Annotated in this window: 40 protein-coding genes (1 of these 40 cut by a window edge); 20 read left to right on the top strand and 20 right to left on the bottom strand. The window is 68.4% G+C overall.

Features of this window, described 5'->3' with window-relative positions; translation table 11 throughout:
- Window positions 1–62: 62 nt before the first annotated feature.
- Both AC07R7_RS02750 and AC07R7_RS02745 read right to left on the bottom strand, forming a co-directional pair.
- On the bottom strand, window positions 63–1751 hold the full coding sequence (locus AC07R7_RS02750) for a class I adenylate-forming enzyme family protein (protein ID WP_494634057.1): 1689 nt from the start codon (window positions 1749–1751) through the stop codon (window positions 63–65).
- 193 nt (window positions 1752–1944) lie between these two features.
- Window positions 1945–2982: a LacI family DNA-binding transcriptional regulator gene (locus AC07R7_RS02745; protein WP_494634056.1), complete on the bottom strand. Its 1038-nt coding sequence runs from the start codon at window positions 2980–2982 to the stop codon at window positions 1945–1947.
- A 184-nt stretch (window positions 2983–3166) separates the two neighbouring features.
- Between AC07R7_RS02745 and AC07R7_RS02740 the strand changes: the two genes are divergently transcribed.
- Together AC07R7_RS02740 and AC07R7_RS02735 are read left to right on the top strand one after the other, a co-directional pair.
- Complete coding sequence (locus AC07R7_RS02740; RefSeq protein WP_494634055.1) at window positions 3167–4750, top strand: rhamnogalacturonidase; 1584 nt, start codon at window positions 3167–3169, stop codon at window positions 4748–4750.
- A 13-nt stretch (window positions 4751–4763) separates the two neighbouring features.
- On the top strand, window positions 4764–6398 hold the full coding sequence (locus tag AC07R7_RS02735; protein ID WP_494634054.1) for a glycoside hydrolase family 43 protein: 1635 nt from the start codon (window positions 4764–4766) through the stop codon (window positions 6396–6398).
- On the opposite strand, the gene AC07R7_RS02730 is transcribed toward AC07R7_RS02735, so the two are convergent.
- A complete protein-coding gene (locus AC07R7_RS02730; protein WP_494634053.1) occupies window positions 6379–7785 on the bottom strand; it encodes a glycoside hydrolase family 28 protein in 1407 nt (468 codons plus the stop codon). The genes AC07R7_RS02735 and AC07R7_RS02730 overlap by 20 nt on opposite strands.
- A 156-nt stretch (window positions 7786–7941) precedes the next feature.
- Between AC07R7_RS02730 and AC07R7_RS02725 the strand changes: the two genes are divergently transcribed.
- A complete protein-coding gene (locus AC07R7_RS02725) occupies window positions 7942–11013 on the top strand; it encodes a TonB-dependent receptor domain-containing protein (RefSeq protein WP_494634052.1) in 3072 nt (1023 codons plus the stop codon).
- 95 nt (window positions 11014–11108) lie between these two features.
- Here AC07R7_RS02725 and AC07R7_RS02720 read toward each other — a convergent pair whose 3' ends face one another.
- From AC07R7_RS02720 to AC07R7_RS02710, 3 genes are read right to left on the bottom strand one after another with little or no spacing between them, the layout of a single operon-like run.
- Entirely contained in the window at window positions 11109–11591 is a 483-nt protein-coding gene (locus AC07R7_RS02720; RefSeq protein ID WP_494634051.1) for a nuclear transport factor 2 family protein, read from the bottom strand.
- A 49-nt stretch (window positions 11592–11640) separates the two neighbouring features.
- Entirely contained in the window at window positions 11641–12555 is a 915-nt protein-coding gene (locus tag AC07R7_RS02715) for a nucleoside hydrolase (RefSeq protein WP_494634050.1), read from the bottom strand.
- Window positions 12552–13205, bottom strand: coding sequence for a phosphoribosylanthranilate isomerase (locus AC07R7_RS02710; protein ID WP_494634049.1), 654 nt, complete (start codon window positions 13203–13205; stop codon window positions 12552–12554). The genes AC07R7_RS02715 and AC07R7_RS02710 overlap by 4 nt, the downstream gene beginning before the upstream one ends.
- An 81-nt stretch (window positions 13206–13286) precedes the next feature.
- Between AC07R7_RS02710 and AC07R7_RS02705 the strand changes: the two genes are divergently transcribed.
- Window positions 13287–14090, top strand: a complete 804-nt coding sequence (locus AC07R7_RS02705; RefSeq protein WP_494634048.1) for a carbohydrate kinase family protein — start codon at window positions 13287–13289, stop codon at window positions 14088–14090.
- Window positions 14091–14121: 31 nt separating this feature from the next.
- Here the strand turns inward: AC07R7_RS02705 and AC07R7_RS02700 are convergent, their stop codons facing one another.
- Together AC07R7_RS02700 and AC07R7_RS02695 are read right to left on the bottom strand one after the other, a co-directional pair.
- A complete protein-coding gene (locus AC07R7_RS02700) occupies window positions 14122–15072 on the bottom strand; it encodes an alpha/beta fold hydrolase (protein WP_494634047.1) in 951 nt (316 codons plus the stop codon).
- A gap of 356 nt (window positions 15073–15428) precedes the next feature.
- Window positions 15429–16682, bottom strand: coding sequence for a NupC/NupG family nucleoside CNT transporter (locus AC07R7_RS02695; RefSeq protein WP_494634046.1), 1254 nt, complete (start codon window positions 16680–16682; stop codon window positions 15429–15431).
- Window positions 16683–16961: 279 nt separating this feature from the next.
- Between AC07R7_RS02695 and AC07R7_RS02690 the strand changes: the two genes are divergently transcribed.
- The 5 genes from AC07R7_RS02690 to AC07R7_RS02670 all read left to right on the top strand — a co-directional run bounded on the left by AC07R7_RS02690 (window position 16962) and on the right by AC07R7_RS02670 (window position 24823).
- Window positions 16962–19316, top strand: coding sequence for a TonB-dependent receptor (locus AC07R7_RS02690; RefSeq protein WP_494634045.1), 2355 nt, complete (start codon window positions 16962–16964; stop codon window positions 19314–19316).
- A 131-nt stretch (window positions 19317–19447) separates the two neighbouring features.
- Window positions 19448–20449 carry a LacI family DNA-binding transcriptional regulator gene (locus tag AC07R7_RS02685; protein ID WP_494634044.1) on the top strand — a complete coding sequence of 334 codons (1002 nt, stop codon included), beginning with the start codon at window positions 19448–19450 and terminating at the stop codon, window positions 20447–20449.
- On the top strand, window positions 20446–21468 hold the full coding sequence (locus AC07R7_RS02680; protein ID WP_494634043.1) for an esterase-like activity of phytase family protein: 1023 nt from the start codon (window positions 20446–20448) through the stop codon (window positions 21466–21468). The genes AC07R7_RS02685 and AC07R7_RS02680 overlap by 4 nt, the downstream gene beginning before the upstream one ends.
- Before the next feature lie 83 nt (window positions 21469–21551).
- A complete protein-coding gene (locus AC07R7_RS02675) occupies window positions 21552–23711 on the top strand; it encodes a TonB-dependent receptor (protein WP_494634042.1) in 2160 nt (719 codons plus the stop codon).
- Window positions 23711–24823 carry a PepSY-associated TM helix domain-containing protein gene (locus AC07R7_RS02670; RefSeq protein WP_494634041.1) on the top strand — a complete coding sequence of 371 codons (1113 nt, stop codon included), beginning with the start codon at window positions 23711–23713 and terminating at the stop codon, window positions 24821–24823. Before AC07R7_RS02675 ends, AC07R7_RS02670 begins: the two co-directional genes overlap by 1 nt.
- 89 nt (window positions 24824–24912) lie before the next feature.
- Here the strand turns inward: AC07R7_RS02670 and AC07R7_RS02665 are convergent, their stop codons facing one another.
- Complete coding sequence (locus tag AC07R7_RS02665; RefSeq protein ID WP_494634040.1) at window positions 24913–27960, bottom strand: sensor histidine kinase; 3048 nt, start codon at window positions 27958–27960, stop codon at window positions 24913–24915.
- 317 nt (window positions 27961–28277) lie between these two features.
- On the opposite strand from AC07R7_RS02665, the gene AC07R7_RS02660 reads away from it, so the two are divergent.
- On the top strand, window positions 28278–28883 hold the full coding sequence (locus AC07R7_RS02660; RefSeq protein ID WP_492883097.1) for a response regulator: 606 nt from the start codon (window positions 28278–28280) through the stop codon (window positions 28881–28883).
- On the opposite strand, the gene AC07R7_RS02655 is transcribed toward AC07R7_RS02660, so the two are convergent.
- From AC07R7_RS02655 to AC07R7_RS02625, 7 genes are all read right to left on the bottom strand, one after another.
- Window positions 28880–29419, bottom strand: coding sequence for a helix-turn-helix domain-containing protein (locus tag AC07R7_RS02655; protein WP_492835272.1), 540 nt, complete (start codon window positions 29417–29419; stop codon window positions 28880–28882). The genes AC07R7_RS02660 and AC07R7_RS02655 overlap by 4 nt on opposite strands.
- A 167-nt stretch (window positions 29420–29586) precedes the next feature.
- Complete coding sequence (locus tag AC07R7_RS02650) at window positions 29587–30951, bottom strand: alginate export family protein (protein WP_494634039.1); 1365 nt, start codon at window positions 30949–30951, stop codon at window positions 29587–29589.
- Window positions 30948–31649: a YoaK family protein gene (locus tag AC07R7_RS02645; RefSeq protein ID WP_494634038.1), complete on the bottom strand. Its 702-nt coding sequence runs from the start codon at window positions 31647–31649 to the stop codon at window positions 30948–30950. The genes AC07R7_RS02650 and AC07R7_RS02645 overlap by 4 nt, the downstream gene beginning before the upstream one ends.
- Window positions 31646–32062: a DoxX family protein gene (locus AC07R7_RS02640; protein WP_494634037.1), complete on the bottom strand. Its 417-nt coding sequence runs from the start codon at window positions 32060–32062 to the stop codon at window positions 31646–31648. The genes AC07R7_RS02645 and AC07R7_RS02640 overlap by 4 nt, the downstream gene beginning before the upstream one ends.
- Window positions 32063–32064: 2 nt before the next feature.
- Window positions 32065–34017: an amidohydrolase gene (locus AC07R7_RS02635; RefSeq protein ID WP_494634036.1), complete on the bottom strand. Its 1953-nt coding sequence runs from the start codon at window positions 34015–34017 to the stop codon at window positions 32065–32067.
- Window positions 34014–34283: a DUF1427 family protein gene (locus tag AC07R7_RS02630; protein WP_494634035.1), complete on the bottom strand. Its 270-nt coding sequence runs from the start codon at window positions 34281–34283 to the stop codon at window positions 34014–34016. Before AC07R7_RS02630 ends, AC07R7_RS02635 begins: the two co-directional genes overlap by 4 nt.
- Window positions 34284–34344: 61 nt before the next feature.
- Window positions 34345–35013 carry a hydrolase gene (locus AC07R7_RS02625; RefSeq protein ID WP_494634034.1) on the bottom strand — a complete coding sequence of 223 codons (669 nt, stop codon included), beginning with the start codon at window positions 35011–35013 and terminating at the stop codon, window positions 34345–34347.
- A 321-nt stretch (window positions 35014–35334) separates the two neighbouring features.
- Between AC07R7_RS02625 and AC07R7_RS02620 the strand changes: the two genes are divergently transcribed.
- The 9 genes from AC07R7_RS02620 to AC07R7_RS02580 all read left to right on the top strand — a co-directional run bounded on the left by AC07R7_RS02620 (window position 35335) and on the right by AC07R7_RS02580 (window position 51729).
- Window positions 35335–37095 (top strand): Ca2+-dependent phosphoinositide-specific phospholipase C, encoded by a 1761-nt coding sequence (locus tag AC07R7_RS02620; RefSeq protein WP_494634033.1) that lies wholly within the window; start codon window positions 35335–35337, stop codon window positions 37093–37095.
- Window positions 37096–37225: 130 nt separating this feature from the next.
- Window positions 37226–40009, top strand: a complete 2784-nt coding sequence (locus tag AC07R7_RS02615; protein WP_492883113.1) for a TonB-dependent receptor — start codon at window positions 37226–37228, stop codon at window positions 40007–40009.
- Between the two features lie 92 nt (window positions 40010–40101).
- Complete coding sequence (locus AC07R7_RS02610; RefSeq protein WP_494634032.1) at window positions 40102–40590, top strand: RNA polymerase sigma factor; 489 nt, start codon at window positions 40102–40104, stop codon at window positions 40588–40590.
- 84 nt (window positions 40591–40674) lie between these two features.
- Window positions 40675–41676 carry a FecR family protein gene (locus AC07R7_RS02605; RefSeq protein WP_494634031.1) on the top strand — a complete coding sequence of 334 codons (1002 nt, stop codon included), beginning with the start codon at window positions 40675–40677 and terminating at the stop codon, window positions 41674–41676.
- A 157-nt stretch (window positions 41677–41833) separates the two neighbouring features.
- The gene (locus tag AC07R7_RS02600) at window positions 41834–44800 is read left to right on the top strand and encodes a TonB-dependent receptor (protein ID WP_494634030.1); all 2967 of its coding nucleotides are present in this window, start codon (window positions 41834–41836) and stop codon (window positions 44798–44800) included.
- Window positions 44801–45241: 441 nt separating this feature from the next.
- Window positions 45242–48346, top strand: a complete 3105-nt coding sequence (locus AC07R7_RS02595) for a TonB-dependent receptor (protein ID WP_494634029.1) — start codon at window positions 45242–45244, stop codon at window positions 48344–48346.
- A 93-nt stretch (window positions 48347–48439) separates the two neighbouring features.
- Window positions 48440–49171, top strand: a complete 732-nt coding sequence (locus tag AC07R7_RS02590; RefSeq protein WP_492883121.1) for a SapC family protein — start codon at window positions 48440–48442, stop codon at window positions 49169–49171.
- A gap of 1 nt (window position 49172) precedes the next feature.
- A complete protein-coding gene (locus AC07R7_RS02585) occupies window positions 49173–50207 on the top strand; it encodes a cupin-like domain-containing protein (RefSeq protein ID WP_492883123.1) in 1035 nt (344 codons plus the stop codon).
- A 22-nt stretch (window positions 50208–50229) separates the two neighbouring features.
- The gene (locus tag AC07R7_RS02580; RefSeq protein WP_494634028.1) at window positions 50230–51729 is read left to right on the top strand and encodes a tryptophan halogenase family protein; all 1500 of its coding nucleotides are present in this window, start codon (window positions 50230–50232) and stop codon (window positions 51727–51729) included.
- On the opposite strand, the gene AC07R7_RS02575 is transcribed toward AC07R7_RS02580, so the two are convergent.
- From AC07R7_RS02575 to AC07R7_RS02560, 4 genes are all read right to left on the bottom strand, one after another.
- The gene (locus AC07R7_RS02575) at window positions 51726–53030 is read right to left on the bottom strand and encodes a glycosyltransferase family 4 protein (protein WP_492883127.1); all 1305 of its coding nucleotides are present in this window, start codon (window positions 53028–53030) and stop codon (window positions 51726–51728) included. The genes AC07R7_RS02580 and AC07R7_RS02575 overlap by 4 nt on opposite strands.
- Before the next feature lie 11 nt (window positions 53031–53041).
- The gene (locus AC07R7_RS02570) at window positions 53042–54295 is read right to left on the bottom strand and encodes an FkbM family methyltransferase (protein WP_494634027.1); all 1254 of its coding nucleotides are present in this window, start codon (window positions 54293–54295) and stop codon (window positions 53042–53044) included.
- 79 nt (window positions 54296–54374) lie between these two features.
- Window positions 54375–55865 carry a hypothetical protein gene (locus AC07R7_RS02565; RefSeq protein WP_494634026.1) on the bottom strand — a complete coding sequence of 497 codons (1491 nt, stop codon included), beginning with the start codon at window positions 55863–55865 and terminating at the stop codon, window positions 54375–54377.
- 66 nt (window positions 55866–55931) lie between these two features.
- Window positions 55932–56231, bottom strand: a complete 300-nt coding sequence (locus AC07R7_RS02560; protein WP_494634024.1) for a helix-turn-helix domain-containing protein — start codon at window positions 56229–56231, stop codon at window positions 55932–55934.
- Window positions 56232–56494: 263 nt separating this feature from the next.
- On the opposite strand from AC07R7_RS02560, the gene AC07R7_RS02555 reads away from it, so the two are divergent.
- On the top strand, window positions 56495–57671 hold the beginning of the coding sequence (locus tag AC07R7_RS02555) for a beta strand repeat-containing protein (protein WP_492883135.1). It continues 1646 nt past the right edge of the window; only the first 1177 of its 2823 coding nucleotides appear in the window; the start codon lies at window positions 56495–56497; the stop codon falls past the right edge of the window.

The following is a 57671-nucleotide window of genomic DNA, read 5'->3' as shown; positions in this document are numbered from 1 at the left end:
ACCGTGACTAATCGCTGATCAGCGTCGCGGAACAGGTGCGGTTATGCAAGTCTCCAATGGGCTTAAGTAGCCGCCACGCCCGCGAGATCGCGCCGGACCACCTTGCCCAAGGCGTTGCGGGGCAGGGCGTCGACGATGCGCAGCTTCTCCGGCAGCTTGAAGGTGGCCAGCTCGCGCGACCTCAGGTGCGCGGTGAGGTCCTCCAGCGTCAGCGTCTGGTCCGGCCGCAGGGCGACGACCGCGCAGACGCGTTCGCCCAGGCGCTCGTCCGGATAGGCCGCGCAGCAGGCCTCGCGGACGGCGGGGTGGCTCTCGATCAGCCCATCCAGTTCGGCCGGCGAGATATTCAGCCCGCCGCGGATGATGATCTCCTTGCTGCGCCCGACGAAGCGATAGAAGCGATCGTCCGTGTCGGGCGCGATCTCGAACAGGTCGCCCGTGCGGAAGAAGCCCTGTTCGTCGAAGGCGGCCTTGGTGAGGTCCGGCGCGTTCCAGTAGCCGTCGAAGGTCATGGCCCCGGAAATCCGCAACTCGCCCTCGCGGCCGGGCGCGACGATGTCCTCGCCGGTGGCCAGGTCGACCAGGCGGGTGCGGATCTTGCCCGGGAACTCGGCCGGCCAGTCGACGCCCGGCGCGCCGAAGCGGGGGAAGTACATGGCCCGCTGCTCGGGATCGGGAATGGCGGCGGCCGTCGAGAACAGGGACGCGCCCTCGTTCGAGCCGAAGACGTTCATGATCGTCACGCCGTACTGTTCCTGCCAGCGGCGCACCATCCATGGCGGCAGGGGCGCGGAACCCGAGCCCATGCAGCGCAGGTTGGAGAGGTCCAGGTTCGCCAGCAGCGCCTCGTTCTGCAGCAGCATGGTCAGCACCGCCGGCGGCGCGACGGTGTAGGCGATCTTCTCGTCCTGCATCTGTCGCAGGAACAGCGGCAGGTCGAAGGGGTGGTGCTGGACCAGGCGGCCCTGACACAGCAGCCAGGTCATCACCATGCCGCCGATCGCGGCGATGTTGATCAGCGGGAAGGGGTTGAGGATGGCGTCGCCGGTCCGCAGCCCGGCGGCCTCGACCAGCGCCTCGCCATTGACCACCCAGTGGTCGTGGTGGCGCGGCACGCCCTTGGGCATGGCCTCGGTGCCCGAGGTCCAGCAGATGGTCAGGGCCTCGGCCGCGTCGAGGTCGGCGGGCGAAGCGAAAGGCTCCGGAGAAGCCTTGGCGGAAAGGTCCGTCAGGCTGTGCGCGCCGCTGGTCGAGCCTTCCGACAGGGTGACGAGCTGGGCGGACGTCGCGCCTTCCGCCCGCAAGCCGGCGATCATCGCCCCGTGGTCGAAGCCGTGGAAGCGGTCGAGCGTGATCACGACCTTGGGGTCGATGCTGGGCAGGATCTGGCGCAGCTCGTGGGCGCGATAAGTCATGGCCAGCGGGCTGAGGATCGCGCCGATCCGCGCGCAGGCCAGGAAGCAGAGCACGCCCTCGACGATGTTGGGCAACTGGGTGGAGACGACGTCGCCACGCCCCACGCCCAGGTCGGCCAGTACGTGGCACAGCGTATCCACGCGGGCGTTGGCTTCCCGGAAGGTCAGGCTCTGCGCCGCCGAGTCCGTGAGCGCCATGCGGTTGGGGGCGTCGACCAGCGCGACCTCGTCGGGGCGGGCGCGGACGGCTTCGGAGAACAACTGGTCGATGGTGCGGCCGCGCCACCAGCCCAGGCGGCGATATTCCGCGACACGCTCGGGGGGGCTTGGACGCATGGCTTCCTCCTGACGCGACGGGTCTTTCAGCCCTGGAGCCGTCGCCGCCTCTCAGGTCACGTTCGTATTGTTATGCAAGTAAATTGCCTCGAGCCGACGATGTACGCAAGGCCCTCGCGGTGCGACGCAGGCCTTTTGATCCGAAGGGACGGAGAGCGTGGCCGTCGTGGAAGCGACCGGGTCGGCCGAACTTTCAAACGGCGCGGACAGGCGCGGTCGATCGTCGAACGATCAGGCTCAGACCCACGGACTTGGGCGGCATGGTCGCTCTACGCTCGTTGATCATCATCAGGAGGTGCTCGGTCGCGGTCTTGGCCATGTCACGCAGCGGACGGCGGATCGTCGTCAGGCTGGGCGAGATCATCGAGGCCAGGTCCGCGTCGTCGAAGCCCGCGACCGAGAGCTGGTCGGGCATCGATACGCCAGCCTCGCGCGCCGTCTTGACGACCGCCGCGGCCATGGTGTCGTTGCAGGCGAAGATCGCGGTGGGGGGGCGCTCCAGCGCGAGCAGCGACTCGGCGGCGGCCAGGCCGCTCTCGAAGCCGTAGTCGCCCGGACGCAGCTCCACCTCCAGCGGCAGGCCCGAGGCGGTCAGGGCCGCGAGGAAGCCGGCCTTGCGCTCCCGCGCCGAGCGGAAGTGCGGCGGGCCTTCGATCATGGCGATGCGCCGGTGGCCCAGGTCGAGAAGGTGGCGGGCCATTTCGCCGGTGGCCGCGCGCTCCTGGCTGATCAGCATGCTGGGATAGTGCGGCGTCTCGATCGAGGCGATGCCGACCGCGGGTACGCCGAGCGCCGACAGCCGTTCGGGAATGGCCGCGATCTCGGACGTGGGCGGCAGGACGATCAGGCCGTCGACCCGCGAGCTATGCACGAACCGCTCGATGTCCAGGGCCACGTCCGGGTCGCTGAAGCGCACCGGGTGGACGACCAGCTCATAGCCGTGCTGCGAGCAGACCTCGACGATGCCGCGCTGCAGGACGCCGATCACGTGGGCGTTGGGATCGTCCTGCACCACGGCGATCAGGTACGAGCGGCCCGAGGCCAGGGCGCGGGCCCGTGAGCTGGGGCTGTAGCCGAGATCCTTGATGATCGCCTGGACGGCCAGGCGGGTCTCGTCGCCGACCTTGGGCGAGTCGTTGAGCACGCGCGATACGGTCCGGATCGAGACGCCCGCCGCTCTGGCGACGTCGTCGATGGTCACAGCCATGCTCGCGGCCGGATCGATCCTCATCAGTTTCCCCCACGGCCTTTCGGCGCCGCGATTAAGGATCGCGAACTGCCATGGCCAGCGCTGGCACGATAGGGCGCCAACGCTGGCATTGTCGATGCTACCGGTAACAAAATGTCGTTGACACCATCGCGATCGGCTTGCTTGTCTCCCGCCAGACCCGAGGAACGGGCAGTGGGAGGGCGTGATGACGATGGATCGACGAGGGCTGATGCTGGGGGCCATGCTCGGCGGCGCCGCACTGGTTCCACCCCATGCCGCCCGCGCCGCGACGCCGGCCGGCCCCGCGCGAGGACCCGCGCCACACCTGTTCAGCGTCCGCGACTTCGGCGCCGTCGGCGACGGGGCGACGATCGATTCGCCGGCCATCAACAAGGCCATCGACCACGTGGCGTCGCTGGGCGGCGGCGTGGTGCATTTCCCGCCCGGGACCTACGCCTGCTACACCCTGCGCCTGAAGAGCAACATCACCCTGCACCTGGGCGAGGGCGCCGTGATCCTGGCCGCCGCGCCCAATGGCGTCGCGCCGAACGGCTATGACGACCCGGGTCCCGGGGCGGGCAACGCCTTCCAGGACTATGGCCACAGCCACTGGAACAACAGCCTGATCTTCGGCGAGGGGCTGCACGACGTGTCCATCGTCGGGACGGGCCTGATCTGGGGCAAGGGCCTGACCCGCGGCCACCGTTTCCCCGACGATCCGCCGGACATCTCCGGCCCCGGCGTTGGCGACAAGGCCATCGCCCTGAAGAACTGCCGCAACGTGCTGCTGCGCGACTTCAAGATCCTGCAGGGCGGTTGGTTCGCGCTGCTGGCCACCGGCGTCGACAACATGACGATCGACAATCTGATCGTCGACACCAACCGCGACGGCCTGGACATCGACTGCTGCCGCAATGTGCGCGTCACCAACTGCACGATCAATTCGCCGTGGGACGACGGCATCTGTCCCAAGAGCTCGTTCGCGCTGGGCTATGCCCGTCCCACCGAGAACCTGACGATCTCCGACTGCCTGCTGACCGGCAATTACGAGATGGGTTCGGTGATCGACGGGACCTGGAAGAAGATGCCGCCAGGCTTCCACGGCTATGGCCGCATCAAGCTGGGCACGGAGTCGAACGGCGGCTTCAAGAACGTCACCATCACCAACTGCGTGTTCGACCACTGCTACGGCATCGCGCTGGAGACGATGGACGGGGCGCTGACCGAAGACATCGCCATCAGCAACATCACCATGCGGGGCCTGGGCTTCCCGCCGCTGTTCCTGCGCTTGGGCAGCCGGATGCGCGGTCCGGCCGGCGTTCCGGTGGGCAAGTTGCGACGGATCACCATCCAGAACATCATCAGCCATGGCGCGACGCCGCAGCCGTCGATCATCGCCGGCGTGGCCGGTCACCCGGTCGAGGACGTCAAGATCAGCGACGTCTACTTCCACTCCATGGGCGGCGGTTCGGCCGAGCTGGCCAAGCGGCGGCCGCCCGAGGCCGACAAGGCCTATCCGGACCCGGACATGTTCGGCGACCTGCCGGCCAACGGCTTCTTCATCCGCCACGCCCGCAATATCGAGATGAGCAACGTCGAGATCGTCACCGAGGCGGCGGACGCGCGTCCGGCCTTCTGGCTGAACGATGTCGAGGAGATCGATCTCTTCCGGCTGCGCCTGCCCAAGGGGCCAAGCTTCCTGCTCGACCAGGTGACCGGCTTCCGGTCGTTCGGCAGTCGCTGGCTGCCCGATCGCCGGATCGACGAGACCACCACCCAATCGTTCTAGCGGGATGCTTGTGATGCGCGTGAAACGGCTGGGACTATTGGCGGCGACGGCTCTGGTTCTTGCCGGGCCGGCGCTCGCCGCGCCGAAGCCATCGGCGGCGGCGGTCTATCGCAACCCGATCCTGCCGGCCGACTATTCGGACCCCGACGTCATTCGCGTCGGCGACACCTACTACCTGGTGGCGTCCAGCTTCCACTTCTCGCCGGGTGTGCCGATCCTGACGTCCAAGGACCTGGTCCACTGGACGATCGCCGGCCACGTCCTGCCCAAGCTGCCGTTCGCGCCGGAATACGATCTGCCGGGACCCGTGCCGACCAACGACGCCGGCGCGCGGATGCCGCGCGACCTGCGCACCTCTGGCCAGCGCTATGCCGGCGGGGTCTGGGCGCCGTCGATTCGCCACCACGACGGCAAGTTCTACGTCTATTTCGCCACCCCCTATGAGGGGATCTTCATGTCGACCGCGGCCAAGGTCGATGGGCCGTGGACCCCGCCGGTGGCGGTGGTGGCTGGGCCGGGCCTCGAGGATCCGTGCCCCTTCTGGGACGACGACGGTCAGGCCTATCTCGTCCACGGCAAGGTCGGCGCGGGGCCCCTGGTGCTGCATCGCATGGCCCCGGACGGCCAGTCGGTGCTCGACGAGGGCAAGGTCATCGTCGAGGACGCCAAGGCCCTGCCGGTGCTGGAGGGGCCGAAGCTCTACAAGCGCAACGGCTGGTACTACATCTTCGCGCCGATCGGCGGGGTCGAGACCGGGCCGCAGGCCGTGATGCGGTCCAGGTCGATCTGGGGGCCTTACGAGCACCGCGAAGTGCTGGTTCCGGGCAAAAGCGGCCTGAAGGGCCCGCACCAGGGCGGGTGGGTCGAGACGCCCTCCGGCCAGGGCTGGTTCATCCACTTCAACAGCGCCGGCGCCTATGGCCGCATCGTCCACCTGCAGCCGGTGGTCTGGAAGGACGACTGGCCGTTCATCGGCGAGCCGATCCCCGGCGCGGGCCCGGATGCGCCGGGCGGCCAACCGGTCGCCCAGCACGTCATGCCCGACGTCGGCAAACGCTTCCCGGCGGTCTCGCCGCGGACCTCCGACGGCTTCTCGACCGCCAGGCTGGGACCGCAGTGGGAGTGGAACCACAATCCCGACGACCAACGCTGGAGCCTGACGGCGCGGCCCGGCTTCCTGCGCCTGACGGGCGGGCCGGCGGTCAATCTGGTCAGCGCCCGCAACACCCTGACCCAGTCACTGCAGGGCCGTTCGGCGATCATCACCGCGCGCCTCGACGCCAGGGGCCTGGTCGAGGGGCAGCGGGCGGGCCTGGCCATGTTCGGCGCGGGGATCGGCGCCATCGGCGTGATCCGCAAGGACGGCCAGAACCGCGTCGTCTTCTCGCTGCGGGGCGTCGACACCCTGGGACCGGCGCTGCCGGCCGGCGTGGTCGACCTGCGGGTGGCCGTGGCGGACCAGGCCGCGAACTACAGCTATAGCCGCGACGGCGGCCGCACCTTCGTCGACATGGGCGGCGGGATCCTGCCGCGCTTCAGCTGGTGGAAGGGCGCGCGGCCAGCGCTGTTCAGCTATGGCGATCCGGCCCAGGTAGAGCCGGGCGTGGCCGATTTCGACTGGGTCGACGTCAGGTCGGTGGCGCGCTGAGCAGGGCGGGGGAGGGAACGCGCCGGCCGTTGACCGTGACGCGTTCCAGTCTCAGCCCGTGGGTGTGCGTCACCACGCTGGGCTTGGTCACTCCGTCGAAGCGGCAGTCGCTGAGCACGATGTCGCCCAGCGGCGCGCCGGGCAGGCCTTGCAGGTCGAGCACCTGGGCGGCGGCGCTGGCCCGCATCCGCTCGATCCGGACCCTGTGCAGCACCGGCGTGAAGCCGCCGCGCGCGCCTTCCTCATAGTTGAAGTCGCAGATGATCGCCGCCCGGGCCACGCGGCCGACGGTGATGTCGCGGGCGTAGATGTCCTGGATGACCCCGCCGCGCATGGCGTTGTTCTTGAAGCGCAGGGCGTACCACAGGCCCTCGCTGTCCATGTGGCAGCGCTGGACGAAGATGTTCTCGACCCCGCCGGACACCTCGCTGCCGATCACCACCCCGCCGTGACCATCCTTCATCACGCAGTCCTGGATCAGGATGTTGCGGGTCGGCTTGGCCAGGCGACGGCCGTCGGCGTTGCGGCCCGACTTGATGGCGATGCAGTCGTCGCCGCAGTCGAAGGTGCTGCGCTCGATCACCATGCCGTCAACGGACTCCGGGTCGCAGCCGTCGGTGTTGGGGCCATGGCCGATCACCGTGACGTCGCGGACGGTCACGTTGCGGCACAGCACCGGATGCAGCGTCCAGCACGGCGCATCGCGCAGGGTCACGCCCTCGACCAGCACGTTCGCGCAGTTCTGGAACTGCACCATCATCGGCCGCAGGTACGAGCCCTCGCCGAAGACGCGCTCGGCCACCGGCACGCCGCGCTCGGCCATGTCGAAGAGGGCTTCGCGGGCCTTGCGCTGGTTGGGCATGCCTGCGCGCCAGCCGAACTGCGGACCACTGCTCCACGACCACCAGGCCGGCCCCTGGCCGTCCAGCACGCCGCGCCCGGTGATCGCCACGTCGTGCTCGCCGTCGGCGAAGACCAGCGGCGAATAGTTCATCAGCTCTACCCCCTCCCAGCGCGTGGCGACGATCGGATAGCGGGCCGGATCGGTGCTGAAGACCAGGGTGGCGCCCTTGGCGAGATGCAGCTCGACGCGACTGCGCAGGCGGATGGCGCCGGTCGGCCAGCGGCCCGCCGGCACGAGCACCCGCCCGCCGCCGGCCGCCGCGCAGGCCGCGATGGCCTTGGCGATCGCCGCGCTGGTCGCCTCGACATCGTCCTCGATCGCGCCGGCCGCCACGATGTTCCAGACTCGCGAGGGGAATACCGGTAAGTGGACGGATCGCTGGATGGCGCGGGCCTTGGCCCAGTCGTCGGCCGCTTCGGCGAGGCCGGGCGCGGCCAGGGCCGCCATCAGCACAGCGCGTCGGGATAGATCCAGAACCGTCAAAGCCGCCTCCTAAGCCACCATGCGGACGCTTCAGCGCCTCGCCGTTTCGACTATCGCAGTCGTATCATTTTGTGGACAGCTATTGCACATATCGGAATTTCTCTTTAGCGTCATGAAAACGGCCGCAGATGATAGCGGTACCTTCGGGAGGGGACGATGAGCGCCAACCACAAACAACGTCTATTCATGGGCTGCGAAACCGCGCTGGCGCTGGCCGCCGCCCTTTTTGTGCCAGCGCTGGCAATCGCGCAGACGCAGACGCAGACGCAGACGCCGGCTCCGGCCGAAGACCAAACCGTCACCGAAGTGGTCGTCACGGGCTCGCGCCTGTCGGCGCGCGGGTTCAAGGCCCCGACCCCGGTCACGGTGATCGGTTCGGAGGAGATCGGCCTGTCGGGCACGCAGAACGTCGAGACGCTGCTGAACGACACGCCGCAGTTCCTGGGCTCGCAAAACAACGGCCCGACGGCCAACACCGTGCCGGGCGGCACGGCGACGCTGAACCTTCGCGGCTTCGGCGCGCAGCGGAACCTCGTGCTGGTCAACGGCCGCCGCTTCACGATCACCGGGCCTGACCAGACCACCGACATCAACACGATCCCGGCCGCGCTGATCAAGCGCGTCGAGACGGTCACCGGCGGCTCCTCGGCCGTCTACGGTTCGGACGCCATCACCGGCGTCGTCAACTTCATCATGAAGGACGACTTCCAGGGCGTGGAGCTGACCGCCGAGGCCCGCCAGGACACCCACACCAAGACCAAGACCTACACGGCGGACCTGACGTTCGGCACGAATTTCGCCGACGATCGCGGCAATGTCGTCGTGGCGCTGAACTACCTGGACCGTGGGGGCTACTCGCGCGCCGACCGCGGCGGCTGGGCCATGCCCACCATGGCCGACGGCTGCGTCACCGCCGCCAGCTACAGCGACACGCGGCCTGGGACGCCCATGGCCGTTCCGTCCGGTCAGACCTGTCTGACGGCCGGCGGCCGCCCGGGCCTGATCTTCGGCGGCAGCGGCACCATTCCGAACGGTCGCTTCGTCACGGTCGGCTCGCCTTCGAGCTCTTCGCTGACCGCCGCCCTGGCGGCCGCGGGCCTGAGCGGCCTGGGATCGCGCGGCTTCACCTTCGACAACGCCGGCAAGGTGGCCCGACCGGCGACGACGCCGGGCGATGACTACGATCTGGCCCCGGCCAACTACATCGTCATCCCGCAGCGCCGCTGGCTGGCCAACATGTCCGGCCACTACGAGTTCAACGCGCACGTGACCGGCTACGCCGAGGCCAACTACAGCAACAACCGCGTCTCGATGCAGCTGGCGCCCAGCGGCTTCGGCGGCAATTTCCTGCTGAACGTCAACAACCCCTATCTGACGCCGCAGCTTCAGGACGTTCTGCGCCAGCTCGACCAGCTTGAGGTCGGCACGGTTCGGGCGACCAACGGCACGTCGTCCCTGACCACGACGGCGGGCGATGGCCTGGCGATCCTGAACATCAACCGGCGCGTCCCGGAGATCGGCAACCGCACCAATACCTCCGACCGCTCGGCCTTCCGGTCGGCGATCGGCCTGCGCGGCGACCTCGGCAGCGTCTCCGACAGCTATTTGAGAAACCTGAAGTACGACGCCTACTACACCTACACGCGCACCACCGACACCAGCACCTCCGGCGGGGCCATCTCGCTGAGCAAGGTCCAGGCCGGCCTGCTGTCGGTCAACGGCGCCGCGCCGCTGCTCAACATCTTCGGCGCCAACCTGTCGCCGCAGGGCATTAGCTCGATCGCGGTGGCGTCGACCAACTACACCGAATCCTCGCAGCAGGTCCTGGCCGCCAGCCTGGCCGGCGAGCTGTTCGACACCTGGGCCGGTCCGATCGACTTCAGCACCGGCGCCGAATACCGCAAGGCCTCGGCGCGGTTCGTGCCCGACAGCTTCCTGGCCTCCGGCGACGTCTCCGGCTTCAACGCCGCGCAGCCGACCCAAGGCTCGGAGTCGGTGAAGGAAGTCTATGGCGAAGTCCGCGTGCCGCTGCTGAAGGATTCGCCGCTGGGCGAACGCGCCAGCGTCAACGGCGCCTTCCGCTATTCCGACTACGACCTGGCCGGCGTCGGCGGCGTCTGGACCTATTCGGTGGGCGGCGAGTACGCGCCGATCTCCGACGTCACCCTCCGCGGCCAGTTCCAGCACGCCATCCGCGCGCCGAACGTGGGCGAGCTGTTCGGCGGCAACACCACCAGCGGCCCCTCGGCGGTCGACCCCTGCTCGAGCCGTCAGCCGACGGCCCAGCAGACCGCCGCGGTGCGCGCCATCTGCGTCGCCACCGGCGTGCCGGCCGCCTCGGTCTTCAGCCTGGCGGTGCAGCCCAACACCTTCATCAGCCAGGTCTCGGGCGGCAATCCCAATGTCGGTCCTGAAAAGTCGGACACCACGACCTTCGGCGTGGTGCTGCAGCCGCGCTTCGCGCCCGGCCTGGCGCTCAGCGTCGACTACTTCAAGATCAACCTGGACGGCGCCATCGCGCCCCTGGGCGGCGGCATCGCGAACACGCTGAGCCTTTGCTACAACACGATCCAGGACGCCAGCAGCGCGTTCTGCAAGGCGATCACCCGCGATCCCCTGACCGGCCAGATCGCCGCGCCGGGCTACGTCACCACCACCAACGGCAACACCGGCGGGCTGAAGACCTCGGGCGTCGACATCAACGCCAACTACCGCTTCAACCTGGCCTGGGGCCCGTTCGGCGACAGCCGGTTCGATATTGGCACCAACCTGACCTACACCGACGAGTTCACCGCCACGCCGGTCCAGGCGCTGCCGGCGACCAAGAACTACTGCGTCGGTTCGTTCGGTCCGACCTGCGGCCAACCGATCCCCCGCTGGAAGGGCGCCTCGCGCATCAGCTGGCGTTCGGGCCCGGCGACGCTCAGCCTGCGCCACCGCTATATCGGCGAGGTGACGGTCGACACCTACCTGCTGCCCAAGCGCCTCGGCGCGGCGTTCCCAGACAAGGCGACGCTGACCACCCCGGTGATCAAGGCGCAGAGCTACTTCGACCTGACCGGCGCCTATGACGTGACCAAGGACCTCTCGGTGACCGCGGGCGTCCGCAACCTGTTCGACAAGAACCCGCCGATCGTCGGCTCGTCGGCCCCCTCCAACAACACGTTCTCGGCGACCTATGATGTCGAGGGCCGGGTGGTCTACGCCAGCGTGACCGCGCGGTTCTAGTCGGACTTAAGGCTTGGCGGCGGGTCCTTACCCCTGTCGCCAGGCTCGAACTGCCTCCCCCTAGCGGCCGGCGCGAGAGAGCGCCGGCCGCTTTTTTATGGGATGGCCGCGTGGTCGATGCTGAAGGTCCGCGCCATGCGCCATTGGCCGTCGGCCCCCAGCTTCCACAGGATCGAGAACCGCGCCTTGCCGGCCAGCCGCTCGGGGCCATCGCCCTTGCGCTCGTAGAAGACGTGCGCGCCTTCCTCGACCGCCCCGAAGCCAGGAATGGCGTAGACCTTCATCGTTCCGGCCACCAGTTCGCGGCGCGATCGCCAGGCGTCCGGGGCGCGCTTGGCCGCGCAGCTCTTGGCGTAGTCGGCGATGAAGGCGTCGTGGGCCATCAGCCCGCCCTTGTCGTGGTAGAATTCCATGTCGTCCGTGACCAAGGCCGTCAGGGCGGCCGGATCGCACCCGGCGAACATCACGTCGAACAGGGCGGTGTCCCGCGCCGCGATCGCCTGGGTCAGGGCCGGCTGAGCGGGGACCTCGACGGCGGGCGACAGGGCCAGGGCGGCGAGCAGGGCAAGCAGCGGCATCGGCGGCTCCGATAGGGACGTGTCCGCCAGCTAAACCGGATGCTCGGATCTAGGCTAGCGTCTGTTGGAAACGCCGCGCGAGCTCCGGGCCGTCGGCGTCCAGGCAGACCTGGCGGCTCGGGCCTCGCTCGGACCAGACCGTCTGGCCCAGACGTTCGCCGTCCAGGATCACCGAGACCGGCGCCGAACGGACGTTGAACAGTTCAGGGTCGGTCAGGCGGACCAGGGCCGCGACGTCGTGCAGCACGCAGCCGCCCAGACCTTCGTGGCGGGCGTAGGCGGCCGCGTAGCCTCGGGTGAGGTCGTGGACGAAGCGGCCGGTTTCGCCGGTCTGGGCCAAGTCCCGGGCGGCGGCGTCGGTCAGCACGCAGGGTAGGGTCGCATCCAGCGGAACCAGGGTGACGGGCCACGGCGCGGCCAGCACCTCGGCGGCGGCCTCCGGGTCGTTGTGGATATTGGCCTCGGCGAACGGGGTGACGTTGCCCCGCGCGAAGGCGCCGCCCATGATCACGACCTCGGCGACCAGGCCGGCGATCTCGGGGGCCACGCTCAGGGCCAGCGCCAGGTTGGTCAGCGGACCTATGGCGACGATCGTCACCTGGCCGGGAAGGGCGCGGACGAGGTCGACGATCTTCTGATGCGCCGCGCCTGGATCGGCTGGCGGCGGGACGGGGCCGGACAGGTCGATGTCGCCAAGGCCGTTCTCGCCGTGGACATGGATGGGAGAGGGGCCGCGAGGCCGGTTCAAGGGCTTTGACGCGCCCTTATGGACGGGCGCGTCAAGGCCCAGGCGCTGGCGCAGCCACAAGGCGTTGCGGGTCGTGGTCTCGACGTCGGCGTTACCGAATACCGTGGTGATGGCCAGCAGCCGCAGATCCCGTCTGGCGCGCAGATAGAGCAGGGCCAGGGCGTCGTCGACTCCTGGATCGGTGTCGAGGATCACCAGCCTTGGCGCGGTGGTCATCCGTAGACCGCGCGGCAGACGGCTTCGCACTTGGCCAGGTCGAAAGCCCCGTCGGTGCGCACGCCGGACTCCATGTCGATCCAGTAGAGGGAGCCCTCGGGCGCGGCGATGCGAGCCAGGATCTCGGTCACGGTGTCGGGACCTATGCCGCCGGAATAGCCGCAGAACGGCCCCTCGGCCGGCGGCGGCGCGGGCCAGCGGTCGGGTCTTGCGCCCGTGCCGAACGAGACGTCGTACAGCCAGTCGACGCCGGGCTGGTTCAGCGGGAAGGCGGCCGAGCATTGCAGCACGGTCCGAACGCCCAGGCGGCGGCCATAGTCGCGGGCGGCGGCGACCTGGGTCGGGGTGCTGCCCTTGAAGCTGTGATTGACCTGCACGCGTTGGACGCCCGCTGGCGGCGGGGGCGCGCGCAGCGGATCCGCCACGATCGCCCTGGCCGCCTCGCCACAGACATGGGCCGCCCAGCGCAGGTCGCGCGCGGCCAGCAGGGCGTCGCGGATCGCGGCGGGCGGGAACAGGGCGGCATCCTCCTGGGCCGGATCGACCAGCACGCCCCACTCGATCGGATAGCGGGCCGACAGCGTCTTGAGGCCCGGCAGCAGCTCGAGGCGGTCGACGCCGGTGAACGCGATGAAACTGGGCGGCTGCATGGAGGGATCCGAAGGTCAGAATGTCCTTGCAAACTATCTAGTGAAACGTTTCAGTCAAGCCGCTGAAACGAAGGGGACGAGATGGTGCGGGTGGCGGTCGCGGGGTTCGCGACGATCGACTACGTGGTCCGGGTCGAGGGCGACTTCACCGGCCGGGGCACGCGGCTGATGCGCGAAGCCGCGTGGCCGCGCGCGGGCGGGGCGGCGCTATATGCTAGCGCGGCGCTGATCAAGGCGGGCGTGGCCGCCGCGCCCCTGACCTGGATCGGCGACGACGCCGACGGTGACGCCTATCGCGCGGCCTGCGGGTCGCCGGACGGTGTCGCGGTCATGCCGGGCGCGCCGTCGACGCGGTGCCTGCTGATCTACAACGCCGATGGAAGCTATGGCTGCCTGCTGCGGCCGGGACCCGCCGCGCTCACCGAGGGCCAGCTGCGCCTGGCCGCCCAGGCCGAATGGTTGGTGGTCGCCGCCGGGCCGCCAACGATCACCGCGCGCCTGCTCGAGATCGAAGGCCCGCGCCTGGCCTGGATCGCCAAGGACGACCCGGCCTGTTTTCCGCCCGAGCTCGTGGCGCGGCTCACGGCGCGGGCCGATGTCGTGTTCTGCAACGCCGACGAACGCGCCTGGCTGGAGGCTGGCCGGACCGGTCCCGCGCCGGCCGGCCAGATCCTGTTCGAGACACGCGGCGCGGACGGCGTCCGCGTCGAGGCCGGCGAGGTCTTCGACCTGCCGGTCGCGCCGCTGTCCGTCGACGACGCGACAGGCGCCGGAGACACCTTCGCCGGCGCGGCGCTGGCGGCGCTGATCACCGGAGGCTCGCCGCGCGCGGCGGCGCGGGCGGGGATCGCGGCGGCGGGGGCGTTGCTGGCCGCGAGGCCATGACCGAACGCAAATGCAAGGTCGGTCTTCGGCCCTAGTCGGACGATGTCCGGGCGGGTTGCCGCGAGGGATGTACGTTAACTTCAGCGACGAGCTCTCGGATCGCGGCCAGGACGGGCTCGGGCTGGTTGGCCTGCATGTAGTGGTTGGAGTTCGGCACGGTGATGTTCCGGCCACGGCTGGATCGGGCCGCCAGCGCCGCGTGCCCGTGCTTCAGGACAGCCTCGACGGACTGATTGAAGACGTCCGACGCGCCTGGCGTGGGTGGGAACGCGGTCCGCGTGAGGACGATCAGCGGCAAGGCGCCCCAGTCCTTTTGCGGCCCCTTGTCCTCGTCGATATGACCATCTTCCGAGGCGATCGTCTCCCACCGCTCTGGACGCTGGTAGACGGGCAGCATCCGCGCGGCCTCATCGCGCGTGTAATACGGCAGCTTCGCCGCGAAGCAGCCTTGCGGGGCCTCCAGTGTCATTTCGTGACTGCGCGCCCTGGCGGCGCAGTTCGACCACTTCGCATAGGCCTTGGTCCGCAAACTGTCGAAGAGCGCTTGGTCAGTGGCGGACAGGTTCAGGTCGTCCTGGCCATAGAACCCTGGATCGACCAGCACCATGCCAGCGACGTCGGCCGGGAATCGCTCGTAGTAGTAAGGCGCGTAGCGCCCGCCGATCGAATGTCCGATCAGCACCACCGGCTTGCGCTCTCCGGCCTTGCGCAGCAGGGCGTGCAGATCGTCGGTGACGTTTCGTGGCGTGCGAGGCTGGTCCGAGGCCGGGCTCTGGCCATAGCCCGCGCGGTCGTAGAAGCAGGTCCGGTTGGTCTTGCTGAGCTCGGCCTGGATGTACTGCCAGTCGAGGATCGTCCCACCGAGGGCTTGCTCGAAGACCAGGGTCGGCGCGCCCTTGCCGATGCAGACCATGTTCAGTCGCCGACCGCCGCCAATGTCGATAAGGCGCCGTTCCAGCATTTCAGGACTGCCGGCCGTCATCTTCGGAGGCGTTTCCTGGCTCAACGCCAAGGACGGTGAGAGGCATGCGAGCGCTAGTAGGCAAAGATGAAGATGGCGCACGACGTGCCTCCGGATCAACCTCTGGTGAAGCTTTGCGGAGCATGCGGCAATTCGATGGCGCCTTCGGGCGACGTCCGCTTCCCACTGATTGTGTAGAAAAGTCGACCTGACGATTTCACAGCCGTATTTTCAGCACGAATATTGCCGGTCGATCCAGTTTGTAGAACCGTTGAATCTGCGACATCAACGTTTGCGCACAGTATGCCTTGCTCGGCGACCCGACGGTGTTTGATCCAAACCCCGTCGTTGGATCCGTGGCGCAAGCGCCGCCGCCGTCAGCCGCCGATCATTCCCATGATCGTCGCCGTGAGGCACGTGGTCAGGAACGCCGCCGCCAGGGCCTTGAAGCCCAGCTCGACGACCTCGCCGACCTTCTCGGGAGCCATGGAGGACAGGCTGCCGATCAGGATCGCCACGCTGCCGACATTGCCGAAGCTGCCCAGGGCGTAGGTCAGGATCAGCAGGCTCTTTTCGCTGAGCGCGCCGGGCGGCAGGGCCATCATGTCGCTGTAGGCCACCACTTCATTGGCGGCGACCTTGGTTCCCAGGATCGCGCCGACGGCCTGCAGGTCGGGCAGCGGCGCGCCGGTCAGCCAGACGATCGGGGTCAGCAACCAGCCCAGGATTCCGCCGAGCGTCAGGGGGGCTCCGGCGTGAGGAATAGCCGCGAGGCCCATGTTGATCAGGGCGATCAGGCCGACGAAGACGATCAGCAGGCCGGCGATGTTCAGCACCATCTTCACCGCGTCCAGCGTGCCGAAGGTCAGGGCTTCGAGGCTGCTGCGATAGGGGCTGGTCAGGACGATCGGTTCGCTCGCCGAGCTGGCTTCGCCGGGGATGATCAATCTCGCCATGCCGATCGCCATCGGGGTGCTGATCAGCGAGGCGATCAAGAGGTGGCTGAAGGCGTTGGGCACCTTGGCCGCGATCAGCGAGCCCAGCACGATCATCATCGAGCCGCCGATCACCGACAGGCCGTCGACCATGATGATGAACAGCTCGGCGCGGGTGAGGCGCGGCAGGAACGGCTTCACCAGCAGCGGCGCCTCGACCATGCCGAGGAACACGCAGGCCGAGGTCGAGACCCCGACCGGGCCGCTGACCCCGAACAGCTTGCCGAACGCCCAGGCCGCCGCGCGGACGATGACGATCAGCACCTTCCAGTGCCACAGCAGCGCCGACAGGGCCCCGACCAGCAGGATGGCCGGCAGAGCCTGGAAGGCGAAGATGAAGGCGGCGCTGGGGTCGGCCATGCTGAACGGCGCGCGGCCGCCGCCCAGATAGCCGAACATGAAGCTGGATCCCGCCCGTGAGGCCGCCTGCAGGGCGTCGACCGCGTGGGTGGCGGCGGCGAAGCCGGCGGTGATGGCCGGGACCTTGGTCAGCAACAGGGCCAGGGTGATCTGGCAGGCCAGGCCCACCAGCACCGGCCGCCAGGGCAGGGCGCGCTTGTTCTCCGACAGCAGCCAGCCGAGCCCCAGGAACGCCACGACGCCCAGCAGCGCCCGCGCGGTTTCGTTGTCCGGCATGTCCCCTCCGACGGCGATAGGGTGACTCTATAGAGTGAAACGTTTCAAGGAAATAGCGTCGGATCGACACTATCCGCGACCGAGCGGTTTCGGCGCGTTATCCTCCCGAGTCTGCAAATATGCCCGGAAATTCTCAGCAATTGCAAAGTGAGTGATCAAATCTGGCGCGCGTCGAATGCCCAGCCCCTGTGATGAAATTGTCATTGAACTTGGATATGAAACGTTTCACTAAATCGTATCGACGCCGCCGAGGGCGGGTCGCCTGAAGGGGCTTTGAACATGAAGACGTCCATCTGGCTGGCTTCGACCGCGCTGTGCCTGGTCATGGCCGCGCCCGCCATGGCTCAGCAGACCGCTCCGGCGCCTGAGACCGTCGACGAGGTGGTGGTCACCGCCGAGCGCTTCGGCTCGGGCCTGGCCCGCGCCACGTTCACGATCGGCGCCGAGGATATCCAGGAGCGTCCGCTGGGCGCGGAGATCACCCAGGCCCTGGTCAAGGTTCCGGGCGTGCAGGTCTCGACCGGCGACAGCCGCGGCGGCAGCTTCTCGTTCGAGATCTATATGCGCGGCCTGTCCGACGAGCAGGTCGGCCTGACCCTGGACGGCATCCCCACGGGCGACAGCCGGTTCAATGGCGGCTCGCCGCCGCAGCGCTTCATCGAGAGCAGCAACATCGGCCGGATCACCGTCTCGCAGAGCGCTGGCGACATCGGCGCGCCGTCGCGTTTCGCCCTGGGCGGCTTCATCGACTTCGTCACCGACGCCCCGCGCAAGGACTTCGGCGGCGCGATCGAGGCTGGCCTTGGCTCGTTCGACTTCCGCCGCATCCATGGCCGCATCGACAGCGGCGAGGTCGCGCCGGGTCTGTCGGGCTACTTCACCTATTCCCACCAGGAGAACGATGTCTGGGCCGGCCGCAACAGTCGCGGCAGCGAGCGCGACCACTACGAGATGAAGGTCGTGAAGGACTTCGACAACGGCTCGTTCCTGAAGGCCCGTGTCTCTTACAACGACCAGACCGACAACGACTTCAACATCGTCACCAAGGGCGAGTTCGAGGCCGCGCCGCGCAGCGACCGCGCGCTGGACGCCATCACTGGCATACCGGCCAAGGACATCGACTTCGGCGGCGCTTTGGGCGGCTGGCGCAAGGATTGGCTGGCCTATGCCAATAGCCATGTTGTGCTGAGCGACGCGATCAGCCTGGACGTCAATCCTTACTACCAGAATCTCAAGGGCGAATCCTTCCGCTACCAGGACCGTCAGCGCGTTCTGACCGGCGGCGATCCGCGCGCGGTGACCGGCTACAACGCCAATGGCGGGGCGGTGCGTCCGACCCTGACCACGATCCGCAACAGCAATGTCGTCGGCGGTCCGGCCGACATGCGGGTGACACCCCGCGACCGCGATCGCTACGGCGTGACCGGCGAGCTGAAGGCCAGGTTCGGCGCCCACGCCCTGCGCTTCGGCGGCTGGTGGGAAGGCGGCGACTCCACGGAGAAGCGCAACTTCTACCCAATCATCAACTCGGCCCAGAGCATCGCCTACGATCGCAGCAAGCTGAACTATGTCGAGTACGAGCGCAGCGCCTCGGTCGAGACCACCATGCTCTACGCCCAGGACGAGTTTCGGGCGTTCGACGACAAGCTGAAGGTCGACCTCGGCGTCACCTGGTACAACGTCAAGTACGACGCCAAGTCGCCGCTGGAATACAAGGCCAACGTCAAGTTCTCGCAGCACTCGGACCTCAATCCGAAGCTCGGCGCGACCTACCAGTTGGCCGACGCCTGGGAGCTGTTCGGCGGCTACGCCAAGAACTTCGCCGGCATCCCGGAAGACGCCTTCCTGGGCTCCACGGCGGTGATCAATCCCAAGGACCTGACCCCGGTCTCGACCGAGAACGTCGACCTGGGCCTGCGCTATGTGAAGCCGAACATGGCCTTCTCGATCCAGGCCTACGATGTCGATCTGAAGAACAATGTCGGCATCGTGCCGCGCGACCCGACCGCGACGCTGGATCCGCAGGAGGTCGTGCGCGGCAATGTCGCGACCAAGGCCGTCAACATCGCCGGGATCAAGACCAAGGGCGTCGAGCTGACCGGCTACTACGATTTCGGCGTCGTCGACCTCTATGGCTTGTATTCGCACCAGGACGCCAAGCACGACAACCCGGCCGTCGGCAGCGCCGCCCGCGCCGCCCTGGCCGCCGTCGCGGTGATCGGCGGGGCTGGGGTGCGCGACATTCCCAAGGATAGCGTCTACGGCCAGGTCGGCTGGAAACCGCTGGCCGGGCTGAAGATCGACGCCAATGTCCGCTATGTCGGCAAGCGGGTCGGCGGCCACATCGTCGCCCCGACCACCTTCCAGGAACTGGGCGTCGAGATGCTGGACGCCTACACCCTGGTCGGGCTGACGGCGACCTATGATCTCAATCGTCAAGGCGTTCCGGACCTGCGCTTCCAGTTCAACGTCGATAACCTGTTTGACGAGGAATATATCGGCGCGGTCAGCGGTTCGACGGCCACCCAGCCGGAGTTCGGCTACAGCGCCGCGAACCCGAACGGCCGCACCTTGGACCGCTACTTCGTCGGCGCGCCGCGCACCTACACCTTCTCGGTGAAGGCGCGGTTCTAGGGTCAGGTTCGGGAGCGTCTTCTCCCCTTGTTAGGCGCTTCCGGAAGGGGCGGGTCGTCAGATCCGCCCCGATCCTTGACGCTGACCATGAAAGGTTTCACGTCCTGGCTATCTCCCGACGGAATCCCCGAATGGCCAAGAGCGAAGACCTACCGCGCCGCGCCACCTTGAAAGAGGTCGCCAAGGCCGCCGGCGTGTCGCTGGCCAGCGCTTCCTACGCGATCAACGGCGCGGGCTCGGTGGGCGAGGCCACGCGCGAGCATATCCTGAAAGTGGCCGCCGAGCTGGGCTATCGCCCCAACCAGAGCGCCAAGGCCATGAAGACCGGCAAGACCGGCGCGATCGGCCTGATCCTGCCGGACCTGACCAACCCGTTCTTCCCCAGCCTGGCCCAGGTGGTGATCCAGGCCGCGCGCGCCCACGGCTACAGCGTCTTCCTGACCGACACCGAGGGCTCGGCCGAGGCCGAGGAGCGGGCCGTGAACCTGATGATCGACCACGGGGTCGACGGGGTGATCTGGTTCCCGATCGCCGACGATGGCCCGGTCGGCAAGCTGATCGAGGGCGTGCCCACCGTGGTGCTCGACCGCAACCTGCCGGGCTACGACGTCATCCAGGCCGACTACGCCGACGGCGGGCGTCTCGCGGCCGAACACCTGCTGGCGGCGGGCCATGTGAACATCGGGGTGATCTCCGGTCCCCACGCCGCCTCCAGCGCCCGCCAGCGGGCCGAGGCGGCGATCAGCACGGTGCGCGAGCGGGGCAATCTGGTCTGGCACGTCCACAACGCCTATTCGCTGGACCTGGAGCCCGAGGTCGCCAAGGCGCTGGAGAGCCGCACGGCCACGGCGGTGATCACCGGGGCCGACCTGATCGCCATCGGCGCCATGCGCCACATCCGGAGCATGGGCCTGGTCGTGCCGGACGACGTCTCGGTGGTCGGCTTCGACGACATCCCCTGGGCTCAGTTGCACACGCCGGCCCTGACCACGATCGACATGCCCGTCGAGGACATGGCCGCCGCCGCCGTCGAGGCCCTGATCCGCCGGATGAGCGCCCGGGGCGAGCCGCGCCGGCGGGTGGTGTTCAATGTCGAGCTGATCTCGCGCGACAGCGTGCGCGTCCTGACGTGAGCGCGCTGCTCGGCCTCGCCTTGGCGCTGAAGCTGCTGGCGAGCTTCGAAGTCCCTCAGGGCCTGGCCGTCGATGGCGCGCCGTTCGGCGGAATCTCTGGCCTCGACTACGACCGGCGCACCGGCGAGTGGCTGATGATCTCCGACGATCGCTCGGACAAGGCCCCGGCGAGGGTCTTCGTCGGACGGCTGGACGCCAGGGGGCTGACCGTCACGCGCCAGGTCCCGCTGCGCCGTGTGGACGGCTCGACCTTCCCATCGACCGCCAGCCCGGCCGGCGAACGCGTCGACGCCGAGGCGCTGCGGATCGATCCGCTGAGCGGCGACCTGCTGTGGACCACCGAGGGCGACGCCGCCCGCGGCTTCGATCCCGCGGTGCGCCGGATGGATCGGGATGGGGCGGCCAAGGGGACGGTCCCGGCGCCGTTCCGCTTCGGCCAGGGCGCGCGGCCGAACCTGACTTTCGAGGGGCTGAGCTTTTCGCCCGAGGGTCGTTGGCTGTGGCTCTCGATGGAAGCGCCCCTCGTCCAGGACGGCCCGGTCAGCAGCGTCGCGGCGGGCGGGCTGACGCGAATCGCTCGCCTGGATCGCCAGGGCAAGGTCACCGCCCAGTACGCCTACCGCCTCGACCCGATCCAGGCCGCCCCCGCCCGGCGCGGCGACAACGGGATCAGCGAGATCCTGGCGCTGGACGATCACCGCTTGCTGGTGCTGGAGCGCTCCGGCGTCGAGGACGCGGCCGGGCGCTTCGCCTACCACTGCCGGCTCTATGTCGTGGACATGAGCGGGGCGCGGGACGTGGCTGGCCGCGAGGTCCTGGATGATACGATCCGTCCACTGACAAAGCGTCTACTGATCAACTTCGACCGCCTGGCCGGCGTGCCGGCCAGCAACCTCGAGGCCATGGGCTGGGGGCCATCGCGGAATGGGCGGCGGACCCTCGTGCTGATGTCCGACGACAATTTCGACCCCGCCGCGCCGACCCAGGCCGTGATGTTCAGCGTGGGCGTCACGCCCTGACCTGATTAGCAATCATTCGCCTTGGCAATATTGCAAGTCACTCGCATTTGCGTCATAGCCGCGTCACTTCGACGGGGATGACCATGCGACTTCACTTTTCGCGCGCCGGCCTGCGTGGCGCGCTGCTTTCCACGCTCAGCCTGCTGGCCATGACGGCGGCTCACGCCCAGGACAAGGCGCGCGATACGGACGTGGACCAGGTGGTGATCACCGCCGCCCGCACCATCCTGCCCGCCAGCGCCCTGCCGCTGACCGTCGACGTGATCGACCAGGCGATGCTGAGCCAGCAGGTCGCGATCAGCGGCTCGATCGTCGACGCCGTATCGACCCTGTCGCCGTCGTTCTCGCCGACTCGCCAGAAGCTTTCGGGGGCGGGGGAGACCTTGCGCGGCCGCTCGCCGCTGTACGCCATCAACGGCATCCCGCAGTCGACGCCGATCCGCGACGGCTCGCGCGACGGCTACACCATCGACCCGTTTTTCATCGACCGTGTCGAGCTGATCTACGGCTCCAACGCGCTGCAGGGCATCGGCGCCACGGGCGGCGTCGTCAACCAGGTCACGGTCGGTCCGCCCAAGCAGGATGGCGTCTCGGGCCGGGCTCTGGTCCAGGCCTCGGCCGGCCATGACCTGGGCGACACGCTGGGCGGCAAGGTCGCTGGCCTGGTCGGCTGGCGCGGAGGGGCGTTCGACGCCACCGCCGGCGTCGCTTACGAGACCCGCGGCGCCTTCTACGACGCCAATGGCCGCCGTATCGGCATGGACAACACGCAAGGCGACGTCCAGGACTCCAAGACCCTGTCGCTGTTCGGCCGCCTGGGCTGGCAAATCTCGCCCAGCACGCGCCTGGACATCATCGGCAACCACTTCGATCTGAAGGGGGACGGCGACTACGTGACCGTCACCGGCGCGGGGACGGCGCCGACCGACGGCAATCGTCTCACTCGCCTGCCGACCACGGCCTATCGCGGCGTCCAGCCCGGCAAGCCGGCCGCCAACCGTGTCGAGACCCTGTCGGCGGCGCTGGTCAATGATGACCTCTACGGTGGCGTGCTGAACGCCCAGCTGTTCTTCAACCGCTCGCGCGACACCTTCGGCGGCGACAAGAACGCCACGTTCCAGGACGTCAGCATCGCCCCGAACAACACCCTGTTCGACCAGTCATCGAACCGCTCGCGCAAGCTGGGCGCGCGGATCAGCTACGAGCGCGCCGTGCCGGGAATCGAGGGCCTGACGGCCACCGCCGGCCTCGACGCTCTGACCGACCGCACCGAGCAACTGCTGATCGCCACCGGCCGCGCCTGGGTGCCGCCGACCAAGTTCCAGAGCCTGGCGCCGTTCATTCAGGGCAACTACGCGCTGCTCGACGGCAAGCTGCGCCTGGCCGGCGGCGTGCGCTTCGAGAACGTCAAGCTGAAGGTCGACGACTTCACGACCCTGGCCTTCTACGGCTCGCGCAAGGTCGGCGGCGGCGATCCGGACTTCAGCGCCACCCTGCTGAACGGCGGCGGCGTGTTCGAACCCGTGAAGGGCGTGCGCCTCTACGGCAGCTATGCCGAGGGCTATACCGTGCCGGACGTCGGCCGCATCCTGCGCGGCATCAATGTCGCCAATGTCGACGTCGACACCTACCTGTCGATCGAACCGATCGTGTCCAACAACCGCGAGGTCGGGGCCGAGCTGAAGCGCGGGCCTTTCGACGCCAGCGTCGCCTATTTCTGGTCCAAGTCGAAGCTGGGCCAACTGCTGGTCAAGAACGCCGGCGGCGTCTTCGACGTTCAGCGCCAGGGCGTGGCCATCGAGGGGCTGGAGGTCAATGTGAAGGCCCGCACCCCGATCGAGGGCCTCGATCTCTCGACCGGCTATGCCCGCCTGCGCGGCCAGACCGATACCAATGCCGACGGCAAGGTCGACACTGACCTGGACGGCGCCAACATCTCGCCCGATCGCCTGAATGTCGCGGCTGACTATCAGACGGGCGACTGGGCCCTGCGCCTGCAGGTCCAGAAGTACATCAAGCGCGATATGCAGAGCTCCCTGGTGAAGGACGACTTCGAAGGCTTCACGGTCGCCGACGCCTTCGTGCGCTACCGGCTGCCGGTGGGGGCCGTGTCGCTGGGCGTCCAGAACCTCTTCAACAAGCAGTACATCTCGTACAATTCGGACACGACCTTGCCGGCCAAGGACAAGTTCTACGCCGGCCGTGGCCGCACCGCGACGCTGGGTTGGGAAACGCGCTTCTGATGAAAACCCTGCGCCTGCTGCACCGCTGGACGGGCGGCTTGATCGGCCTCCTGCTGGCGCTTCTGGGCTTCACCGGGGCGTTGCTGGTGTACGAGGACGCCTTCCTGCGCGCCACCATGCCCCACGCCGCCGACGCCCAGCGGCAGGACGCGGCCTCTCTGGCGGCGATGACGACCAAGGTCTTCGCCGCCGAGGACCGCCCACGCTCGATCGTGCTGGCGACCCAGCGGATGGGCCTGCACAAGCTGGCCTACAAGACCGAGCAGAAGGCCGCCTACGCCGACCAGGACGGCGATATCGTCCAGGCCTGGACCTCCAACTGGGCCCGGCCGGAGGTGTGGATCTTCGACTTTCACCACCACCTGTTCAACGGCGACACGGGCGAGATCGTGGGTGGGATCGCCGGGATGGCGGGTCTGGGCTTCGTGGTCACCGGCCTGATCCTGTGGTGGCCGACACGGCGGATGTTCCATGTCCGCCTGTGGCCGCGGATGATGAAGCGGGCGGCGATCGTCCATCATCACCGCGACCTTGGAGCCTTGATCGCTCCGCTTCTGATCCTGTCGCTGACGACGGGCGTGGCGATGAACCTGAAGTGGTTCTCCAACGCCCTGCGCGCGCCGTTCACGCCGCCGACGGTGATGGAGAAGGCCTCGGCCGCGCCTAAGATCAAGGGCGGCAAGCTGGCCAAGGACCTCGACTGGGCCAAGGTCATCGGCGCCGCCCAGGCCCGTTTCCCCGGCGCGGAGGTGCGGACCATCACCTTGCCGCGGACGAAGGGGGGGCTGATCGCCATCCGCCTGCGCCAGCAGGCTGAGTGGCTGCCGAACGGCCGCTCCATGGCCTGGTTCGATCCGGCCAACGGCGCGATGGTCGCCAGCCGCGACGCCCAGGCTCTGCCGCTCGGCTCGCGCATCGCCAACGCCGACTTCCCGCTGCACGCGGCCAAGGTGGGCGGGCTGGCCTACCGCCTGGTGATGACCGTCTCGGGTCTGACCCTGGCGCTGCTGGGATCGCTGGCGGTGGTGACCTTCTGGGGCAATCCGAGCGGCGCCCCCAAGCGCCGGCGCCCGAGGAAACCCGCGTCGCGGGCCGGGGCCAAGGTGGCGTGAGCAAATTCAGCCGGCTTGGCCAAGACGTCTCGACGACGCCAGCCTAGGCGCGGACCCATCCCCAGCTCGTCCGCGAACGCGGCTGCGGATTACCGCTTCCTCCAAACGGCCAGGGCGCGGAGCCTGGCCAGAAACTCGGACAGCCACTTGCGCTCGCCATAGGCCTGTCGCGACGGGACGGTGAGTTCGATCCGCGCGCCGCCGTCGTTCTCGACCTTCAGCGCGCCGCCCAGGCGTTGGGCGCGCTCGCGCATGCCGACGACGCCGTAGTGGCCGGCCTGCTCGGCGCGGGCCAGCCGGCCGGCCGGGATGCCGACGCCGTCGTCCCGCACCACCAGACGGAAGGCGGAGGGCTCGAAGGCGAGCTCGACGGCGACCAGGCCGCCGCCGGAGTGGCGCATCGCGTTGCGGATGGCCTCGGAGCCGATCTGGGTGATTTCGTCCAGCACGGAGGGCGTCAACTGGCGGGTCTCGCCCAGCGTGGTCACACGCAGCTCGGGCTTGGCCATCGCGCCAGTGAAGTCGGCGGCGACGCCGAGGCGTTGGGCCAGGTCCTCGCTGGAGCGTGCGGTGCGCAGATCCATGATCCGCTCGCGGCTCTCGACCACCACCTGCTCGGCGCGGTCGATGGCTTCGGCGACCTGGCCGCGCGAAGCGTCGTCGGGCAGGGTGTTGGTCAGGCTATGGAACTTCAGGACCAGGGCCTGGACGTTCTGCAGCAGGGTGTCGTGCAGCTCGCGGGCGATGCGCTCGCGTTCGGCCATCCGGTCCTCGTACTGCTGGGTGATGCGGCGGGCGGTCAGGCGGTGGCGTAGGTAGAAGGCCCCGCCGCCCGACAGGGCCAGACCCAGGATCAGCAGGGCCAGGAAGGTCCGGGACTGGACGAAGGTCGGCGGAATGACGAACGCCAGCGTCGCGCCGGTGCGGTTCCAGACCCCGTCGTTATTGGCCGCGATGACCGAGAACCGATACTGGCCGGGCGGCAGGCGCGTGTAGAAGGCCTGATGTCGCGCGCCCGGATCGACCCAGTCGGCGTCGACGTCCCAGAGGCGATAGCGCACCCGCACCCGGTCGGGCGCCACCAGGCTGGGGGCGGCGAAGTCGATGCGCAGGTCGCGGATGTCGCTCATCAGCCGCATGTTCTGCCGGGCCGGCAGCGGCATGGTGTTGGCCGTGACGCCGGTGATGGTCACCGTCGGCGGCACGGGGTTGTGCGACAGGTTGGCCGGATCCAGCCAGGCCACCGCGCGGTTGGTCAGCAGCCAGACGCGGTGGGCGCCGTCCGCCGCCACCGTGCGGTGACAGCAGTGTTGCTGCGGCGCGCCGGGCAGACCGTCGCGATAGTCGAAGCGCTTCAGCTCCACCGGCGCGGCGGGATCGGCGAAGGCCCTGTCGAGCGACTTGGCGGAGATCCGCGAAACGCCGCGGATCGTTCCTAGCCAGACGCCGCCCAGGCCGTCCGCCGCCAGACCCGAGACAAGGCTGAGCGCCGGGTGGCGGTCGACGGTCAGGGACTGGAAGCGATCGCCCGTCAGCCGCGCGATCCCGCGCTCGCCGCCGGCCAGGACAACGCCCTGGCGGTCGATGGTGAGCGTCTTCAGTTCACCGATCGCCAGGCCGTCCGCCTCCGTGAACCGTCGCACGCCGCCGCCGATCGCATAGAGGTCGAAGCCGGGATCGGCCGCCCAGATCGTTCCATCGGGGCTGGCCTGCAGGATCCGCGGATGGAAGCCTTTGGGCAGGTGGGCGGTGACCGGCCGCCAGTCCTGGCCATCCTGTCGGAAAAGGCCCGCGCCGCTGATCGAGACCCAGAGGCCGCCCAGAGCGTCCTGCGCGCAGGCCAGGACGACGCGATGCTGGGCCGCGGCGGGCAGGGGGACCGGAACGAGGCGCGGGCCGTCGACCCGCGAGAAACCCTTGTCGGCGGCCATCCAGACCTTGCCGTCCTTGCCCGCGCAGAGCTCGTTGGGATGGCCGAGGCCGCGATGCAGCGCCTGGGCGCGGCCGGCGTCGTCAACCCGGTACAGCGTGTCCGCGTCGGTCAGGTAAAGCCGGCCGCGCGGCGTCACCACGGCGCGGTAGCCCTCTCGCGTGCTGGAGAGGATCGAGCGCTCGGCGACGATGTCGGCGGCGCTGAAACGGTCCAGGCCCAGCAGGCTCCCGACCCAGACGTTGCGCTCGCGGTCCTGGAACAGGGCGGCGGCCAGGTCGGCGGTCAGGCCCTGGGCGGCGCCGTAGGTCTGGTCGACATCGGCCCTCGAAAGAATGCGCCCGGTCGGAACGCGTCCCGGATGGAGGATACGATAAATGCCCTTGCCGTCCTCGAACGCGCCCCACAGTGCGCCCGTGCTGTCGAACATCACTCGCCGGGAGACCAGCAGGTCCGGCTTGGCGGGGGCCGTTCGCGTCGGCGCGACCGGATCGAACAGGCGCGTAGGATCCAGCGCCCGCAGTCCCAGGGCCTGGTCGGCGAACCACAGACGGCCGTCGGGCGCCTCGGCCAGGGCCCAGGATCCCTCGACGGGCTCGTGGGTCTTGCGGACCGCCAGCGAGACCGGATCGATGCGCAGCAGGGCGTATTGCGTCGCGACCCAGACTCCGCCGTCGCGGGCGACCAGCATGTTGAAGGCGCGCCCATAGGCCGGGGGCCAGGGGATCGGGGTCCAGCGACCCTCGTGGAACACGGTCATGCCGCCAAACGTGGCGATCCAGATCGCGCCATCGCGGCCTTCGACGAACTGTTTCACCGTCCCGGGCGGCGGACCCTTGGCGTAGTTGGTGATCCTGCCGTCGCGGATGACCGAGACGCCGCCGGCGTGGTAGCCGACCCAGACCTCGCCCGCGCGGGTGACCAGCATCGCCATGACGATCTCGCTGGGCAGGGTGCGGAGGCCGTCTGACCGGAACTGGCTGAAACGCACGCCGTCGAAGCGGTAGAGGCCCGCGCCGGTCCCCAGCCACAGGTCGCCCTGCGGCGCCTGGCCGATCACCCAGATGTTCGGCGGCGCGCCGGTCTCCTGTCGCCAGGCCGTGTGCAGAAGCCGCGGGAGCTGCTGTTGGGGCTCGTCGGCCCGGGCTGGGAGGGCGGGGGCCAAGGATCCGAAAATCAAGGCGAGGGCCAGGGGCAGAGCGCGCAAGAAAACCCGTCCCCAGGGCATCACCGATCGCTTTCAGTCCAGAACGTGAGCCCTCGCCGGGCATGGCGCGCGGCGCATTGTTAGCGCTGTCGCGAAAGAGCGTCGAGCGCGGACGCCACCCGCTACCCTCGCCAGGAAGCGCGGTCGGCCGTCTCCCGAGGCAGACTGACCGTGGCGTCCGAAAACACTGCCCAACCCATTCCGGTCAAGGCCATGTTCCGCTTGGAGTGCCCGACCTGTTCGCGTACTGCTCAGGCCGAATCCCGCGCCTGTTGGATCCGATGAACGCCATGACGCCCGAGGGCCGGAAGACACGCGTGCTCGTCGTCGATGACCATCCCCTGATGCGGGAGGGGATCGCCAACGCGCTGCTGGCCGAATCCGACTTCGAGCCGGTCGGCGAGGCGTCGGACGGCGCGGAGGCCATCGAGATGTCGCGGACCCTCCGGCCGGACGTCATCCTGATCGACCTGCAGATGCCGCGCCTGGGCGGGCTGGACGCCATCCCGTTGATCCTGAAGGAAGCGCCCGACTCCCGGATCGCGGTGCTGACCACCTATGGCGGCGACGCCTATGCCGAGCGCGCCCTGCGCCTGGGGGCCCTGGGCTTTTTGCTGAAGAGCTCGCTGCACCGTGAACTGGTCGACGCGATCCGCACGGTCGGCGCTGGCCGCCGCTACGTCTCGCCGACGGTCGCCGAGCAGATCCTGTCGCACATGAACGAGGACAGGCTCAGCGACCGCGAATTGGCGGTGCTGCGCCTGATCTCACGCGGCGAGCCGAACAAGGGTGTGGCCCGGCGGCTGTCGATTTCGGATCAGACGGTGAAGGTCCATGTGAAGAGCATTTTCGGCAAGCTGGGCGTCAGCGACCGCACCCACGCCGTCACCGTCGCGGTGCGGCGCGGGCTGATCGACATCTAAGCAACCCTGGGCGTCCAGGCGTCGCAGCGAGCGGCCCGGCGCCAGGCGTTCGGCGGTGAGCCGACCGCGCGCTTGAACAGGCGCGTCAGGTGCGACTGGTCGGCAAGGCCGCAATCCAGGGCGATCTCGGCGATCGAGGCGTCCGAGGTCAGCAGCATCTGCTTGGCCAGGGTGATGCGCTGCTGGATCACGTAGTGCGAGAAGGTCACGCCGAACGTCGCCTTGAACGCGCGCGAGAAGTAGTTCGGGCTCAGCGACACCAGGGCCGCGACCGCGTCGATGCGGATCGGGCGCGACAGGTTCTGCTCGACGAAGCTCTCGATCCGCCGGGCCTGCCAGGCGGCCAGGGCGCCTTGGGCCAGCGGGGCGGGGCGGGTCGAACGGTCGGCCAGGGTGAAGGCCTGCTCCACCAGCCGGCGCGACGCGATGCGGTCGCCCTCGAACAGGCGCAGGGCCTTGTCCAGAAGTTCGGAGATCATGCCCGTGTCGCCGACGGCGAACGGTTCTGTCTCGATGGTTCCGACCGCGTTGAGCATCGCGTCCCCCAGGGTTCGGCCGCGACGCGCGCCTGCGTCTCGTCCGTAAGAGACCATGGTCGATGACCGCGTTTCGCGTCAGCCGCCAACGGGTGACATTTCACTACCCCAAATGGGGTATCGGTCCGTCGCGCGCCTGTCTTGGAAATGGGCCTCGGAAATGGGTCTCAGAAGCGGAACTGGACGATGGCCATGCCGAAGTCGACGTCGTGTCCGCCGGCGGCCTTCACCGCCGCGCCGGCCTCGGCGTGGACGGCCTCCAGCGAAACCTTGACATTGCGGCTGACCTGCCAGCCGAGATCGGCCTGCCAGTCCTCGCTGACCGCCTTGGCGGTGGAAGCGCCGCCCCCCGCCAGCACCGCCAGCGGCTGAAGGTAGAGGGCGTCGCGGCCGGCCTGGCGACGGCGATCCGTGTGGCTGATCTCGGCCGTGACGGTCTTGGTCGGCGCGGCGCCCAGGGCGATCCGCCAGGCCGAGAGGTTGCTCCAGCTGACCAGACCCGCCTCGCTGAAATAGGCCCCCTTGGGGAACAGCGGGTTGAAGGTCTTCAGCTTGCCGTCCGTTGGATCGTTGTCGCCCGAGCCGATGTCGCGACGCACCGACAGGCGCGGCTTCCACGGCGCGGCGAAGGTGTAGCCCGCCCCGGCCGAGCCGCCCCAGGCGCGGATATCCTGGCCCGCGAAGCGGCCGCGCTGGACCATGCCCTCGACCTCGTAGTCGATCGCCCCAGCCTTGCCGACCAGACGCGCGCCCACGCCGCGGCGTCGCTCGTCGCCGGTGAGCGCCCCGAAGCGGACCCGGTCGCGGTCGAGGTTCAGGCTGTAGACGTCCAGGCTGGCGCCCTTGCCGACGGGAGCGGTGGCGTAGACGCCCCAGAAGGCCTGACCGGGGTTGTGGCTGTCGTTGAACCCGCCGGGTTCGAGCGCGATCGGGTGGGTGTAGAAGGCGTCGACCTTCAGGCGCTTGCCGGCATAGGTCAGCCGCGCGCCGTCGAAGCTCTGGCGGATGTTGGGCCCCTCGCGCACCGAGACGAAGCGCTGGGTCGGGTTGAAGCTCAGCTCCTGACGGCCCAGGCGCAGACGCCAGTGTTCGGCGGGCGTGACGTCGACGAACAGCACTTGGGCGTCCAGGCCGTCGCGGTCGGTGATCGCCGGCGCCTCGCCCTTGCCGAGGTCGCGATGCAGGCCAAGCTCGCCATACACCCGAACGCCCGAGTTCAGGTGCAGGTCGGCGCTGACCAAGCCCCGGAAGAGCGCGAAGGTGTCGGCCTGGGCGCCGCCGCCCCCGAAGCGCGGGGCGTCGATCGCGTCCAGCCGGACGCGCGCCTCGCCACCGAGCGAGAGATAGGCGTCCTGGCCCAGCGGGATGTAGCGCAGCGCGTCCAGGCCGGTCAGGTTCGGCGCGGACTTCAAGTAGCCGTAGTCCTCGTCGGACCGGACCAGCTTGAACGCCGGCGGCTCGCCGGCCTGGGCGGCGCTGGCCGTGAGCAGGGCCGCCACGAGAACCGCCGCCGCGAGGACCGCCGCCCTCATGCTTCCACCGGGCGTGGGGCGCGAGCGTAGAGGGCGCCGAGGATCGCGACCACGACGGCGGCCGGCAGCAGGCTCCAGGGACCCGCCACGATCACGCCGAGCGCGCCGCTGATCGCACCGACCGCGAACGCCATGACCGGCGGCCAGGTCTTGACGATCCGCGCCCGCAGAGCTTCGTCCAGGCCCGTCTTGGAGCTCAGGAGGTCGACCAGGTCGATGGCGATCTGGGTGACGTTGCCGGTCATGATCGTGGTCGGGGCCAGGTGACTGAACACCACCCGCGCGCCGACGTTCTGGACGGCCATGGCGCAGACGCCCACCAGGCCGGCCAGCATCACCGCCGGCTGGTCGGCGTTGTCGGCCGGCAGGGCGACGACGGTCAGCAGCATGAAGACCAGCAGCATCGCCGCCTGCAGCAACAGCACCGCCGCTTCGCTGGCTTGGCCGCGCGCGCGACGTTTGCAGATCAGGACATAGGTCGCGGCCGCCGCGGCGATGAACACCGGCAGGGACAGCAGCTTGGTGGCGATGCCCTGGCCGCCGCCGGCCAGCGAGACGCCCAGCATGACCAGGTTGCCGGTGGCGTGGTTCACGAACAGGCCGAACAGCAGGACGAAGCCGACCACGTCGACATAGCCGCCGACCAGGGCCATGCCGACGCCGGTAGCCGCGGCCAGGCGGGGGGATGGCGCGCTCATGCCCACTTCTCCCGTTCGACCAGGATCGCCGCCAGCATGAAGCCGCCGATCAGGCCGATGTGCTGCAGGAAGGTGTTCAGCGCGTGGAAGCGCTCCACCGGGTCGGCGACCGTCCAGTAGGGGTGGGCGATCAGGGTGGCGAAGGCGGTGAAGACGCCCAGGGCGCCGGCCGCCAGCCAGCCCGCGCGGCCCAGGATCAGGGCGATCGAGCCGCCCAGCTGGACCAGCACCGTGGCGGCCACGACCAGCCAGGCGGGCTTGAGGCCGAGTTGGGTGGCCTCGGCCAGGGCCCCGTGCAGGTCGGTCAGCTTGGCGATCCCGCTCCACCAGTACGGCAGGGTCAGCACCGCGCGGGCCAGGGTTCCGAACGCCGTCGAGCGCAGGAGGGCGGAGATGGGAGCGGGCGTGTCCATGATCACACCGCCCAGCAGCCGCAGCCCATGGCGCCCCAGAAGGAGCGCGCGTCGCTGGTCGGCGCCTCGCGGGTATAGGCCGAAGCGTGGTCGTGGCCGTGGACGTTGCAGCTGCTGGCGCAGCCGCACGCGCTGGCCAGGGCTCGGGCGTGGCCGCGCGAGCGCTCCTGATAGCCGCCAAAAGTCCGCACCGGCGACCAGTCCGGCATCGGCGGCGGCAGCACCGGCGCCAGCTTGGTGAAGTCACCTTCGCCATGGACGACCTTGCCGCCCAGCAGGGTCAGCACAGAGGACAGGTGGGGGATCTCATCTTCCGGGACCGTCATGTAGTCGTCGTTCAGCACGGCGAGGTCCGCCAGTTGACCGACGGCGATCTGGCCCTTCTTGCCTTCCTCGTTCGAGAACCAGGTGTTGGCGGTGGTCCACAGGCGCAGGGCCTCCTCGCGGTCGACGCGGTTGGCCGGCGGGTAGAGCCGCGTGCCGCCCACCGTCTTGCCGGTCACCAGCCAGTTCAGCGAGACCCAGGGATTGTAGCTGGCGACGCGGGTGGCGTCGGTGCCGGCCCCGACCGGGATGCCGGCCTTCAGCATCTTGCCGATCGGCGGCGTCGCCTCGGCGGCCTTGGCCCCGTAGCGCTCCATGAAATACTCGCCCTGGAACGCCATCCGGTGCTGCACGGCGATGCCGCCGCCCAGGGCCGCGATGCGGTCGATGTTGCGATCGCTGATCGTCTCGGCGTGGTCGAAGAACCAGTGCAGGCCGCCAAAAGGCATATCCCGATTGACCTTCTCGTAGACGTCCAGGGCCCGCGAGATGGTCTCGTCATAGGTGGCGTGCAGGCGCCAGGGCCAGCGGTTCTCGACCAGGTGGCGGATCACTGGCTCCAGGTCGGTCTCCATATTGGCCGGCATCTCGGGACGCTCGACCCGGAAGTCCTCGAAATCGGCGGCGCTATAGACCAGCATCTCGCCCGCGCCGTTGTGGCGGTACGTGTCGTCGCCCTGGCCCGGCTTGACCTGCTTGGACCACGACTGGAAGTCCGACAGCTCGGCCTTCGGCTTCTGGGTGAACAGGTTGTAGCTGATGCGCAGGGTCAGCTGGTCGTCGGCGTGCAGCTTCTCGACGATCTCGTAGTCGTCCGGATAGTTCTGGAAGCCGCCGCCGGCGTCGATCACGCCGGTCACGCCCAGGCGGTTCATCTCGCGCATGAAGTGGCGCGTGGAGTTCAGCTGGTATTCGGGCGGCAGCTTCGGGCCTTTCGCCAGGGTGGCGTAGAGGATCGTGGCGTTGGGCTGGGCCAGCAGCAGGCCCGTCGGCTCGCCCGAGGCGTCGCGCTGGATCTCGCCGCCCGGCGGGTTAGGCGTGTCCTTGGTGTAGCCGACGGCGCGCAGGGCGGCGCGGTTCAAGAGGGCGCGGTCGTAGAGGTGCAGGATGAACACCGGCGTCTCGGGCGCGGCGGCGTTGATCTCGTCCAGGGTCGGCAGGCGTTTCTCGACGAACTGATGCTCGGTGAAGCCGCCGACCACGCGCACCCATTGCGGCGGCGGGGTGTTGGCGGCCTGCTTCTTCAGCATGGCCATGGCGTCGGCCAGGGTCGGCACGCCGTCCCAGCGCAGCTCCATATTGTAGTTCAGCCCGCCGCGGATGATGTGCATGTGGCTGTCGATCAGGCCCGGGATCACCCGACGGCCTTTCAGGTCGATGATCGTCGGGTTCGGACCGGCGGCGGCGCGGACCTCGCCCTCCTCGCCGACGGCGGCGAACTTGCCGTCGCGGACCAGGGCGGCGTCGGCGCGCGGATTGCTCCGATCCAGGGTCGTGAACTTGCCGTTGATGAGCAGCAGATCGGTCATGGGGCCGGGCCTCCGAGGCTGGGCGAAAGCGGAACTGGACAGGAAGGCCGCGCCCAGGGCGACGGCTTGACGACGATCGAGGGGGCGAGAGGCGAGGGTCATGCCTGATCCTTTCGCGGATCGGGGCCATCACTGGCGATGGCCTGAGGACCCAGCACCTGGCCGGCGCATTCGGGGGTCTTCAGGTAGGCCACGACGGGAGCCTTGGTCATCAGGCGCTTGGCGATCGGGACCGCCTGTTCGCCCAGCAGCATGCCCATCAGGCCCAGCAGGGCGATGGCCGGCGGGGCCGGCGAGCGCACCCCGAGCAGCGAGTAGATCACGCCGACGAGCAAGCCGGCGCCGAGGGACAGTAGGTAGGGCTTCATCGCCGACGCTCCGTGAACTGAAGTGGGGCGGGACCTTGGGATCCCGCCCCGAGGAGAGGCGTCAGGCGGCGGTGGCGTGGCCTTCCGACGCGCCGAACATGGCCCTGGCGTAGATGATGCCCAGGCCATACGCGCCGCCGTAGGTGCGGGCGATGCCGGTGGTCAGGTCGTAGGTTTCCGAGCGGGCCCAGTCGCGTTGCAGCTCCAGCAGGTACTGCAGCGAGGTCATCGGGCGGGCGCCGGCCTGGACCATGCGGTCCATCGCGCGGTCGTGAGCCTCGGCCGAGACGTCGCCGCAGGCGTCGGCGATGACATAGACCTCGAAGCCCTGGGCGATGGCCGACAGAGCCGGGCCGACGATGCAGACGCTGGTCCACAGGCCGGCCAGCACGATGCGCGGCTTGCCGATCTCATTGACCTTGGCGATGACATTGGCGTCTTCCCAGGTGTTCATCGACGTGCGGTCGAGGGCGGCGACGCCCGGGAAGGCGTCCTTGATCTCGTCGAACATCGGACCCGAGAAGCTCTTCTCGGCGACCGTGGTCAGGATGGTCGAGGCGCCGAAGCCGGCGGCGGCGCGGGCGACCAGGGCGGCGTTGGTGCGCAGCTCGGTGGCCGAGATCGAGTGGGTCGCGAAGGCCATCTGCGACTGGTAGTCGATCATGATCAGGGTGTGGTCGGTCGGGGTCAGCAGTTGCGGGCCGGCGGTGGGCGTGGCGACGAGGGTCATGGAATGTCCTTTTGCGTTGGGTGGAGGACCGTTCCCGGCCGCCCCGTTGTTCTGACAAGCTCACTCTGGCCGCGACGCATCGCCGCATAAATGGAAATGGTGGAAAGTCACTGTTTCCAAAAACGCTATCGTCCGCCGCGACGAATTAGGCGTGCTCAGGCTACGGAGCGACGCGTTCGACGGCTCGGCGGGTCGTGTCGCCTTTTGAACGAACCCGCCTGAAACTCGGCGACTGAAGATCGGGCCTGGACCTGGCCGCTCGCGCACGACTGTCACAAAACCGCATTACGGCTCCGCTTCGACCTGTACCGGGAGATGACGATGCTGAGCCTGCTGCTGGCCCTGATGGCCGCCGAACCCAGCGCCCAGGCGGCGCGGATGAACGATATCCTCGCGGTCGGCACGCATAATTCCTACAAGGCCGCGATTCCGGCCGACGAGATGACGGCCATGCTGGCGGCGGCCGGGCAGGGGGCTCTGGGCCTGGACTACAGCCATCGTCCGCTGGCGGAGGAGCTGGACGCCGGCGCCCGTCAGCTGGAGCTGGACGTGGTGCGCGATCCCGACGGCGGTCGCTTCGCCAAGCCGGCTACCGCCTTCAGCAAGGGCGTCGTCCCGGCTCCGGCCTGGGCGGCGGCCATGGCCAAGCCGGGCTACAAGGTCCTGCACATGCAGGACGTCGATTTCCGCACGACCTGTCCGACCTTCGTCGTGTGCCTGACGGAGGTCCGCGCCTGGTCGAAGGCCCACCCGGATCACGCGCCGATCCTGATCCTGCTGAACGCCAAGGACGGCCCGTCCAGCTTCCCCGGCGGCGTCGCGGCCCTGCCGTATGACGAGAAAGCCTTCGACGCCCTCGACGCCGAGATCCGGTCGGTGTTCGCCGACGCCGAACTGATCACCCCAGACCAGGTCCAAGGCAAGCGCGCCACCCTGCGCGAGGCGGTGCTGGCCGACGGCTGGCCGGCGCTGAGCGCGGCGCGCGGCAAGGTGTTCTTCGCCCTCGACGAGGGCCCGGAGAAGGTCGCGGCCTATCGCGGAGCCCGCAAGTCGCTGGAAGGCCGGGCGATGTTCGTCAACACCGACGAAGCCTCGCCGGCCGCCGCCTATCTGACCCTCAACGATCCGGTCGGCGACCGGGCCCGCATCGCCGCCGCCGTGAAGGCCGGCTTCATCGTCCGCACCCGCGCCGACGCCGACACCGTCCAGGCCCGCAAGAACGACGTCGCGATGCGCAGCGCCGCGTTCTCCAGCGGCGCGCAATATGTCTCGACGGACTACCTGTGGGCCGACCCGCGCTTCGCCGGCGGCTACACCGTGCGCCTGACCGGCGGCGAGGCGGCGACCTGCAACCCCGTTCGCATGGCCAAGGGCTGCGCCGCGCCGTTCGAGAGCGTGGCCGGCGCGCCGGTCCAGGGCTATCTGAACCCCGCCCAGCGCCCGGACCTGACCAAGATCCTGGCCGCCCCGCCGGCCGCCGGCTCGCCCCGCGCCATCGCCGACGCGGCGATCTTCGACCAGAGCCGAAGCCTGAAGGGCTCCGCGCGCTGGAAGCGGGCCACCGACGATGTCGACGGCTCCACCTGGAAGCACTTCTCCGAGGCGCTGGGCGTCACGATCGACCCGACCCAGGCCCCGATCCTCGCGGCTCTGCTGGAGCGCGCCGGCGAAGACCGCTCGGTGGTTGGCGTCGCCAAGACCCACTGGGGGACCAAGCGTCCCTATATCGGCAAGACCGACGCCCCGATCTGCGAGGCCAAGAGCGACCACCTGGCCGGCAATCCCGACTATCCGTCGGGCCACTCGGCGTTCGGCATGCACGTGGCGATGATCCTGGCCGAACTCGCCCCCAGCCGCGCCGACGCGCTGTACGCCCGGGGCCGCGACTACGCCGAAAGCCGCTGGATCTGTGGCTCGCACAGCGTCAGCGCCACGGAGGCCGGCATGCAGTCGGGGGCGACGATCTACGGCGCGGAACACGTCTCGCCGCACTTCCTCCGCGACATGGAGGCGGCCCGCGCCGAGCTGGACGCGATCCTCTCGCAAGGCGGCGCGAAGAGCGCCTCACCCGCCCGGCCGTGAAGTTTTGATGAAATCAACATCTCGCCGCTGAGGGGGCGTCCGGGGCCGTCGTTGAAGCCGTCGGGGGCGTGGGCCGAACCAGTGTGTTCGGTCCTCCCGCCGTCGCAACAACACCTCGGGGATTGAGCGGATGATCGGACTGAACACGAACGGCGGCCGTGCGCGCCACCTGGCCTGGCTGATGACCAGCTGCGCCGCCATCGGCCTGTTCTCGGCCACGGGCGCCCAAGCCCAGGCCGTGGCCGCCGCGACCGCCGAGAACGCACAGGTCGAAGAGATCGTCGTCACCGGCAGCTATCGCCGCAGCCTGGAAAAGGCCGTGGACATGAAGCGCGAGACGATCGGCTTCTCGGACTCGATCGTGGCCACCGATGTCGCCAACTTCCCCGAGCAGAACCTGGCCGAGGCGCTGCAGCGCATGCCCGGCGTGACCATCGAGCGCAACAAGGGCCTTGGGGGCCGGGTCAGCGTCCGTGGCCTGCCCAGCGAGTTCACCTTCGTCACCATCAACAACCTGGCCACGGCCTCGGGCAGCGGCGGCCGCGACGTCGAGTTCGACATCTTCGCCTCGGAAGTCATCCAGCAGGTGACCGTGCAGAAGTCGCCGCGCGCCTCGGACGAGGAAGGCGGCATCGCCGGTTCGATCTACATCTCGACGGCCCGCCCGTTCGACTACAGCGGCCGCAAGCTGATCGCCTCGACCGAAGGCGCCTACAACTCTATCTCCAAGAAGACCGACCCGAAGGTCGCCTTCCTGGCCAGCGATACGTGGGGGAACTGGGGCGGCCTGGTGTCGTTCTCGGCCGCGCGCCGCACGAACCGCACCGACTCCAACTCGGGCATCAACTTCCGCCCGATGTTCCGCTTCCTGGAAGCCGGCGGCACGCGCGCCTCGCAGGCCGCCGCCGTCCTGGCCCGCGACGCCGGCGTCGTCGTCAAGAGCAACACCAATCGCAACGAGACCGGCCGCATCATCTTCCAGGACAAGGTCGGCGACCGCGCCTACCTGAACACCCAGGACCAGTGGGGCGGCACCGCTTCGCTGCAGTACAAGCCCTCGGCGAATTTCGACATCGCCTTCGACCTGATGCTGGGCGGCTACGACGCCACCGAGGACCAGTACGACGCGGCCGCCTATTCGGCCTCGAGCAAGAGCACGCTGGAGACCATCCACAGCTACGACAAGACCACCCTGGCCGACTACAACATGGTCGTGCTGCGCGACGTCTCGTACACCGCGACCCAGCACGAGATGCTCAGCAAGGAGCAGATCAACAAGACCGACTACGCCCAGTTCGGCACGGACCTGAACTGGCGCGGCGAGACCTGGAAGCTGCACGCCCTGGCCGGCTATTCGGGCGCCAAGAAGACGCTCGACTATTCGAACCTGAAGCACGTGGCCTACGCCCCGTCGCGCACCCGCTGGACGGCCACCGGCGGCGAGACGATCAAGAGCGCCAACCCGGCCTCGATCGACATGTACAATTCGCCGTCGAAGTACCTGTTCGAGGCCTATGAGACGTCTCTCGAGAAGATCACCGACGACAAGTACGCGGCCCAGGCCGACTACACGAAAGAGTTCTCGATCGGCTTCTTCCCGGCGCTGAAGACCATCCAGGTCGGCGCCCGCTACACCGACAAGTCCAAGGAGCGCCGCTACGGCGCGCTGAACATCCAGGGACCGGGTCCGGGCAGCACCGCCTGGCTCAACACCCGCACCATGGCCGACAGCACGCTGACCCCGATCGGCGATCTGGTGCCGGGCGGCGACTACACGGTCCGCGACATCACCTGGAGCCAGATCTCCAACGACTACGCGCGCAAGACCTTCCGCTACGCCGGCTTCACCACGCCGTTCACGCCGGGCGACTACTACAAGGTCGATGAGAAGGTCACGAGCCTGTACGCCATGGCCGACCTGGGCTTCGACGTCGGCCCCGTGCCGGTGGCGGTGAACGGCGGCGTTCGCTACGTCGACACCTCGATTACCTCGTCGGGTTACCACCAGGTCCAGACCTCGACCGGCGGCACGACCTACACCCCCGCGCCGGTGTCCAGCGACGGCAGCTACAACAAGCTGCTGCCCAGCGTGAACTTCACCGCCGACATCACCGACAGCATCGTGCTGCGCGGCGCGGCGTCGAAGACCCTGATGCGTCCGGCCCTGACGGATCTGGCCTACAAGCGCACGGCCAGCTGGAACTCGTTCCGCTTCACCGACGGCAACCCGAACCTGAAACCGACCTTCGCCGAGCAGTATGAAGTCGGCCTCGAGAAGTACCTGCCGGAAGGCGGCCTGCTGGCCGTCTCGTACTTCAAGAAGAAGATCGAGGGCGTCGTCCGCCAGGCCCTGACGGGCACGGTCAAGGGCGTCACCAAGTACAACGCCAACGGCACGGTCGACGGCGTCTACGACTTCGATGTCTACCAGCCGATCAACGCCGCGGGTTCGTACAATGTCGACGGCGTCGAACTGGTGGCCATCGTGCCGTTCGGCCTGCTGTGGGAGCCGGCCAAGGGCTTCGGCGTCAACGCCAACTACACGATCCTGGACAGCTCGCTGAGCGGCCAGTCGATCATCGGCGTCCCGACCCCGCCGGTGGGCCTGGCCGACAAGGCCTACAACCTCACGCTCTACTACGAGAACGACAAGTTCCAGGCGCGCGTGTCCTATAACTACAAGGGCAAGTACGTCGAAGGCATCGGCTACGAGATGTATCCGATCTGGCGTTCGGGCTACGGCCAGACCGACATCTCGGTCAGCTACAACGTCAACGAGCGCATCCAGCTGAGCCTGGAGGGGATCAACGTCACCGACGAGGTCACCAAGGGCTACACGATGGATCCGTCGTTCCCGACCATGTACGAGAAGTCGGGACGGCGCTTCTCGCTCGGCCTGCGGATGAACTTCTGAGCCCGCTGGACGCCATCACCGGGCGCGCTCCCCCCTTCGCCGGGGGGAGCGCTTCGGCGCGTCCGCCCAAGGGGCGTGATTGGGGAAGCGGCATGACGGGGCTGCGCGCCGAACTGGTGCTGTTTCTCCAGCGGCGCGGCCAGTCGCTGGAGGACGCCGAGGACATCGTCCAGGAGACCTTCGCCCGCTTTCATCGCGCCGGCCATGTGATCGGCCAGGCCGACAGCCGGCCGCTGCTGTTCGCCATCGCCAAGAACCTTCTGAAGGACCACTGGAAGCAGGCCGGCCGCGAGCGGGCCCGCACCTTGTGGCTCGATACCGACGACACGACCGCGGCCTGGGAGAACGCGCCCAGCGAGGACCCGGCCGCCGACCGCCGCTCGATCGCCCGCCAGGACCTGGCCGGCGTCGCCGCCGCCATCCGCGAGCTGCCGCCCCGCTGCCGCGACGCCTTCCTGCTGCATCGCTTCGAGGACCTCAGCTACCGCCAGATCGCCGACCGCCTCGGCGTGTCGGTCAGCATGGTGGAAAAGCACCTGGCCGAGGCGCTACGTCGGCTGAAAGCCGCGCGGGGGACCTGAGGTGTCGCGCTTGTGGATCGTTGTGAAGATGCGCCCCGGGCAAGACCGGTCCACGCTGCTCATTGGGAAGGCCTAACCGCCAAGATGCTCGATCGTCTCGCCAGCCTGTTCGAAGCCAAGCCGCGCACCGCGGAGGACTGGGTCGTGCGCCTGGGCCGTCCCGATGCGCCGCGCTCGACCTTGGCGGCCTTCGAGCGCTGGCTGGCGGTCGATCCGAAGAACCTCGCCGACTATCAGGACGCCAAGGGTCTGCTGCGCGACACGCGCGACCTGCGGGCCGAACTCGTCGGCGAGCTGAACCTGATCCCACCGGCGCCGATGGTCGCGCGTCGTCCGAAAAAGCCCGGCTGGACGCCCGTCGCCCTGGCTGGCGGTCTCGTCGCCACCGTACTGGCCGTGGCGATTGCGCCGACGCTGGTCACGCGCCTGCGGGATCCGCTGGCCGGCGCCGCGACCTACACGACCGCCGTCGGCGAGATCCGCGACGTGACCCTGGCCGACGGCTCGGTCGTCACGCTGGATACCGCCACCACCCTGCGCGCCAAGGTCGACGGCAAGGTCCGTCGCCTCGCCCTGGATAGGGGCGCGGCCTATTTCGCGGTCGCCCATGACAAGGTCCACCCGTTCCAGGTGGCCCTGGTCGACCGGCAAGTCATCGTCACCGGCACCCACTTCGCCACGAGCCTCCGCGACGGCCGTGCCCGGGTGGAGCTGCTGGAGGGCTCGGTCGAGGTTTCGCAGCCCCGACTCTCGGCCGAGCCCGTCCGTCTCGTCCCCGGCGACCAGGTCACCTACCAGGCCGGCGGCGCGGTGCGGCGCGAGGCCCGGATCGACCCGGCGACCGCCGTCGCCTGGCGCCAGCGCCGGCTGGTGTTCCAGGACGCGGCGCTGTCCGAGGTGCTGGCCGAACTGGACCGCTACACCGACGCCAGGATCCGCCTGGCCGACCCGGCCCTGGGTCGCCAGCGTGTCACCGCCATGCTGCCGCTGGACGGCCGCGGGACGGTGATCGACCGCGCCGCCAAGGTGCTGCCGGTGATGCTGAAGCGCACCGGTCCGGACGAGGTTGTCGCCACCGCGAGATAGGGCCTTCTCGCGAGCAGGCCGGTTCTTTTGGGCGAGCCTGCTTATCCTGCTCGGCTTGAACAAGCCGATCAGGGCAGGCTCTTCGCAAGTCTGTCACGAAGCGGCGGTACCAGACCCTGGGCGCCCAGCAGCGCCGGGGGTTTTCACCAGTCGCCGCATGTCCTTCCGTCGCGTGCCCGCCCTGACGATCGCGGCGCTGGCCGCGGCCGCGCCGGCGTTCGCGCAAGGGCCCGCGCCGCGCTTCGACATCCCCGCCCAGGACGCCCGCGCCGCCCTGATGACCCTGTGCCTGAAGGCCGGCTGCGCCTTCGCTCTGTCGACCGAGCCGGGTCATGCCTATCGCGCCAATGCGGTTTCCGGGACCATGCCGTGGCCGGAGGCTCTGAAGCGCCTTCTGGCGGGCACGGGCCTGCGCTACGAGATCGTCGACCGCGCCTCGGTGCGGGTCTGGGCCGAAGCGGCGTCCACGCCGCCTCGCACCGCGCCGGCTCCCGAAGCGCCGGTCGACCTGGACGCGGTTACGATCACCGCCGCCTTCGTGGCCGGCATCGAGGACTCTCTTCTCCAGAAGCGGCGCGCCGACGCCATCGTCGACGCCGTCTCGGCCGGCCGGATCGGCGAACTCCCGGCCGCCAACCTCGCCGAGGCCCTGCAGCGCGTACCGGGGGTGGCCATCGAGCGCGAGGTGGGCGAGGGGCAGTTCGTCAGCGTCCGGGGCCTGGGGCCGCTGTTCCAGTCGGTGACCCTGAACGGGGCGCCGGTGGCGTTCAACGAGAACATCCGCAACTCCACCCAGAGCGGCCGGCAGTTCCGGTTCCGCGCCCTCTCGGCCGATTTGCTGGCGGGGGCGGTGGTGGCCAAGTCGGCGACGGCCGATCTGGTGGACGGGGGCATCGGCTCGAACATCGATATCCGCACGGTGCGCGGGCTGGAGGGGGCGTCCTACCTGTCGATCCGCGCCGACGCTCACGCCGAGCTCCGTTCGGACGCCGTGTCGCCGGATGTCGCCATCTCTGGCCGCTGGCGGCGCGCCGACGGTCGGTTGGGCGTGGTCGCCGGCGTCTCCACCGAGCGGCGCGAAGTCCAGTACGACCGCTTCCAGATCTCGCGCTATCGCGACCTTGTCATCAACGGCGCGTCGTGGACCGTTCCCGAGGACATCCGAACCACCATCGAGCAGGAGCAACGGGCGCGAACCACGGCCTTCGTCGGGGCCGAGTGGCGGGTCGCGCCGACCGTCACCCTCTATCTCGACGCCCTGGCCTCGCGTTTCGACAACAGCATCCGCGAGGATCGCATCGTCTACGGGATCGGGGACTACGCGGCCCAGGTCCTGGCGGCGGGCGACGCGCGGATCGAGGGCCGCACTCTGCTCGGCGGCCGCGTCACCGACGGCCAGATCGGCAACAACCTGGAGGTCTCCGACCAGGTCCATGAGAACGTGTCCTTAAGTCTGGCCATGAAGGCCGAAGCCGGCGCCTGGACCCTGGAGCCGCGCCTCAGCCTGTCCAGCGCCCGTTCCAACCTCGATACGCCGCTGCAGCGGATCGGCGCGGTCAGCCCGCTGGGAGTCTCCTACAGCTTCGACCTGGGGTCCGATCTCATCGAGCGCCGCAAGGCGCCGCTGCTGTCGACGTCGTTCGACCTGACCGATCCCGCCCAATTGACCTTCTCGCGCTATGGCGTCCGCGCCACCCACGTGGACGACCACGACGTCACCGGACTGGTCGCCGCCGAGCGGCCGGTCGACTGGACGCTGGGACCCCTGCGGTTCGAGCGTCTGCGCCTGGGCGGGCAGGTCACCGATCGGGGGCGCGACTTCCAGCGCCGCGACCGCGAGGCCGCGCCGCGGGCCGGGACGGTCGTCGACGCCGGCTTCTTCGATATCGGCACGCCCGGCGAGGCCTTCGACCGGCTGATCGCCGCGCGACCGCCGGCCTGGACGTCGGCCGACTTCACCGCCTTCCGCGCCGGCTTCGTGCTGCCGGGCGAGGCCGACCGGGTGATCGTCGACGCCGAGGATCTGGTCCCGACCGGCGCGGATCTGCAGGGTTCCTACAAGGTCGGCGAGCGCATCAAGGCCGCCTACGGTCGCCTGGACTTCGCCACGAGCGTCCTGGGCCTGCCGGCCACGGGCAATGTCGGTTTGCGGACCGCCCGGACCCGAACGGAGGTGACCGGCACGCTGCTGGGCGTCTCCACGACGGGCTCCATGGACGTCAAGCCGGTCCGCTATACGGGCGCCCACGCCGTGACCCTGCCCAGCGCCAACCTCGCCATCACCCTCGACCAGCACTGGCGGCTGCGGCTGGCCGCCTCGCGCAGCATCACCCGGCCGTCGCTGGCGGATCTGCGCTCGGCCACGGTCCCCGCCAGCAGCCTCGTCTCGATCCTCTACCAGCGCGGCCAGGCGGAGATCGACCATCCTTCGCCGGGGACCCTGTTCTCCGGCATCGGCGGCAATCCGGAGCTGAAGCCGTACCTGGCCACCAACTACGACCTCTCATTGGAGCGAGAGTTCGGGGACTTCGGCGGTGTCAGCCTGGCGCTGTTCCACAAGACCATCGACGACTTCATCGTCGTCTCGGCCCGGCCCGAGCGCCTGACCTTCGCCACCCGCGCGGGGCCGCCGGTCGTGGCCACGGTGACAATGTCCAGGCCGCGCAACGCGGGCAAGGCCAAGGTGACCGGCCTCGAGGCCGCCTTCAGCCGGCGCTTCGCCCACGGGATCGGGGTCTGGACCAGCGCCACCTGGGTCGACGCCGCCAGCCGCGACGACCAGGGCCGGCGCGGCCGGCTGAACGGCGTCTCGCGCCTGTCCTGGTCGATCAGTCCCTTCGTCGAGCGTGGCCCTTTACACGCCCACCTCTCTTGGACCTGGCGCTCGCCGTTCGGCTCCGAGGCCGACATGCAGGGGGGAGGGGTGTCCAGCTTCGTGGTCGCCAGCGCCGGCTATCTCGACGCGGCCGGTTCCTACGACCTGAGCCCCCGCGTCTCGCTGTACGTCGAGGCCAGCAACCTGACCGACACGGTCGAGGCCGCCTACGAGGGCCAGCGCGACCGTCCGCTGCAGATCGGCCGCTCGGGGCGCTCGTTCGGTTTCGGAATCCGCATGCGGCTGTAGAGCCTGTCCGTCTCCGGTGGACCATCGGAAACGGATAAACCGGCTCTGCCTCAAACATTTAGAGCGTGGCGGGCGCCGAAACCGCTCACACTTTCTGCCGCCACGCTCCAGCCGCCGATTTGTCCGCGGGACACCGGTTACCATCCTGAAATAGTGAGCAACCAGGGCGCGAAGGCCAGGATCCGTCGTGTCGCCAGCCTTCCGAAATGGCGGGAATTGTCCAATTCAGTGGTCATAAAAACCGGCTCAAACGGGCTTGAAAAAATCTTGCCAGCGCTGTCATTTTGCCATTGCGACGGTCCGCGACCGATGTTACCGCTAACTAGTACCTCGTGCGTTGGTTGTTTCTCCAGGGCTCGCGGGACGGGAAGAGCAGTCGGAAATGCTTCCGGCGCGTAACAAAAACAGCGCCCCACAGGGGCTAATTAGGGGGAACGGCCTATGAAGCGGCTTCGTCGCTTGCACGCGTCTGCCTCTTGCGTCGCCATCACGGCGGCCATGTTCGCCAGCTCAGCGCTGGCTCAGCAGACCCAAGAAAACACCGCCGTCGACGAAATCGTCGTCACCGGCATCCGCGCTTCGCTCGAACGGTCGATCGCGATCAAGCGCAACAACAGCGGCGTCGTCGACGCCATCTCCGCCGAGGATATCGGCAAGTTCCCGGACACCAACCTCGCCGAATCCCTGCAGCGGATCACCGGCGTGTCCATCGACCGCACCAACGGCGAAGGCTCGCAGGTCACGGTCCGCGGCTTTGGTCCCAGCTTCAACCTGGTGACTCTGAACGGCCGCTCGATGCCCACCGCCAAGGTCGCCACGGTCGGTGGCGACCAGTCGGCCGACTTCGCGTCGGGCACCAGCCGCTCATTCGACTTCTCGAACCTGGCTTCGGAAGGTGTGACCACGCTGGAGGTCTACAAGACCGGCCGCGCGGCCATTCCGACGGGCGGCATCGGCGCCACGATCAACGTCAAGACCCGTCGTCCGCTGGATGGCAAGCCCGGTTTGACGGGCAGCATCGGCGTCAAGGGCGTTTACGACACCAGCATGGACAAGAAGGTCGACGACTTCGGCCACAAGTTCACGCCGGAAGTTTCGGGCCTGCTGAACTGGGCCGATGACAGCGAGAAGTTCGGCGTCTCGGCGTTCGGCAGCTATCAGAAGCGGGACTTCACCAGCCGTAGCACCACCTCGAACGACTGGAACATCCGGACCTATTCGGATTTCATCAATCCCGCCAACGGTTTCGTCCGTAATGGCGGCGCGACCCAGATCACCAACGCGCCGGCCAGCGGCTCGACCCTGGTCGCGATCCCGAACGACAGCCGTTACCACTTCTCGCAAGGCGAGCGTGAGCGCATCAACGGCCAGATGTCGGTCCAGTACCGTCCCGTCGAAAACCTGACCTTCACCGTGGACGGGCTGTACGCCCAGAACAAGCAGTTCGAACGCCGCAACGACAGCACCAACTGGTTCAATCGTCCGTTCGACAAGGTGACGTTCGACAAGAACCCCGTCGTCGCCACCGCCGTCCTGCTGTCCGAAACGCTTTCGGGCACCAAGGACATGGGCTTCGAGCAGCAGTACCGCGCCACCAAGGACACGCTGAAGTCGGTCGGCTTCAACGGCGACTGGAAGGTCAATGACCGCTTCAGCCTGACCCTGGACGGCCACGTCTCCAAGGCCGACAGCCGTCCGGACGCCCCGAACGGCACCAGCATGACCTCGGTTTCGATCGGCGCGCCGGTCGTCTCCGCCCACAGCGTCGATTACAGCGGCACGGTGCCGGTGCAGACCATCAGCATCAACGACGCGGCGCCGCGCGGCAATGGCAACGGCGTGCTGGACGCCGGTGACCTGGGCAGCCAGGTGGCCCGCACCTCGGCCCAACGCCAGCAGCAGAAGGTCAAGGAAGTCCGACTCGACGGTCGTTGGGACTTGGACGACAACGGCAGCCGCTTCGACTTCGGGGCTGACTACCGCACTTCGACCATGATCCAGACCAGCCTGAACACCCAGCAGGACCTGGGCAGCTGGGGCATCTCCTCGCCGCGCGACGTCCAGCAGTACGCGGGCAGCCTGGTGAAGCAATTCTGCCTGGCCTGCCAGTTCAACTCGTTTGATCTGAAGCAGACGGGCGCTGGCCTCGTGTCCTTCCGCGCCAACGCGATCGACCTCTACAACGCCTTGTCCAAGCCCTACGCGGCTCTGGGCAACGCTGTCGGGGTCACCGGCCAGGACAACAACCGCGTCAAGGAAAACATAGCGTCGGTCTATGGCCAAGTGACCTGGAAGGCCGAACTGGCCGGTCTCCCGGCCGAGTTGGTTACCGGCGTTCGCTACGAGCGGACGGATGTCACCTCGACGTCGCTGGTGCGCACGCCCAGCGCCATCGTGTGGACCGCCGACAACGACTTCACGGTCCAGACCTCGAGCACCTACCAACCGATCTCCGGCAAGGGCAAATACAACAACCTGCTGCCCTCGATGGACTTCCGCGTCGACCTGCGGGACAACCTGACCACCCGCTTCTCGTTCAGCCGCACGGTCGCGCGTCCGGAATACGGCAACCTGTTCGCCTCCCAGTCGGCTGGCGCGCCGAACCGTCCGGTCGCCAATGGGGCCATCCCGCTCGGCTCTTCGGGCAACCCGGATTTGGAACCGCTGATCTCGGACAACTTCGATGTGTCGGTGGAGTGGTACTACAAGCCGAGCAGCTACATATCGGCTGGCTTCTTCGAGAAGCGGGTGAACAACTTTGTCGGTACGGGCACCAAGAACGGCAACCTGTTCGGCCTACGTGACCCGAGTTCGGGCGCGGCGGGCACCCGTTCGGGCGACGCCAAGACCGCTCTGACGGCCATCGGCGCCAACCAGACCGACGTGAACCTGTTCACCATGACGGCCCTGATCCAGCGGACCGGCTCGGTGGCGGCGGCGACGACGCAGTTCCAGGCCAACCGCATCTCCGGCGGCGACCTGAACCAGGCCTTCGTCGATCAGATCCTGGCGGCCACCGACATCGCGGCCAACAGCAGCGACCCGCTGTTCAACTTCCAGATCTCGCAGCCGATCAACAACAAGACCGGCAAGATCCACGGCTTCGAAATCGCGGCCCAGCACTTCTTCGGCGACACCGGCTTCGGCGTCTCCGGGGCCTACACGCTGGTGCGCGGCGACGTCGGCTTCGATAACGGCGTGGATCCGTCGCAAGATCAGTTCGCGCTGCTGGGTCTGTCGGACACGGCCAACGCCACGCTGATCTACGACAAGAACGGGATCTCGGCCCGTCTGATCTACAACTGGCGTGACAAGTTCCTGCAAGCCACCAACCGCGGTGGTTCGCGCAACCCGGTCTATGTCGCGCCGTTCGGCCAAGTGGACTTCAGCGTCAACTACGACGTGACGCCGAAGCTGGCGATCTCGCTGGAAGGCCTCAACCTGACCAAGGAGCACCTGCGCACCTATGCTCGTGACGAAAACGAGCTGTGGTTCGGTCAGGAAATCGATCGCCGCTTCCTGCTCGGCGCTCGCTACCGCTTCTAGACCGGAAGTCCTGGAAGTGGATGAAGGGGTCGCCGCTTGCGGCGGCCCCTTTCTTCCTTTGAAGTAGCCATTCGCGAGCATGAGTTGGCCGACATGAACCGAGTGCTTCTCAACAACGTCGATCACGCCGAGCTGCGGGTGATCGCCGAGCACGGCGTCGCGTACGGCGACGGCCTGAACCAGACGCTGCTCCTGCCGACCGAGTTCGAAGCGGCTCAGCGCGAATATCCGATCCTGATCCGCAAGGACGACGCTGGCGCCTATCAAGCCGTGGCGCTGCTGGGCCTGGACCGCGACGAGAACCTGTTCCTCGACGAGACCGGCTGGAACGCCCGCTACATCCCGGCCGTCCAGCGGCGCGGCCCGTTCTCGATCGCCCTGCAACGCGACGCGCTGGGCGCCGAGCCGCGGCCGATGATCCATGTCGACCTCGACCACCCGCGTGTCAGCCGTGACGCGGGCGAGCGCCTGTTTCTGCCAGCCGGCGGCGTCGCGCCCTACCTGCAGAGCGTCAACCGCACGCTGAGCCTCATCCACGAAGGTCTGGAGGTGGCCGGCCCGATGTTCGCGGCCTTCGACGAACTGGGCCTGATCGAGCCGATCGACATCGAGATCAAGCTGGACGACCAGACCAGCTATGACGTGCCGGACGTCTTCACCCTGGCGCCCGATCGCCTGGCGGCCGTCGCCGGGACGGACCTGGAGCGGCTGCACCAGTCGGGCCTGCTGCGCGCGGCCTGGGCCCTGATCGCCTCGATGGGCAATATCGAGGACCTGATCGCCCGTAAGACCCGCAAGCGCGCCTCTTCCGCGGGATTGGCCTGACGTGACCGCCCTGACGGCCCGCCGGACGCTGGAGACCACGGTCGCGACGCCGGCCCAGATCCCGTTCGACGCCGTGCTGGCCGGCCAGACGCCGATGATCTTCAAGGGCCTGGCGCGGGATTGGCCGCTTGTGCTGGCAGGCCTCGAATCCAGCCAAGCGGCGCGCGACTACATCCGCGCTCACGACCAGGGCGGCCGGGTGGTGGGCTATAGCGGCGAGCCGTCGATCAAGGGCCGGTTCTTCTACGACGAGACCCGGACGGCCATGAACTTCAAGGCCGAGCGCGCGCCGCTGGAGACCTTTCTGCGCCGCCTCGAAGAGGTCGAGGGCCGAAATGACGCCCCGTCGGTCTATGTCGGCTCGACCGATCTCGACGCCTATTTCCCCAGCCTGAAGGCCGCCAACGACCTGGGCCTGGGCCCCGAGGTGTTCGGCCCGCAGCCGCCGATGGCCGGGATCTGGATCGGCAACCGCACGACGGCCGCCGCCCACTACGACATGTCCAACAATATCGCCGTCTGCGCCGTGGGCCGGCGGCGCTTCACCCTGTTCCCGCCAGACCAGGTCGCCAACCTGTATCCCGGACCCTTGGAGCCGACGCCCGGCGGCCAGGTGGTCAGCCTGGTCGATTTCGAAACGCCCGACTTCGAGCGGCATCCGCTTTTCCGCGAAGCGATCGCGAGCGCCCAGGTGGCCGAGCTCGAGCCCGGCGATGTCCTCGTCTATCCGGCCCTGTGGTGGCACCAGGTCGAGGCGCTGGAGCCGTTCAACGTGCTGGTGAACTACTGGTGGAACGCCTCGCCGGGCTTCGTCGACACGCCGATGACCACCCTGCTGCACGGCCTGCTGAGCCTGCGCGATCGGCCCGACTTCGAGAAGCAGGGCTGGAAGGTCCTGTTCGACTACTACCTGTTCGGCCCCGCCGATCGCGCCGGGGCGCATTTGCCCGAGGCCGCGCGCGGACCGCTGGGACCGATGGACGAGATCAAGGCCAGGCGGCTGCGGGCTTATCTGCTCGACCGCCTGAACCGATAACAAGAACGAGGGGAGGGGCGTCATGACCCAGCAGACGATCCGCAAGGTGGTGATCGCGGGCGGCGGCACCGCCGGCTGGATGGCCGCCGCGGCCCTGGCCAAGCAGCTAGGCCCGCTGCTCGACATCACCCTGGTCGAGTCCGAAGACATCGGCACGGTCGGGGTGGGGGAATCGACGATCCCCACGGCCCGCACCTTCAACGCGCTGCTCGGCATCGACGAGGCCGAGTTCATGCGCGCCACCCAGGCGACCTTCAAACTGGGCATCTCGTTCGAGAATTGGGGCGAGATCGGCGACCGCTACATCCACTCGTTCGGTCAGGTCGGCAAATCCACCTGGATGGGCGGCTTCCATCACTTCTGGATGCAGGCCCGCGACCAGGGATTCGGCGGTGATCTCGGCGACTATTGCCTTGAGCTGAAGGCGGCCGAGCAGAACAGGTTCTATACGGGCGAGGAGAGCCCGCTGAACTACGCCTACCACCTGGACGCCGGTCTCTACGGCCGTTTCCTGCGCGGCATGGCCGAGGCCGACGGCGTGCGCCGGGTCGAGGGCAAGATCGCCAGCGTCCGCCAGCGCGGGGAAGACGGCTTCGTCGAGGCCCTGGTCATGCAGAGCGGCGAGGTGGTCGAGGGCGACCTGTTCGTCGACTGCACCGGCTTCCGCGGCCTGCTGATCGAACAGACCCTGAAGGCCGGCTTCGAGGACTGGGACCATTGGCTGCCGACCAACAGCGCCCTGGCGGTCCAGACCCGTTCGACCGAGCCCGCCGTCCCCTATACCCGCGCGATCGCCCACGAGGCGGGTTGGCGCTGGAAGATCCCGCTCCAACACCGGGTCGGCAATGGCCTCGTCTACTGCAGCGACTTCATGTCCGATGACGATGCGCGCGCGAAGTTGATGGGCGAGATCGAGGGCGAGACCCTGATCGAGCCGCGACTGATCCGCTATCGCACGGGCCGTCGCCGCAAGACCTGGGACAAGAACGTCGTGGCCCTGGGCTTGGCCAGCGGCTTCGTCGAGCCGCTGGAGTCGACCTCGATCCACCTGATCATGATCGGCGTGACGCGGCTGATGCAGCTGTTCCCCTTCGCCGGGATCAGCCAGGCGGCGGTCGATCGCTACAACCGCCAGGCCAACGACGAGCTGGAGAAGATCCGCGACTTCATCATCCTGCACTACAAGGCGACCGAGCGGACCGACAGCCCGTTCTGGGATCGCGTGCGCGAGATGGAGATCCCCGACAGCCTGGTCCAGCGCATCGAGCTCTTCCGCCAGAGCGCTCAGGTCTACCAGGCTCCTGGAGAGCTGTTCCTGGTCGACTCCTGGCTACAGGTTCTGCTGGGCCAGCGGATCCAGCCTCAGACCTATCACCACATGGGTCGGTTGATGCCGGCTCTGCAGTTGAAGGGCGCGCTGGAGGACCTCAAGCGCAACATCGACGGCATGGTGGCCCGGCTGCCGCAGCACCAGGCCTTCCTCGACCGCTATTGCGCGCCTCCGGTAAGCAAGAGCGCCTAGATCGGGAGCGGCGCGAACAGCTTCTGTAGCGTCGCGCCGATCCGCGCGGCGGCCGGGTCGGTGTCGGTCAAGCCCATGGCGGTCAGCTCGCCGCCGATGCGGCGGCCGACGGCCAGCAGAGGGCGGCTGGTGACCTGGGCCTGGGCCAGGCCCTCGATGGCCTCGGCGTAGCGGGCGGCGTTGAGGTTGGCCAGCGCCCAGGCGCGGGCGGCCTTGCCGGTCTCGCGGCGCAGGGCCTCATCGGCGACCAGACGCTCGAGCACGTCGCGCAACTCCTCGACCACGATCTCGCCGTCGATCTTGAAGACCAGGTCGTCGGGTAGCTCGCCGTAGAAGCCGGCGCGGGCGACCACGGTCGGGCGGCCGCTGAGCATGCCCTCGCAGGCCGAGCCCGAGGCGCCTTCCAGCACCGGCTTGCGCAGGGCGACCATGATGTCGGCCTCGTCGAGGCGGCGGTCCAGGGTGTCGTCGTCGACCGCGCCGTCGATGACCAGATTGTCGAACCCGACCTCGGCGGCGGCGGCCTCCAGCTTGGCGCGCTCCGCGTCAGAGATCGGTCCCACCAGGCGATAGACGCACGCCTTCAAGGCGTCGGAGCCCCCGATGGCGCGGATCACGTCGTCGACGCGCTTGTTGGGGTTCATCACCCCGACCGTGGTGATCGTCAGCTGGCGCTTGGCCTTCGGCGGCCCCGGCGGGGTGGCGCGATCGGGGCAGCACAGCGGCGTCACGGCGACCGGGCCTTGGACGACGGCCTCCAGCTTGGGGGCGTAGAACTGGGCGTGAGCCAGGGCGGCCTCGCAGCGGCCGGCCAGCCACTCGGTCATCGGCAGATGCCGGGCGATCTCGCCCATGTCCAGCATCTGGCCCGAGCGGACGGCCACGGCGTGCGGCAGGGCCGCCTCGCCATAGGTCGCGACGATCTCGGCGTCGTGCCGGCGATAGTCAAGGCCGTTGTAGTGCAGCCAGCCCGAGAACAGGTTGTAGATATAGAAGTCGTGGAAGATCCCCAGGCACGGCGCGGCGTCCAGGATCGCGAACACGCCGGCGTGGAAGGGATAGTTGTCGCCGATATTGACCACCACCACGTCGAACTCGGTCCGCAGGCGCGAGAGGTCGTAGGACCGCCAGTGATGCACGCGCAGGGCGGTCGGGTGCAGCGGCTCGGCCGGGTCGTCCTTGTCCTCGCAGCGCAGGATTTCGACCTGGTGGCCTCGCTGGGCCAGGGCCTTGGACACCTCGGCGCCGACGCGACCGATCGACGAGCGCAGGACGAAGGGCGTCACCCAGCAGATCTTCATGGGCGAGGTCCTCAGCGCCGCAGCAGACGCTTCTCGGCGTCGCCGCCGGCGCGCACGAAGGCGATGTTGGCCGAGACCACCTTGGCGGCGGCCTTGGCGTTGGTCGGCTCGGCCGCGCCCGTCGCCTCATCGATGATGTAGGCCTTGAAGCCGGAATCGGCGAAAGCCTTGAACCATTGGGCCGGAGTCTGGCCGACGCGCTTGAGGTGCTCGGGGCCGAACTCGGCGATGATGGCCAGGTCCTTGTTCTTGGCGATCAGGCCCGACATGCCGGCCAGCACGTCCAGCTCGGCGCCCTCGACGTCGATCTTGACCACGTCCATGCGCTGCGCCACGGCGTCCAGGCGCACGACCTCGACCTGGATCTCGCGCGAGCCCTCGGTCTCGGGCAAGGCGTAGAGCGAGCTGTGGCCGATGATGTCGCTGACGTGGAAGGTCAGCTGGCCAGCCTGCGCGCCGACGGCCTGATCGCGCACCTCGACCCAGGACAGACCGTTGAGGTGACGCATCTTCTCGAGGTTCGCGCGCGGGATCGCCTCGGGCTCGAAGGCGATGACCTTGCCGGCTGGGCCAGCGGCCCACGCCATGATCAAAGTAAGCAGGCCGATATTGGCGCCGACATCGGCGACGACCATGCCCGGCTGGATCAGGCGACGCAGGACGTCGCCGGTGCCGGGCTCCAGGCCACGGCTGGTGGCGTTGGCCAGCATCGTCACGAAGGTGGGGAGGGCGGTCGGGGCCAGGATGTAGCCGTCGCGCATGCGGATGGCGGTCGACTCGGCGTCGTAGTGGATCAGCGGTCGGGCCTTGATCTCCAGCTCGTCGAAGCGCGGGCCGAACAGGCCGGGCAGACGGGCCAGCTCCGACCCGAACTGGTCGCCGCGCATTTCCAAGCGCGCCAGCGGCGGTTCCAGCCGTGAAAGATGGGCCGACAGCGCGCGGGTGGCCTCATCGCTCTGCTTGAGCGCCATGTGCAGCAGGGCGTGCGTCTGGTCCAGCCGCAGGTTGACCGCCTGCAACTCGGCCGATAGCGCGTTCAAGTGGCCGCGCGTCTCGCGCAGCTCATGCTCGACGCTGGCCTGAAGATAGCGACGCGCATAGTTGGCGACAGGCGACAGCACCGGCCCCAGCAGTCGCCGGGCGAAGCCGAAGCGGCGGCGCGGCGGCGGGCCGGCGGGTTGCGGTGCGGGGTCGGCGACCGAGGTCGCGGACTGCGGGGGAAGCATGGCGGAGCGGATCGCCATGTCCAGGCGTACGGGCCTCAAGTCAATTTTCCTAAGCCGTTCTCGACAAGTCCCGGCCGAATAACCGCGACGCCCGCCACCAGAGCGCGACCGCGACTGTTTAGATCAGATTCCCGTCGTGCAGGAACGACGAATGATCGCCGACCAGACTGATCGTGCTGCCGTCCGCGAAATCGAACGTCATGCTGTCGAGGTGGCTGATCAGATTGATGTTATGCAGGACGCGGCTGTCGAGGATGATGATCTCGGCGCCGTTGACCACAATCTCGACCACGGGGGCGTGGGCGATGAAGTAGTCGATGAACTGCTTGACCATGTCCGGCGATGCATAGGCCGGAGCTTCCGGCTTCGGCGTCTCGGCCGGCGGCGTCACATCGACGATCGGCGTGTTCGAGTCCCCGGTGTCGACGGGCAAGGTCGGCGTGGTCGGGGATTCCGGCGCGGCCGGCCCGCCAAGATCCGTAGGCGCGGGCGTCGTCGAGTAATGTTGGCCGCGTCCGACGATGTCGGCCAGCACGTCGGGTAGCTTGGAGACCTCGATGACCGTGATCTTGCGGTCGCCCTGGTCACCCAGGACGGCGCGAACCAACTGCACGGCCTCGACCGAAGGCAGGCTGCCGGAAGACAGGTCCAGGCGAACATCGATCGTCCAGCTGGCGCTGTCCGTCGGCGGCGCGGGCAGGCCCGAGACGTGGTCGTGGCCGCCCTTGCTGGTCTCACCGACGACGGCCTCGGCCGCGGTCGCACCCGAGGTCTGCGGCAGGGTCGAAAGGATCGCCACTAGCGACAGCACCGATGAAACGGTCTGGGCCGGCGTGCTCTCTACGGGGGTGATGTGTGGCGCGCTGTTCAGCGACAGGCCGCTGTCCATGGTGACCACGGCGGGCTGCCCGACGCCGCTGAAGTCGAGCGACGCGGCGGCGGCCGTGATCGCGGCGCTCGCCGACGGATCGATGGCCACGGTCTGGGTCTTGTAGTCGGACGCCAGTAGGGCCGCGGCCAGCACCAGAACGGCCTGGTTGGCGGGAAGTTGGACGGTGTCGTAGGTCGATGCTTGCGAGGCGGCGATTGGCGCGACGCCGTTGCTGAGGCCGGCGTTCGAGCTGGACGACAGCAGGACGGGGCGGCTGTGACCCGACTGGGCGTTGCTGGCGCCGGTTTCGCCGGCGCGGGCCTCGCCCGTCTTGAAGAAGGCGGTGCCGACCACGGCCACCAGCAGGGCGGCGGGGTGGACCGAGATGTTGCTGCCGCTATCCGCGCGCCGGATCAGCGGGTGGCGCGACACCATGTTGCGCACCAGGGCCGTGAAGTCGAAGCCGCGAGCGATCTCTTCGTAGGCGGGGCCGGCGATGATGTACTCGCCGTCGATGCGCGCGAAGTGGATGACCACCTCGCCGTCGTCCGACCGATAGAAGACGAACCACGGCTCGTTCTCGTCGCTCATGCCGCGGTCGGTGCCGACGCGGATGCCCGCCCGGATCAGGGCGCTCTCGACGCGATAGAACTCAGCCAGTTCCTGCTGAGTCCAGTCGGACGGCTTCGGCGCGTAGCGCGGCGAGCGCTGGAAGAACGAAAGGACCTGAGCGGTCATGCGGTGGTGGTTTCCCCACGCCTAAGAACAACGCCGGCCCCCACCGGCAGGGCGACACTAACCGAACTACGCTTCGCTGAACAGGATTTCGTAGGTGATCGGATCGTAGAAGCGCAGCAGCTCGCGGACGAAGGTCTTTTCGGGAACCTCGAACGCTTGCGCCCAATCCCGATAACGATCGGGCGGAATGCGGCCGCGGCCGGTCTCAAGCTGTGAGATAAAGGTATAATAGTCGGCGCCGACCTTGGCCGCGAGCTGGCGCTGCGACAGGCCGACGGCCTCGCGCTGTTCTTTCAGCCAGCGCCCCCCTTCGCGGCGGAGGTCTTGCACCTCCGAGGTGCTGCGGCGTTGCGGATTACCATACATAATAAAGACCTCACGCCCCGTCCGCCGTGCGGAGCGCGTGCGCGCGCTCGATCACCGACGTCCGAAATCCTTATCTTATATACCCGGTTCGTCGCGGGGGTTCAAGGAACGCGACATAGGAATTTGCTGTACCGGTTAGAAAAATGCTGTACCCCACGAATTCGGCTATTGTCGACGTATGACGTTTGCTCTATAGCCGTCGCTGCTCCCATGCGTGCCAATAGGTCGCGGGGGGTGTGGGATCTTTTTGGGAGACAAGCCAAATGGCTTATACGACTACTCAGCTGCAGACGTTCTTCGCGAACGCCAATGCCGGCACCGCCCCGAGCGCCGCTCAAACCCTGACCCTGACCGCTCTGGCCAACCAGAACGCCGCTGGCACCCTGACCGACGCGCAAGCGCTGGCTCAGACCATCGACCTGGCCTCGGACATCACCACGGCCGTCAGCGTTGAAACCTACGCCTTCTTCACCGGCGTCGCGCCGAGCCAAGACGGCCTGAAGTTCCTGAACGCCGCCTTCGTCGGCACGGGCGCTCAAGCCAACCTGAACGGCGAAAACCGCTTCATCGCTCAATCGGTCGCTCTGGCCCTGGGCAACGCGGCCGCCAAGACCTCGTTCTCGGCCTCGTACGGCTCGCTGTCGGTCGCTGACGCCACTAAGGCCGCCTACAACATCATCATCGGCAACGCCGCGGCCGCCGCCGCCGGCATCAATGTCGATTCGGCCGTTGGCTTCCTGACCAGCGCTTCGTCGATCGCCTACTACACCAGCTACGTGAAGGCCAACCTGCCGGCCACCACCAGCGCCGCTGACCTCGATCTGGCCGTCAAGGCCGCGATCGTTGGCGAAATCATGTACCTCGCCACGACGTACAACAACGGCGCTGGCGTCGGTTCGTACGCCGCCGCCGCCAACAACCTGATCAAGGATCTGGCTGACGACGGCGTTCTGACCGCCAACAACACCGCCGGCATCAACCTGTTCACTGCCTACGGCGCTTCGGGCAGCGGCACCCCGGGCACCCCCGGCCAAGCCTTCGCCCTGAAGGTCGGCCTGGACGCCCTGATCGGCACCGCCAACGACGACACCTTCGTCGGCAGCCTGGACGCCCTGGGCGCCACGGCCACCACCGTCAACCTCGGCGACTCGATCGACGGCGGTTCGGGCACCGACACCCTGACGGTCGTCAGCAACATCACGGGCGGCACCTCGGTGTCGGGCCTGACGCTGAAGAGCGTTGAAAACGTCGTCGTCAACAACACCGTCGCCGCCGGCGCCGGTAACCTGATCACGGTCGACGCTTCGGGCTTCTCGGGCGTCAGCAAGATCTCGGCCGGCGGCACGGGCAACCTGACCGTCACCAACATCGGTTCGGTCACCCTCGGCGCCCTGAACACCACCACGAACGGCACCGTCGGCGACGCCACTCCGACCGCCA

It is taken from the genome of Caulobacter sp. GW821-FHT05F04, assembly GCF_059419665.1.
The sequence above is the reverse complement of the archived record's forward strand: the minus strand, read 5'-3'. Positions and strand labels throughout refer to the sequence as shown.

Bases quoted from the DNA above. Each gene is read 5' to 3' on its own strand.
- AC07R7_RS02630 (WP_494634035.1), bottom strand. From the start codon at position 34,283: ATGAAGCCCTACCTACTGTCCCTCGGCGCCGGCTTGCTCGTCGGCGTG.
- AC07R7_RS02685 (WP_494634044.1), top strand. From the start codon at position 19,448: ATGGCCAAGAGCGAAGACCTACCGCGCCGCGCCACCTTGAAAGAGGTC.
- AC07R7_RS02695 (WP_494634046.1), bottom strand. From the start codon at position 16,682: ATGCCGGACAACGAAACCGCGCGGGCGCTGCTGGGCGTCGTGGCGTTC.
- AC07R7_RS02700 (WP_494634047.1), bottom strand. From the start codon at position 15,072: ATGACGGCCGGCAGTCCTGAAATGCTGGAACGGCGCCTTATCGACATT.
- AC07R7_RS02640 (WP_494634037.1), bottom strand. From the start codon at position 32,062: ATGGACACGCCCGCTCCCATCTCCGCCCTCCTGCGCTCGACGGCGTTC.
- AC07R7_RS02605 (WP_494634031.1), top strand. From the start codon at position 40,675: ATGCTCGATCGTCTCGCCAGCCTGTTCGAAGCCAAGCCGCGCACCGCG.
- AC07R7_RS02745 (WP_494634056.1), bottom strand. From the start codon at position 2,982: ATGAGGATCGATCCGGCCGCGAGCATGGCTGTGACCATCGACGACGTC.
- AC07R7_RS02650 (WP_494634039.1), bottom strand. From the start codon at position 30,951: ATGAGGGCGGCGGTCCTCGCGGCGGCGGTTCTCGTGGCGGCCCTGCTC.
- AC07R7_RS02710 (WP_494634049.1), bottom strand. From the start codon at position 13,205: ATGCAGCCGCCCAGTTTCATCGCGTTCACCGGCGTCGACCGCCTCGAG.
- AC07R7_RS02645 (WP_494634038.1), bottom strand. From the start codon at position 31,649: ATGAGCGCGCCATCCCCCCGCCTGGCCGCGGCTACCGGCGTCGGCATG.
- AC07R7_RS02670 (WP_494634041.1), top strand. From the start codon at position 23,711: ATGAAAACCCTGCGCCTGCTGCACCGCTGGACGGGCGGCTTGATCGGC.
- AC07R7_RS02735 (WP_494634054.1), top strand. From the start codon at position 4,764: ATGCGCGTGAAACGGCTGGGACTATTGGCGGCGACGGCTCTGGTTCTT.
- AC07R7_RS02575 (WP_492883127.1), bottom strand. From the start codon at position 53,030: ATGAAGATCTGCTGGGTGACGCCCTTCGTCCTGCGCTCGTCGATCGGT.
- AC07R7_RS02705 (WP_494634048.1), top strand. From the start codon at position 13,287: ATGGTGCGGGTGGCGGTCGCGGGGTTCGCGACGATCGACTACGTGGTC.
- AC07R7_RS02560 (WP_494634024.1), bottom strand. From the start codon at position 56,231: ATGTATGGTAATCCGCAACGCCGCAGCACCTCGGAGGTGCAAGACCTC.
- AC07R7_RS02580 (WP_494634028.1), top strand. From the start codon at position 50,230: ATGACCCAGCAGACGATCCGCAAGGTGGTGATCGCGGGCGGCGGCACC.
- AC07R7_RS02725 (WP_494634052.1), top strand. From the start codon at position 7,942: ATGAGCGCCAACCACAAACAACGTCTATTCATGGGCTGCGAAACCGCG.
- AC07R7_RS02750 (WP_494634057.1), bottom strand. From the start codon at position 1,751: ATGCGTCCAAGCCCCCCCGAGCGTGTCGCGGAATATCGCCGCCTGGGC.
- AC07R7_RS02565 (WP_494634026.1), bottom strand. From the start codon at position 55,865: ATGACCGCTCAGGTCCTTTCGTTCTTCCAGCGCTCGCCGCGCTACGCG.
- AC07R7_RS02655 (WP_492835272.1), bottom strand. From the start codon at position 29,419: ATGCTCAACGCGGTCGGAACCATCGAGACAGAACCGTTCGCCGTCGGC.
- AC07R7_RS02720 (WP_494634051.1), bottom strand. From the start codon at position 11,591: ATGCCGCTGCTTGCCCTGCTCGCCGCCCTGGCCCTGTCGCCCGCCGTC.
- AC07R7_RS02635 (WP_494634036.1), bottom strand. From the start codon at position 34,017: ATGACCCTCGCCTCTCGCCCCCTCGATCGTCGTCAAGCCGTCGCCCTG.
- AC07R7_RS02715 (WP_494634050.1), bottom strand. From the start codon at position 12,555: ATGACCACCGCGCCAAGGCTGGTGATCCTCGACACCGATCCAGGAGTC.
- AC07R7_RS02620 (WP_494634033.1), top strand. From the start codon at position 35,335: ATGCTGAGCCTGCTGCTGGCCCTGATGGCCGCCGAACCCAGCGCCCAG.
- AC07R7_RS02590 (WP_492883121.1), top strand. From the start codon at position 48,440: ATGAACCGAGTGCTTCTCAACAACGTCGATCACGCCGAGCTGCGGGTG.
- AC07R7_RS02675 (WP_494634042.1), top strand. From the start codon at position 21,552: ATGCGACTTCACTTTTCGCGCGCCGGCCTGCGTGGCGCGCTGCTTTCC.
- AC07R7_RS02615 (WP_492883113.1), top strand. From the start codon at position 37,226: ATGATCGGACTGAACACGAACGGCGGCCGTGCGCGCCACCTGGCCTGG.
- AC07R7_RS02690 (WP_494634045.1), top strand. From the start codon at position 16,962: ATGAAGACGTCCATCTGGCTGGCTTCGACCGCGCTGTGCCTGGTCATG.
- AC07R7_RS02740 (WP_494634055.1), top strand. From the start codon at position 3,167: ATGACGATGGATCGACGAGGGCTGATGCTGGGGGCCATGCTCGGCGGC.
- AC07R7_RS02600 (WP_494634030.1), top strand. From the start codon at position 41,834: ATGTCCTTCCGTCGCGTGCCCGCCCTGACGATCGCGGCGCTGGCCGCG.
- AC07R7_RS02610 (WP_494634032.1), top strand. From the start codon at position 40,102: ATGACGGGGCTGCGCGCCGAACTGGTGCTGTTTCTCCAGCGGCGCGGC.
- AC07R7_RS02595 (WP_494634029.1), top strand. From the start codon at position 45,242: ATGAAGCGGCTTCGTCGCTTGCACGCGTCTGCCTCTTGCGTCGCCATC.
- AC07R7_RS02625 (WP_494634034.1), bottom strand. From the start codon at position 35,013: ATGACCCTCGTCGCCACGCCCACCGCCGGCCCGCAACTGCTGACCCCG.